A 56,378-nucleotide genomic window follows, 5' to 3' on the forward strand; every position below is an offset into this window, starting at 1 on the left:
CGAGGGCGTGTAGGGCCGCATCCATCCCCGGGCAACCTGTTGCGACAAAGACGAGAGCGGTGTCCGCGAAATGGGCGGCTGTGATGGAGGTGGCGGTCCAGGTGATGCGACCCCGATCGGCCAAGTCCTGCAACTCCGCGTCAAGGCTTTGGGCGAGAACTTCGACCTGAGCATCGGTTTTGAGGATCAGGCGACACTTTTGCGCGGCCTGTTCGCCGCCGCCAACGATGACGACGCGGCGGTCGGTCATGGTCAGGAACATGGGAAAGGTTTTCATCAGCGGTCTCCGTTATTCAGCGGCGAGGGCTTGGGGGCTGGTTGCCAAGAGTGCCGCCAGTTCGGGTTTGCACGACCCGCAATTTGTGCCGGCCCCGGTGCAGGTGGCCAACTCGTCCAGTGTGGCGACCCCTTCGGCGATGGCGGTACGCAGCGTATTGATGCCCACGGACATGCAGGAACAGACGGTGGCACCGGGATCTGGGCGGCCGGGTTCGGGCAGGCCTGACAAGTCGATGATCCCCTGGCCCGGTGTTCCGATTTGGGAAATAACGTGGGTGCGCGACACCGCGACCGGGTCAGGTGCGATAAACAGCAACGCGCTTTGAACGCCGTTTGTGCGCAGCGCGAGACGGCGCAGGCCCGTCATCGGATCATCTAACTGCGTAACATCGCCTTCAAAGGGTCCAATCAACGCGCGCAGCATGTCTTCGGGCGCGTCAGCCTTTGTGTCACCGGCCAATTCGGCCTGCCAGCCAGTGCTTGTGCGTGCAACGGCACAATATGCGCCTTCGGGCATGATCTCAGAACGGGAGGCCAGAAACCCATACCATTTTGCATCAAACCGGGCAGCCGTGACGGTTGCGGCCTTGAGCGCAGGTTGCCCAGACACGGGATCGGTGCCGGTGTGCACAACCCCATTTACCCAACCCGACGCACTGCGCTGCCGCGTCCAGTGCATCGGGGCAAAGAGCTGGCCACGGGCCAATTTGGTCGAGAGCAGGGCACGGAAAACTCCGTGATCCTCACCTGCACTCAGGCGGATCAACATGGCTTCGGTCACCCCCAACGGCTCAGCGTCCCGAGGATGAATTTCGACGTAAGGCTCGGCCAGGTGATTGCCGAGGCGTGGGGCTTTGCCCGTGCGGGTCATGGTGTGCCACTGATCGCGAATGCGACCTGTGTTGAGGCGGAAACCGGTTGTTTCGGTGACCTCTGGTGCATGGACTGCGAGCATCCGCGCCTTGCCATCGGGGTGAAAGAACCCGCCATTTGCGAAAAAACGTGTGCTGTTCCGCGGCCATTGCGTCGGGATCAGAGCGGCATAATCCGCGTCGGCAAAGATGCTGAGGTCGAGGTCACGGCCAAAGCCCGCAGTAGCCGTCGACAGGGCCACATATTCCGCAAATATCTCGGCAGGGCCGTCAAAGGCAAACGCGTCGGCCCAGCCCATTCGCGCAGCCACATCGCTGATGATTTTCCAATCTGGTCGCGCTTGGCCGGGCGCGGGTAAAAAGGCGCGTTGCCGCGAAATCCGACGCTCTGAGTTGGTGACGGTTCCGTCCTTTTCGCCCCATCCTGTGGCGGGCAACAGCACGTCGGCCAGATCGCCGGTATCCGTGCGTGCCATGATGTCGGACACGACTGTAAAGGGTACGGCGGTGATGGCGTCGGCCACCTTGTTGGCCCCTGGCAGGCTGACCGCCGGATTGGTGGACATGACCCACAGCGCCTTGATCTTTCCATTCGCACAAGCCTCGAAGAGGTCAACAGCTTTGAGGCCTGCCGTGGTGCAGATTGTGGGGCTGTCCCAAAAACCTTGGACCGCATCGCGGTGATCCGCATTCTCGATGTCGAGGTGATTGGCCAACATATTGGCGAGGCCGCCCACTTCGCGGCCACCCATCGCATTGGGCTGGCCGGTGACGGAGAAGGGGCCGCAGCCGGGCTTGCCGATCCGGCCCGTGGCCAGATGACAATTCAGGATCGCATTGACCTTGTCCGCACCCGATGTGGATTGGTTCACGCCCTGCGAGTAGACGGTCACAACCTTTTGCGTGCCGGCCCACATCGTATAGAATTGGGCCAGATCATGTGCGGACAGACCGGTCTGCGTCGCGTCAGTGGCGGCGGCCGCAAAAAGTGCGCTTTCGAACCCGGCCACATGTGCATTCACGTAAGATCGATTTACGTGCCCGGCATCTGAGAGATGTGCGAGCAAGCCATTGAACAGGGCCACATCCCCGTCCGGCGCAATCTGTAGATGCAGATCGGCCAATTCGGTTGTTGCCGTGCGTCGGGGATCAATATTCACAACCCGCATCCCGGGACGTGCCGCCTTGGCTGCTGCGATGCGCTGATGCAGCACCGGATGGCACCAGGCAAGGTTGGAGCCGACAACCACGATCAAGTCTGCTTCTTCAAGGTCCTCATAAGTGCCCGGGACGGTATCGGTGCCAAAGGCACGTTTATGACCGGCAACTGATGACGCCATACAAAGCCTTGAATTCGTGTCAATATTGGCTGAACCGATAAAGCCTTTCATCAGCTTGTTGGCCACATAGTAATCTTCGGTCAACAGTTGACCTGACACGTAAAACGCCACGCTGTCAGGGCCGTGTTCGCGTATGGCCGCCTGAAACTGTGCCGCAACAAGGTCCAGCGCAGTCTCCCAATCCGTCTCTTGCCCACCAACAATTGGTGCCAGCAACCGGCCCGACAACTCAATAGTCTCTCCCAGTGCGGCCCCTTTAGAACACAAGCGCCCAAAGTTGGCCGGATGATCAGGATCGCCGGTCACCGTCCCATCAGCCGAGGCCAAAACCCCGCAACCCACCCCGCAATAGGGACATGTGGTGCGCGTTTTCATGCGACTTTGCGCGCCGCAAGAAAGGCCGCATCCAGTAGTATCCGGCCGTCTTCAATCCGCGCCGGGTAGGTCGTCACCTGACCCTCATCCGCGCCCTGCACGAGGCCCGTTTCCAGGGAAATCACCCAATTATGCAGCGGGCAGGTCACGGCGCTGCCGTGCACGATCCCTTCGGCCAGCGGCCCTTGCTTGTGAGGGCAGGCATTGTCGAGGGCAAAAACGTCATCTGCCGCCGTGCGAAACACCGCGACACAGCCCGCCCGCGTCTTGACCACTCGGGCCCCGCGCAGCGGAATGTCCTCGAGGGCGGCGATATCGATCCAGGCGCTCATTCTGCGGCCTCCAATGTCAGGTTGGCGACCGGCTGATAGGTGTCTGCCTGCTCTTGCGCATGTTCGGCCCAAGGGTCTTTTTGATAGACCGACTGGCTCAGATCAAAGCGGGCGATGAGAGCCTTGCGGTTTTCCACATTGTCAAAAACCTGTTCGCGGATCCAGTCGAGGCCCACCTTGGCCATAAACTTATAGATACGGTCCAGATACTTGGCGTTTTCGCGGTAAAGTTGGATGACCGCGATGGTCAGTTCCACCGCTTCGGCTTCGGAGGGCACTTGTGCCAGCGGTTCAATCTCCTTGAGGTCCATGCCTGCGGCCCCGCCGATGCCGACCTGAAACCCGCTGTCCACGCAAACAATGCCCACGTCCTTACACGTCGCCTCGGCACAATTGCGCGGGCATCCCGATACGCCCAGCTTGACCTTGTGCGGGGTCCAGGACCCCCACAACGCCTTTTCAAGACGAATGCCAAGGCCGGTGCTGTCTTGAGTGCCAAAGCGGCAATGATCCGTGCCGACACAAGTCTTCACCGTGCGCAGCCCTTTGGAGTAAGCGTGGCCCGATACCATGCCGGCGGCATTCAGATCGGCCCAGATGCTCGGCAAGTCCTCACCCCGCACACCCAACAGGTCGATGCGCTGACCTCCGGTGACCTTGACGGTCGGCACGTTGTACTTGTCAGCGGCGTCGGCAATCGCGCGCAACTCGTTCGCATTGGTGATGCCACCCCACATGCGGGGCACCACAGAAAACGTGCCATCTTTTTGGATGTTCGCGTGCTTGCGCTCGTTGATAAAACGGCTTTGCGGGTCGTCCAGATATTCCAACGGCCAATCCGCAATCAGATAATAGTTCAGGGCAGGGCGGCAGACGTGGCAACCATCGACGGTCTTCCACGCGCATTCCTGCCAGACGGCGGCCATTGACTTTAGTTCCTGCGATTTGATCATCCGGCGCACGTCTTCATGCGTCAGATCGGTACACCCACAGATCGGTTGCGCCGTGGGCAGCACAAAATCATCGCCCAAGGTCACGGCCAAAACCTGCTCGACCAACCCGGTGCAGGTCCCGCAGGACCCCGACGCTTTGGTCACCGCGCGGACCGCCCCCAGATCGGTGGCCCCGTCCGCAATCGCGTCTTGAATGGTCCCTTTACAAATGCCGTTGCAGCCACAGATTTCCGCGTCACGCGGTAAGGCTGCAACGGCTGCGAGCGGGTCCATGGGGGTGCCCCCCTGGTAAGCGGGGCCAAAGATCAGCGTTTCGCGCATCTCGGCGATGTCGGTCTTGTCGCGGATCAGGCCAAAGAACCAGTTGCTGTCGGCGGTATCGCCATACATCACGGCCCCAATGACTTTGTCGCCCTCAATCACCAGACGGCGATAGACGCCGCGCCCGGGATCGCGAAACACGATATCCTCGCGGCCCTCGCCATCGGCAAAGTCACCGGCCGAGAACAGATCGCAGCCGGTCACTTTCAGCTTGGTGCTGAGTTCTTTTTGGACAAAGGCAGCGTCCTCGCCCATCAGGGTCTGCGCCACGACCTTGGCTTGATCGTATAGCGGGGCCACCAGGCCAAAGACTGCCCCGTCATGTTCCACGCACTCGCCCACTGCCAGAATGTTTTCGTCAGAAGTGATCATCTGGTCATCCACATGGATGCCCCGGCCCACGGCCAGCCCGGCCGCTTTGGCCAGCGCCACATTGGGGCGGATGCCCACGGCCATGACCAAAAGATCGCAAGGCAACTCGGTGCCGTCGTCGAGTTTCAGGGCCCGCACTTTACCATCCTCGCCCAAGATCTCCTTGGAGTTGGCTTGGCACATAACGGTGATGCCCTTGTCGACCAAAGCCTTGCGCAGCAGGTATCCTGCTGCCTCGTCCAGTTGGCGTTCCATCAGGTGGCCCATGATATGGACAACGGTGACATCAACACCGCGTGCGGCCATGCCAGCGGCAGCCTCAAGGCCCAAGAGGCCTCCGCCGATCACGACAACCTTGTTGTCGGGGCCAAGGGACATCATCCGCTCGGTATCTTCCAGATCGCGGTAGGCAATTACGCCTTCCAGATCATGGCCGGGCAGGGGGATCATGAACGGGTCAGACCCTGTGCCAAAGATCAGCTTGTCGTAAGGCAGCACATCGCCATTTTCCGCCGTCACCGTCTTGGCCGCCCGGTTAATCGTCGTCACTCGTTCACCAAAGCGGCAGGTGACCCCATTGGTCCCGTACCAGTCGGCGTCGTGAGTCACGATCTCTTCATATGTTTTGTCGCCGGCCAACACAGGGGACAGCATGATGCGATTGTAGTTACCGCGCGGCTCTGCGTTGAACAGCGTCACGTTCACATCGGCACCTGCATCAAACAGGTGTTCCAGTGCGCGGCCTGTGGCCATGCCGGCCCCGATGACGATGATGTTCTGGGTCATGAGGTCACTCCGCCGCGATGGTTTCAGGGGCGGCACTGGGGCCGTCCTGGGTTTCGGATGTCGGGGTTTGGGGTGTTTTGGGTTTTGCCCCGTGCTCATATTCCTCAAGGAAATCAAGCACGTCCTGACGGTAGGCATAATAATCGGGATGCTCCAGCAATGCCTTGCGGGTGCGCGGGCGCGGTAGATCCACATCGACGATCTTACCGATGGTTGCCTGCGGACCATTTGTCATCATGACCACGCGGTCCGCCAAAAGGATCGCTTCGTCCACGTCATGGGTGACGCAAATGGCGGTGACCTTGGTGCGGCTCCACACCTCCATCAGGACCTCTTGCAACTCCCACCGGGTCAAGCTGTCGAGCATCCCAAAGGGCTCGTCCAGCAGCAAAAGCTTGGGCGACAAAGCAAAAGCGCGCGCGATGCCCACCCGCTGCTTCATCCCGTTGGAGAGGCTTGCCGCCCCCTTGTCCATTGCATCAGCCAGGCCAACACGTTCGAGGTAGTATTCGACCACGTCTTGCCGCTCGGCCCGGCTTGCACGCGGGTAGACCTTATCAACGCCAATGGCCACGTTCTCCTTGGCGGTGAGCCAGGGGAATAGATTTGGTGATTGGAACACCACGGCCCGTTCAGGGTCAGCCCCCTCGACATGCCGCCCATCCAGCTTGATCGCCCCCTTGGAAATCTCGTTCAACCCTGCGGCCATCGTCAAAACCGTCGACTTGCCGCACCCCGAATGACCAATCAGCGAAATGAACTCGCCTTTGTTGATCTTCAGATCAAAATCTTCGACCACGGTCAGGGGCCCCTTGGGCGTCGGATACACTTTGTGGAGCATGGAAAAGTCGAGGAAGCGGTTCTCGATCATCCCCTTCTGGGCGTCGGCCACAACTGACGGCACACCGTGGATCGGGGTCACATCCGGCAACTGGCGGGTGCCCTCCACCTTGGCTTCGATGCCCACATCCATCAGGTATTTGGTCACATCGGCCCGCAACCGCTTGAACGCGTCATTGTTGTTCATTTCGATGCGATCACGGGGACGAGGGATGGTCACCTTGAACTCTTCGCCCAAGGTGCCGTCGGGGTTCAACGCAATGATGCGGTCGGCGAGAATGATGGCCTCGTCCACGTCATTGGTGATGAGCACACAGGTCTTTTTGTCGGCGTCCCAAATGCTCTCGATCTCATCTGCCAGATTGGCGCGGGTCAGGGCGTCCAGAGCCGACAAAGGTTCGTCCAGCAGCAAAACCTCCGGGTTCATCGCAAGGGCCCGGGCCACATTGACCCGCTGGCGCATTCCGCCCGACAACTCGGCAGGCCGGCGGGTGGCGGCATGAGACAAGCCAACCATACCTACATAATGGGCGACCTTTTCGGCGCGCTCGGCCTTTGACAGCTTGGGGAACACCGTATCGACGGCCAGCCCCACATTCCCTTGCACAGTCAGCCACGGCATCAATGAATAGCTCTGAAAGATCACGCCACGCTCAGGGCCCGGGCCGACGATCGGCGCGCCCTTGAAGGATGCCGTACCTGTGGTCGGCATATCGAGGCCCGCGAGAAGGTTGATCAGGGTCGTCTTGCCCGTCCCGGAAAAGCCCAGAAGGACAAGGAACTCGCCCTCCTGCACATCAAGGGTGATCCCCTTCAACACATCGGCCCGATGGGTGCCGGTGCCAAAGCTCTTGGAGACATTGTCGAGTTTGAGAAAGCTCATATCAATCACCGATTGTTCGAGAAGGTGAACATGGACTGGATCGCGTACATCAGGCGGTCGAGCAGGAAGCCGATGATACCGATGGTGAACACGGCCACCATGATCTTGGCCAGCGACTGCGACGACCCGTTCTGGAACTCATCCCACACGAATTTGCCCAGGCCCGGGTTCTGCGCCAACATTTCGGCGGCGATCAGAACCATCCAGCCGACACCCAGCGACAGGCGCAACCCGGTAAAGATCAGGGGCAGAGACGAGGGCAAAACCAGCTTGGTAATCTTGGTCCAGGTGTTCATTTTCAGCACCTTGGACACGCTGACCAGATCCTTGTCGATGCTCGCTACACCCAATGCCGTGTTGATCAAAGTGGGCCACAGCGAACAGAGCGTCACGGTGATAGCAGAGGTCAGAAAGGATTTGGCAAAGAACCCGTCAGAGGCATAGGTGGCCGACACGATCATGGTCACGATGGGCAGCCAGGCCAGCGGCGAGACAGGTTTGAAAATCTGGATCAGCGGGTTGATGGCGGCGTTGACAGTCGCGCTCAGGCCCGCGGCAATGCCAAGCGGGATGGCGATGATCGAGGCCAGGAAAAAGCCAAAAAACACCGTTTTCACAGAGGTCCAGATTTGGTCGTAATAAGTGGGTTTGCCGGTATAGACGCGCTCTTTGACCCGGTCCTCCTGACCATCCGCGATCAGCTTGGCGTTTCGCGCGTCCTGGCGTTCGTAAAACGCAACTTCCTTATCGGCCTCGCGCTGGGCGTCTGCGTGCAGGTTGCCGACCTGTTCCCACACCTGTGCGGGTCCGGGGATCGCACCCAGCGACGTTTGCACGGTCGGGGCCAGCGTGGACCACGCGGCCAAAAACAGCGCAATCGCCAACAGCGGTACACCCAACAAACGCCAAATCTCGCGGCCCTGGGCCTTTGGGTTGTCGCCTGCTGCGGCCTTGAGGATGGGGGTCAACCACGCCAGACCCAGCACCTGAAACCACTTGTCGGCGGTGTTGATGCGGGTAAAGACGCGCTGGCGGCGCGCTTCACGCTCTTCGGCAGTGCTGTCCAGTTCCGAGGGGTCGATGGCGGTCATGTCAGGTCTCTCCTGGCTCGGGTGCGGGCGCGGTATTTGCGCCCCGAGTGTTCGGTTTTTGGCCTTTGGCCGTGGCGTCGGCGCAGTTTCAATGCACCGGTTGCGTTCATCGCGGACGTTTGAACTCGAGGTCGTTTGTGTGCGGCTTCAGCGATGAGGTTTTAGGCAGTTGAGGGTGGTGCTGGCGGATCATGCTGTGATGCAGCGCGATCCGCCGGTGTCCTGGTGATTAGCCTTGGACTTCATTGCCCACGACCGTCTGGTCGCCTTTCAGGCCGATGGGCAGGCTGTCGATATAGGCGTTGGGGGCTGTGCCGTCATAACCGATGCCGTCAATGATATCGGCGGCAGGGGTCGGTGCCTTGAAGCCGTCGCTGTCCCAAGGGAAGTCGGCTTCATTGGCCAAGCCCTCGTCTACCAACAGGCGGGCAGCAGCCAGATAAATCTCGGGCTTATAGACCTCTTTGGCCATGTCCACATACCAGCTGTCAGGCTTGGCCTCGGCAATCTGGCCCCAACGGCGCATCTGGGTCAGGTACCAGATCGCGTCCGAATAGAACGGGTAGGTTGCGTTGTAACGGAAAAACACGTTGAAGTCTGGCGCAGGGCGGCGGTCGCCCTTCTCAAACTCAAAGAAACCAGTCATCGAGTTGGCGATCACGTCATAGTCAGCCCCGACATATTCCGAGCGGCTGAGGATTTCGACTGCTTCGGGACGGTTGGCGTTCTCGTTCTCGTCAAGCCAGATCGCGGCACGGATCAGCGCCTTCGTCAGCGCCAGCGTTGTATTGGGGTTTTCCTCGGCGAACTCGGCCGTGATGCCAAAGACCTTCTCGGGGTTGTTCTTCCACATGTCATAGTCGGTGATGACCGGCACGCCGATGCCTTTGAACACCGCTTGCTGGTTCCACGGCTCACCAACCGCATAGCCAAAAATGGTGCCTGCTTCCATTGTGGCAGGCATTTGCGGGGGTGGGGTCACGCTCAGCAGTACATCGGCACCGATCTGACCGCTGATATTTTCGGGGCTGTAATAGCCCGGTTGCAAGCCGCCTGCGGCCAGCCAGTAGCGCAGTTCATAGTTGTGGGTCGAGACGGGGAAAACCATGCCCATGTTGAACGGAATGCCCTGATCTTTGTAATCCTCGACAACCGGCGCAAGGGAGGCGGCGCTGATTGGATGCTGTGGGCGGCCATCGTCCATCAAGGGCACGTGGGGCTTCATTTCCTCCCAAATCTCATTGGAAACGGTGATGCCGTTGCCGTTCAGATCCATGGAGAACGGCGTGATGATATGCGCCTCGGTGCCGTAACCGATTGTGGCAGCCAAAGGTTGGCCTGCCAGCATGTGGGCGCCGTCCAATTGGCCGTCGATTACACCGTCCAGCAGCACTTTCCAGTTGGCTTGTGCCTCCAGCGTGACGAACAGGCCCTCGTCCTCAAAGTACCCGTTTTCATAGGCGATGGCGAGCGGGGCCATGTCGGTCAGCTTGATAAAGCCGAACTTCAGTTCGTCTTTTTCCAAATCGAGAGATTCGGCCATGGCGGTGGTGCCCATGAGGCTGGCCATGACGGTGGCGGCGGTCAGAAGTCGTTGCATGAGGCAGGTTCCTTTCGGATGCGTTAAACAAAAAAAGCCGCTCGAGCCGGGCGCACGGGAGGAGTGCGGAGACCGGGTCGAGCGGCTTTGCTCTTGAAGTAAAACCCCATGCGCTGGGGTCGGCAGAAGCTTCGATGCTTCGTTGGGAATGACACTAGCTGAGGATCGGCACTGCTCAAGGATTGTGGTGTGGTTGCTGTCGAAAAAATGCCGCAATGCAGAAACTGCCTAATTTTGCGCCATTAAAGCGGCCCGAAATCAAAGGTTCTGCCATCAAAATAAGCGTCCGGTCCAAGAATCATCTCGCCGCGTGTCGAGGCGACGGCAGTAGGGTGGGCCAGTGCGCCTTCGACTTTGGCCGAGGCGCCCGGCATATCCGCGTCGCTGGTCGCGAGGTGTCGGCGGTAAAGATCGGGGCGCAGACAATCGGCGGCGGTTTGCACGGTGCGCGCCTCATCAAGGCCCGCGAGGCGGCTGATCTGCGCACCGATCCAAGCACCTTGGCTGCGCCAGGGGAAGTTTGTGGCCCCTTGATGGAACTTCAGGAAGTTCGGGATGTGGACCGGCGCGTCACCATGCCGACACAGGATGTGCCCGGTCAGGGCAGGGTCAATGGCATGGTCCGGCAAGTCGAGATGTTCGCTGCGTGCCAGGATTTCACTGGCCAAAGGCTGGTTCTCGGCCTGGCCTAGCCAGCGCGCGGCCCGGTAGACCGCGCGCAACAACACACCACAAGCCTCGTCATTCTCGGCGGCCCAGTCACGGCGCATCCCCAGCACCTTTTCTGGGGCATGTGCCCATATAGATGCGCCGGGCAAGATCAGTTCGGCCTGTTCCGTGCTGACTGCAACCGTGCCCCAAGGCTCGCCCACGCAGAACAGATCCAGATCGCCGCGCGCCACTGCATCGGCCATCAGCGGTGGCGGGGTCGTCACAATCGAAATCAGGTCAGACCGTGCGCCTTGGGCACCTTCAACCAGATACTCAAACAACAACCTGTGCATGGAATAGGGAAAGGGCACGCCCACGCGCAAAGGCTGATCGCGGCATGCCAGCAGGCATTCGATGGTTGCCCTGGGGTCGGAAAACTGGGGCACCCAACCACGGGCGCGCATATTGTCGCCAATGGCACGTGACACGCCGACAACCGTTCCGTTCGCGGACAGGACCAAAGGCGCGTCGATCTGTACCGGAGGCCCGCTTAGCCCAAGTGACATCGCCACGGGCATGGGCGACAGCATGTGGGCGACGTCGAGATGTTTGAGGGCCAGCAGATCGCGCAGGGCCGCCCAGGACGGTTGGCGCAGCAGGTTCAGCTGGATCCCCTCATCGGCGGCAAAGCCGAGCTCTTTGGCGATAATCAGCGGCGCGCTGTCCACCAAGGGCACATAACCGCAATTCAATGGGCGGCTCATCATTCCAACAGGTCCGCCGCGGTCAAAAGGGCGTGGGCCACGTCGATGACCTTGCGGTTTTGCGACATGGCCGTTTTACGCATCAGCGAATAGGCCTCGTCCTCGGTAATGGCTTTGGCCCGCATTAGAATGCCCTTGGCGCGGTCGATGGTCTTGCGGTCGACGAGGGCCTGTTTGGCGATCTCAAGCTCGCGGCGCATCTGGCTCATCACCTGAAACCGGGCAATGGCCGTGCGCAAGACCGAGCGGATGCGTTCCGGCTCCGGTGCTCCAACAACATAGGCGCTTAGGCCTGCGGTCATGGCGGCGGTTGTCATCTCGTCATCGGATTGATCCACGAACATGGCCACGGGGCGATGCTCGGCCTGGCTCGCGATGCTCACCTGTTCCAGGGCGTCGCGATTGGGATGGGCCAGATCAATCAACACCAGATCGGGATTCAGATCGCCCAGCTTGCGCGCCAGCCCGTGGTCATCCCCAATGACAAAGATGTCGTCCCAGCCGTCATCCTTGAGAGCATCGACAATTTGCAGGGCACGGGCGCGGTCGGCCTCGACAACCGCGATTCTGAGATTGGTGTTCATGGGGATGATGTGTTGCAAACCGGTGGGCTTGGGAAACAACGATGCTGTTATGTAGCAGGGGACGGCGCATACATTTGGCCGAGTTGCCTAATTATCGGGCAAATCGCGATGAAAACGGCATATCCTTGGGCGGTTTTCGGGCGTGCGTCGCATAATTCCCGAGTGGGCAAGAGGTACCCGGGCCAGTGCAGTTGAACCAGAGCACACAGCCTTGACGCGAATACACCCGTTTAGCGGTTAGAAACCTGTTGATCGCGGCAACTTCTGCGTGCAGGGTTCTTGAATAGTCAGAGGAACACATTATGTCGCGCTTTTGGTCAATTGCTTTAAGTCTTTTCATTTCATTGGGCGGAGGGCTGACAGCTCAGGCTCAAAACGTCGATGTGGCACTGCCCCTGCCGTCCGAGTTGCCGCTTCTGGATTATCAGTCGGTCCTATATCCCTACATCGCCAATCGCGATTATGCCAAGGCCGGTTGGGTCCGCGACAAAAGCTGGCGCGATACGGGCCCCTTCGTTCTGGACACCAGCTATGGCACGCACCCCGCTGTACGGATTTACTATTCCCCCGAAGTAATCACCTGGCTCGAAGGGGGCCGAACAGGCACCATTCCCAGTGGCGCGATGGTGGTCAAGGAAATGGTGTCGCCCCCCTCCGCGCGCTATAACGAATATCGCGATATGCTGACCTACATGCATCCTGATGACCCCGCCAAGGTCGAAGAGATGATGCTGGATTACCTGCGCAAGGATGGCGGATTGAACTGGACCGTTATGGTCAAGGACGAAACGATTTCCCATGGTGGCTGGTTCTTTGCCTCTGTCGGCCAGAAGGCCACCATTGATACGTTTGACGCCCCGTTCACGCCCCCAAGCGGGTCAGCGGGTGACGGGATGTGCATGCGCTGCCACGCCTCTGCCGCCGAAGAGTTGATCTTTTCCAGCCTCGACAATATCGAAGGCTATCCCGGTGAGCCCCTGATTTTCCGTGTCGACGAAAGCTGGCGTGATCTGGATACCTTTCCGCCCGGTCCCTTTAACCTGCCTGCCGTGCAGCGCCCCGCCATGGGCGAAAGCGAGGCGCAGTTGATCGAGGATTATTTCCACAATGAAGGGGCGTTGCAGGCATCCAACGCCAAGGCGACCGCATCGCCCACGATGATCAACCCCACCTTTGCCGCGATGTTCCCGCCCACGGACGGGATTTTCGTACGCCCCGGCGACGTACAGACCTTGCCCAGCGAATGGTTGGATCACGTGCCTGCGCGCCCCAACGATACCCAGCATTTCCTGACCTCGGACAACTGTATTGGCTGCCACGGTGGCCTTGGTGGCCCACCCTCGGGCACTACCATGTTCCTGCAGACCGGTCCGCAATATGGCGATGGCTACAACATCTCGGAATATGGCGAGTGGCGCTGGTCCCCCATGGGGCTGGCGGGGCGCGACCCGATATTCTATGCGCAGCTGGAAAGCGAATTTGCCCTGCTTGAAGCGGCCGGGTCTGGTGATCTTTCGTCGAACCTGGGCACCACGTGCCTGTCGTGCCACGGTGCGATGGGCCAGCGCCAGCTTGAGATTGACGCGCACAACAATCCCGACCTGGGCCTCGATGCCAATGATTTCAAAGTGGCTTACACGCTGCTGCACGATCCTCTGACCGAGGCAGAGAAGGCCGCTCAGGAGGCCGATGGCACCTATCCTTATCACGAATACGGCAACCTCGCTCGCGAGGGGATTTCCTGTGCCGTGTGTCACCACATCGCGCCGCCGGAACGTGCGGCGGGCCAGCCGGAGTATAACAAGCTGGACACGTATCTGATGAACGGGACCACCGGTGTGTTCCGTATGACCCAAGCGGACGAATTGATTGGTCCCTACAATGACGTGCGCGTGAAACCGATGCAGAATGCGATGGGCATCACGCCTGTCGGCAATGACTACATCAAAGATAGCGAGCTTTGCGGCGCTTGCCACACCATCAATCTGCCAAATGTGGATGCACCAACGGATCAGCCCCTACCGGGCTATACCGCAGCGGATCAGGACGTGTTTAACCAGTCTGCACTGAATGCCGCGGAACTTCTCTTTGAGGAATATGGTGTGACCTTCCGCGGGCCCTTGACCGAATTTCAACACTCGGTCGAACAGGCGACATATATCGAATGGGTCAACAGTATCTATAGTGAGGATGCAACCGGGCAGTCCTGCCAGGATTGCCATATGAAAAACAGCTTTCAAGCGGTCGATGGCAGCCTTTCTGTCCCTGCCATCACGACCCAGATCGCATCGATTCAGGATGCGAATTTGTCAGAGGTGGAAAACCTGCTGCCTGTCGAGGACGTCGACGTGCCCTTCCGCGAGGATTACGCGCGCCACAACTTTGTCGGCCTCAACGCCTACATGATCGAGATGATCCGCCAATTCAGCGCTGAGATGGGGATGAGCCGGACCGATCCTATGACCTATGCCACGAATGGGGCGCAACTGGCCCTGGATACGATCGAATTACAGGCCCGTCACGAGACAACAGATGTGACCGTTGATCTGTCGGCGGGCTATGGCGGTGTCGTGGCCAAGGTTGGCGTGACCAACAAAACAGGGCACCGCTTGCCGTCGGGTGTCGGATTCCGCCGTGCTTTTCTTGAGGTCAAGGCCGTGGACAAGACAGGAGACACCGTCTGGTGTTCGGGCTGCACCAATGCGGCAGGCGTGATCGTGGACGCGATGGGCGTTCCGCTGAACACTGAGTTCCTTGATGTGGTGCCACCTGGCGCGGACGAGGCGCTTTATCAGCCGCATTACCGCGTGATCACGGATCAGTCGCAGGTGCAGATATACGAGGAGCTGACACAGAACGCCAAGGGCGAATTCACCTCCAGCTTTGTGCACCGTGTCCACCATCCCAAGGACAATCGCCTGACACCGTTGGGTACGCTGACGCCGGGCTCGGCTGCGTTCAACGAAAAGTTTGGCGACAGCGAAGTCACGGCCGCTTTCATGAAGGCGACGATGCCAGAGGGACTGGCCAAAAGTGATCCTGACTTTGTCCCCGGCAGCGACCAACTGGAGTATCGCATCACCTTGCCCGCTGGTGTGGCCCCCGGTGATGTGACGGTCACCGCGACGCTCTATTCGCAGGCAACGCCGCCCTATTACCTCAAGCAACGGTTCGAGACGGCACCAGATGGCCCCGCCACCCAGCGGCTTTATTACCTCGCCAGCCGCCTCGAGACCAAGGGCACGATCATCGAAAACTGGAAGCTGAAAACCAGCAGCGCGTCAGCGGCCCTGCAATAGGCCACCTGTCTTTGCTAGCAAAGCGTCCTATCTGACCCACTTGGAACCAAGCCAAGCGGGTCAGAGCCATGACAGACGACACCTCGAAGGGACAGGCGCGCCCCGTGCCTGCAAGCCGGATCGCGCGGCTTGGCCGTTTGAGCACAATGACCGCAGGGGTGGCGGGCAACATGGCGGCGCGGGGCCTTGGCCAATTGGGGCAGGGCAAGCGACCCACGATGCGCGACCTGCTGTTGACCCCCGCAAATGTCCGCCGTGTGACCGACCAATTGGCGCAGATGCGCGGAGCTGCCATGAAAGTGGGGCAGTTGGTGTCGATGGACACAGGCGATGTGCTGCCTGCTGAACTGACCGAGATCATGGCGCGCCTGCGTTCGGACGCGCATTTCATGCCGCCCGCGCAATTGAAGAAAGTGCTTAAGGCAGAATGGGGCGAGGGGTGGCTGCGCCGCTTTGACAAATTCGATGTACGCCCGATTGCGGCTGCCTCCATCGGTCAGGTGCACCGCGCGCGGCTCAAGGACGGCACTGATCTGGCGATCAAGGTGCAATATCCGGGTGTGGCCCGGAGCATCGACAGTGACGTTTCGAATGTGGGCGCGCTGGTTCGCATGTCGGGGCTTTTGCCGCGCGGGTTCGACTTGGCACCCTATCTGGAAGAGGCGCGCAAACAATTGCATGAAGAGACGGATTATCTGCGTGAGGCGCGGTATTTGACACAATTTCGCCTGCTGTTGGCGGGGGATGACCGATTTGGCCTGCCACAGGTCCGCGATGATTTGACGACGCCCGACATTCTGTCGATGACCTATGTTCCCGGCGCGCCGATAGAGGATGTGGCGGAGTTGCCGCAAGAAACGCGGGATCACGTGGCGCGCAGCCTCATTGATTTGCTGCTGCGCGAGCTTTTTGAATTTGGCGTGATGCAGACCGATCCAAATTTTGCAAATTACCGCTATGACCCTGAAACTGGGCGGATTGTGTTGCTGGATTTCGGCGCGACGCGGCAAATTGATCCCGGTGTTGTTGCGCTTTACAGCAGACTATTTTCCGCCGGGATGGCGCAGGACCAAGGGGCTTATGCCGATATCTTGATGGAATTGGGCGTGCTGGCGCCGGATACTGACACGGCGCATCGCGACCAAATTTTGAAGATGATGGAAATGGGCTTTGCCGATTTGCGCGGTGCGCCGACCTATGACTTTGCTGCGACCGATGTGCCACGGCAGATGCAGGTCAAAGGGATGGCGTTGGCCGAAGATGGGTTCGTCCCGCCGCCTTTGCCCATCGACGTGCTGTTTTTACAGCGCAAATTCGGCGGAGTGTTTCTCTTGGCCGCCAAGCTGCGGGCGAGGGTGCCTGTGGCCGAGATGTTGCAAAGCTATTTGACGAACCGCACAGACTGCGTGGCCTAGCCCGCCGCCACCGCCACCGGCAGCCCGGTTTCCAACGATTGCGCCGCCGCATCGGCCAGCATTTGCGCCTTGAGCCCGTCGACGATGCCCGGCGTCATCGCTGTTCCCTTCGCAATAGTCTGCGCGAATTGCGCCAGTTCGATCCGATAGGCCTGGGCATAGCGTTCAAGGAAAAAGTGTTGGGTGGGGGCCGTACGGAACCCCGCCGCGTTGGCGACTTCGACAGTATGTTCCATCATGTTGCCCGCGCGCAGCATGCCGCCAGACCCGTGCACCTCGACCCGCTGGTCATAGCCATAGGCGGCGCGGCGCGAGTTCGTGATCTGGCAGATGGCACCGCTGGCTGTGGTCAACGTCACGGCGGCTGTGTCCACGTCACCGACGGCCCCGATGGCCGGATCAACCAACGCGGAGCCTACAGCGAACACCTGAACCGGGTCCTCGCCCAGCAGGAACCGCGCCATATCAAAATCATGGATCATCATGTCGCGGAAAATCCCGCCAGAGCGTTCGATATAGCTGACCGGTGGGGGGGCTGGGTCACGCGACAGGATCGTGACCAACTCGACGGTGCCAATCTCTCCCTCCGCCAGCCGCGCCTGCAAGCTGGCAAAGTTTGGATCAAAGCGGCGGTTAAAGGCCGTCAGAAATGGCACGCCGGTGTCCTCGACCACCTTGATGCAATTGCGGATGCGATCGGCTGACATGTCCACCGGCTTTTCGCAAAAAATCGCTTTGCCCGCGCGGGCAGCTGCGTGGATCAGGCCATAGTGCGTGTCGGTGGGGGTGGCGATAATGATTGCATCGACGTCCGCACTTGTGATGACAGCATCCGCATCCATCACCTTCGCACCGCTTTTATCGGCCAGCGCTTGCGCTGCCTCGGGGAATGCGTCGGCCACAGCGGTCAACGCGACGCCGTCCAGATGCGCGATAGAGGCGGCGTGGACCTGTCCGATGCGGCCACAACCCAAAAGCCCGATCTTCAGCATGTTATTCTCCCTTGAAAGCGGACAGGACGCGACGTGTTGCGGTAACGAGAGGGTCGTGGGTTTCCTTGAGGATGCCGACCCGATCAAAGCGGGCAGGGTCGGCGTTGACGGCCTCCCGAAGTGCTGCCCCGAAGGCCATGCGCAGCTCCGTCCCGATGTTGAACTTGCAGATGCTGCTTGTGCGCGCCAGTGACGTGCGCTGCGCCATCGGCACGCCTGAGCCACCGTGGATCACCAGCGGCACGTCTGTCACCGCCTCGATTGCGCGGATGCGCGGCTCATCAAGCCCGCCTTCCTTGTCTTCTTGCAGATGCACGTTGCCGACAGAGATGGCCATAGCGTCTACGCCCGTTTCTGTCGCGAATTGCGCCGCTTCGTCGGGGTCGGTGCCAGCAGAATTCTCGCCGCCTGCATAACCCACAAAACCGATCTCTCCCTCACATGAAATGCCCGCCGCGTGGGCCATTTCGGCAATCGCCGCTGTCTCGTCGATGTTTTGCTGGAGCGGTTTGCGCGACCCATCAAACATGAGCGAGGTGAAGCCTGCATCCAGCGCCTCGCGGCATTCCTCAAACGTATAGCCATGGTCCAGATGCGCGACGACGGGCACCGATGCCCCTTCGGCCAGGTGGCGGTACATCTTGCCCAGGATTGGCAGCGGAGTGTGCGCACGGCAGGACGGTCCAGCCTGCAAGATCACAGGCACGCCTTCCGCCTCGGCGGCGGCCACATAGGCGCGCATATCCTCCCAGCCCAGCGTGACCAGACCCGCCACCGCGTGTCCCTGTTTCAATGCCGGTTGCAGGACCTCCGCAAGGGTTACCAATGTCATTTGAACTTCGCGATCATGTCCTTGATGCCCGGAATGGTCTCCAATTGGGCCGCGTGTGTGGGCTGGAAATACTGCACCAATGAACGTTGGCTGAGGCCGCCCAGAATAGTGAAATAATACATCTCGTAGCCCGGCAGTACCGAACAAGGGTGGTAGCCCTTGTCGAGGACAATCGTGGACCCGTCCATGATGTGATAGGCGTCACCCGGTGCGTTGTCTTCGCGTTGCAGCATCTGCACGCCCGAGCCGTAATTGGGCTTGAACCGGAAATTATAGGTTTCGTCGTGGCGCGTCTCGATGATATTGCCATCGCTGTCCTGGCGGTCGGTGTCGTGCTTGTGGCTTGGAAAGCCGGACCAGCCACCTTGGCCAACCGTAAACAGCTCGGACACGAGCAGGCGGCCGACCTTATCGTGATACTTTGTGCCCAGGATGTGTTTGATCTTGCGGTGGGTTTTGGTGTCGTCGGACCCGTATTGCACCTTGTCCAGCTCGGCCACGCGCACGTCAAACGGCTCTAGCACCTTGTCGTATTTGGCGCCCGCGATGAAGGTTTCCGTCTCATCCGTGGTGCAGACCATCGTAACCTTGGCCCCGACAGGCACATATACACCTTCGGGTTCGCCGTCCCAAACATCTTCGGTCCGCTTGCCCAGACTGGCGAACTTCACCCCTTCGACCTCGACGTCCACGGTGCCCGTGGCTGGCACGATGCACGTCTCGTAGCCCGGAACCTGGTACTCAAATGCCTCGCCCTTCTTCAACTTGACGATGTTGAAATAGTTCAACGGCACCAGCGCGTCATCCGCGTCCACGATAGGTTTGTTCTGATTGTCATGTGGGGCGATATGCATGGGGTCGGTCCTTTCAAGGTTCCGTGGGGCCGGGATGCGAAGCGAGAAAGGCCTCAAGCTCGGCGGGCGTAGGCATTGCGGGGGCGCAACCAGGCTGGGCCACAACGATCGACGCACAGGCAGAGCCGCGCAAGACCGCCTCCCGCAGGGGGCGCCTTTCGGCGATGCCTGCGAGCAGGCCCGCCATGAAGCTGTCGCCGGCCCCGTTGGGTTTGAGGGCCGTGACCGGATAGATGCCGGTGCGGATTTCCTGACCGTCGGCAAAAGTCACGGCCCCGCCTTCGCCCATTTTGTAGATGACGATGCGACCCGGTTTGGCGGCCAATTCGCGGGCCTTATCCATGCCTTTTTCAAGGCCACCGGCCATGAACCCGAACTCTTCGTCATTTCCCACGATCAGGTCGGATTGCTCGCCCGCACGCGAGAGCACATCGGCGGCAACCTCGGGCGAGGGCCAGGAATAGGGGCGGTAGTCGATGTCAAATATGACAGGGATGCCCGCAGCGCGTGCATTTTCGAACGCGCGGAAGGTGGAACCGCGTGATGGCTCGGAGGCGAACACAGTGCCTGCGGTAATCAGAGCACCAAAGTCGCTGTAATCGACCCGGTCCACATCATCATCCGTGACCTGAAAGTCCACCGCATTGTTGCGGTAGATGACCAATTGGAAATCGTCGATCACGCTTTCATAGACGGCCAGAGAAATGCGATACTCGCCGCCCAAGGTGCGCAGGTATTGGGTGTCGACGCCGTAATGTTTCAAGCGGTTCACACAGAATCGCCCCACCGCGTCTTCCGATACGGACGTCACCAGCGCAGATGTCGCCCCCAATTTGGACAGGCCTGCGCAAATATTGGCTGAAGAGCCGCCCAGATCAGAGCGGAAGGTTTCCGCCTCTTCGGCTTTGGTGCCGACAGGGTCGGCAAACATGTCCATCCCTGCGCGCCCGAAAACGACAAAGCTGTTCTTGCGGATACCGTCCAGAAGGGCGCTCATCACACGCCCTTTCGCTGTTTGGGCCGCGCAGATTCCCATTCGGCGTGTGCGTCGCGGACGCTCGCGCGCTCTGACACTTCGGGCGTGCCGCACTCCCACCAAGTGTGGCCTTCGGTGGTCCACCCTTCATAGGCGTCGACCTGCATGCAGATCACGGATGTCTTGTCAGCTGCCTTGGCCCGTCTGAACGCTTCGGCCAATTCGGCGGGGTTCGACACGGTTTCCGAGATTGCGCCTTGGGCGCGTGCATGTGTCTCGAAATCGACTGCAAACGGCTCTGGGATCGTGGGGCTATCCGCGATCAAGTTGTTGAAGCTTTCGTTCCCGGTGTTGTTTTGCAACTTGTTGATCACGGCAAAACCACCGTTGTCGAGCACCAGAATGATCAGCTTTTTCTGGCTGAGGACCGAGGAATAGATGTCGGAATTCATCATCATGTAGGATCCGTCACCGATAAAAACGATAGTGTCCTGATCTGGTTCCAGCTCTGCCTGCGCGATGCGGGCACCCCATGCGCCAGAGATTTCATAGCCCATGCAGGAAAAGCCGAATTCTACGTCTACGGTGCCTTGTTCGAGGGTGCGCCAGTTGGCCGTCACTTCGGCGGGAAGGCCCCCGGCGGCGGCCACCACCCGGTCGCGCTTGTCGCAAAGTGCGTTCACGGCTCCGATGGCCATGGCGTAAGAGTTGGGGCGGTTGCCCGGGGCCACATTGTCGGCCACGTAGGCATCCCATTTGGTGCGGTGGTCTTGGGCGGATGCTACCCAGTCTGCGGGGGCTTTGTATCCCGACATCTTATTGGTCAACGCCTCAAGCGTCAGTTTGGCGTCACCCACAACGGGCAGCGACATATGCTTGCCTGCGTCATGGCGGCCCGCGTTGACAGATACAAATCGCGCCTCTTTTGAAAACGCCGTCCATGACCCGGTTGTGAAGTCCTGCAACCGCGTGCCTACGGCGACGATCACATCGGCCTCCGCTGCTATGGCATTGGCGCTGTCCGAGCCGGTGACGCCGATGGGGCCGATGTTCAGCGGATGGGTGGCCAGCATATTGGCGCGTCCTGCAATGGTTTCGACGACCGGGATCTGGTGCACTTCGGCAAAAGTGGTCAATTCAGCGACCGCACGCGAATATTGCACGCCGCCGCCCGCGATGATCATCGGTTTTTGTGCGGTTTTCAGCAAAGCAACCGCATCGGCCACCTCAGCCGCATCGGGTGTCTGGCGGCGGATGCGATGCACCTTTTTCTCGAACCAGATCGCAGGGTAGTCATAGGCCCAGCCCTGCACATCCTGCGGCAAACCGATAAAGGCAGGTCCGCAATCGGCCGGATCCAGCATCGTGGCAATGGCATTGGGTAGAGATTGGATGATCTGGGCCGGATGTGTGATCCGGTCCCAGTACCGCACAACGGGCTTGAAGGCGTCGTTCACGCCGAGGGTCGGATCACCGAAATTCTCCATCTGTTGCAAGACGGGATCGGGCAGACGGGTCACATAGGCGTCGCCGCATAGCATCAGCATTGGTAAACGGTTGGCATGGGCCAGGGCCGCGCTGGTCAGCAAGTTCGACGTACCGGGGCCCGCACTTGCGGTGCAAAACATAAACCTCTGGCGCAGCCACTGCTTGGCATAGCCGGCGGCGGCAAAGCCCATGCTTTGTTCGTTCTGACCGCGATAAAGCGGCAGGGCATCGCGCGCATCATAAAGGGCCTCACCCAGACAGGTCACATTCCCATGACCAAAAATGCCAAAGCCGCCGCCGCACAGCCGCCATTCTTGACCATCAATCTCAATGAACTGGTTGGACAACCAGCGAATGATCGCTTGCGCCGTGGTCAGACGGATCGTTTTGTCTGCGATGCTCATGATGGCGGGTCCTTTGGAAAATCTCGGGCCGGGCTGTGTAGGCGCTTGCGAGCGTCCGTTTTCCTAGATACAAGTTTCGCAACCGGTTGCAAAGAAAATTTCACCCAGAGTTGGACGGCATATGACTGAGATAGGGATTGGCATTCTCGGCGGCGGATATATGGGCAAGGCTCATGCCGTGGCGATGGCCTCCGTAGGGGCCGTGTTCAACACGGCGCTGCGCCCGCGCCTTGAAATGGTCTGTGCCAGTTCGACAGGTTCGGCGGAACGCTATCGTGCGGCCTATGGCTTTGCCCGCGCGACAGAGGACTGGCAGGTGTTGGTCAATGACCCGGCAGTCGAGGCCATTGTCATTGCTACCCCTCAATCCACACACCGCCCTGTGGCCGAGGCCGCATTTGCCCTGGGCAAGCCGGTGTTTTGCGAAAAGCCGTTGGGCGTTTCGCTTACGGACAGCCGCGCCATGATGGCGGCAGCAGAGGCCAGCGGTTGCGTGAATATGGTCGGGTTTAACTATATCCGCACGCCCGCTAGCCAGTTCGCCCGCCAGCTAATCGCCGCAGGCGAGATTGGCGAAGTCACCTGGTTTCGGGGCGAGCATACCGAGGATTTCTATGCCGACCCAAAGGCCCCCGCCACATGGCGCACCACCGGCATGGCCAATGGCACGATGGGTGATCTGGCGCCGCATATGATCAATGGGGCACTTGCGCTGGTCGGCCCCATCAAAAGCCTGATTGCCGAGGTTGAAACCGTTCACGCAACGCGTCCCGGCGGCACCGTCGACAATGACGACCAGGCACAGATCATGTGCCGGTTCGCCAGTGGCGCGATGGGCCAGATGTTTTTCAGCCGTGTGGCGACGGGCCGAAAAATGGGCTATTCCTATGAAATCAATGGAACAAAAGGGGCGATCCGCTTTGACCAGGAGGATCAGAACGCCCTTTGGCTTTACAAGATGGACGGGGCAGAAGCCACGCGTGGCTTTGCCAAAATTCTGACCGGCCCCGCCCATCCCGACTATGAGCCCTTTTGCCAGGGGCCGGGGCATGGCACCGGTTATCAGGATCAAATCATCATCGAGGCCAAGGATTTCCTGACGGCCATTCACTCCGGGCAATCCGCCTGGCCCACCTTTCGCGACGGGATGCAGGTCAACCAGATTGTGGCCGCCGCCCTCGCATCCTCAGCATCCAAAACCTGGCAGGACGTTTCCACGTTCTAAGACCCCGAAAGACCACGCTTATGACCATCAAGATCGGCAACGCCCCCTGTTCATGGGGTATCGAATTTCCCAGTGATCCGTCTTATCCATCCTGGCAATCCGTTTTGGATCAGTGCGCGGGGGCAGGTTACAAAGGGATCGAACTTGGGCCCATCGGTTACATGCCCGAAGACCCCGCGATCCTTGCGCCTGCTCTGGCCGAGCGCGATCTCGAAATCATTGGCGGCGTGGTATTTCGCGCCTTTCACGACGTGTCCATGTGGGATGACGTAATGGATGCGAGCGTGCGTACCTGCAAAGCGCTGGTTGCCCATGGCGCGCGGCATCTTGTTTTGATTGACAGCATTTCGCCACGCCGCGCCCCGACCGCTGGTCGGGCAGACGAGGCCGAGCAAATGGACAAGGCTGAATGGACAGCCTACCGCGACCGCATCGCAACCATAGCCAGGATGGGGGCGGAGGAATACGGGTTAACTGTGGGCATTCACGCCCACGCGGCAGGTTTCATGGACTTTGAGCCGGAGCTGGAGCGACTTTTGAGCGAGGTGGATGAAAGCATCCTGAAGATATGTTTCGACACCGGGCACCACAGCTATGCAGGCTTTGATCCCGTGGCGTTTATGGACCGCTACATGAGCCGTATTTCCTACATGCATTTCAAGGATATCGACCCGGTGGTGAAGGCCGATGTGGTCGCAAAACGAACCGATTTCTACACTGCCTGCGGTCAGGGGATTTTTTGCAATCTGGGGCGGGGGGATGTGGACTTTCCAGCGGTACGGAAACGTCTGATGGATGCCGGTTTTGTTGGCTGGTGCACGGTTGAACAAGACTGTGACCCATCCATGCCAGGCACTCCACTGGAAGACGCGCGGGCCAACCGTGAATATCTGCAATCCATTGGCTTTTAACAGAAAGATACGTCATGGCAAAGTTGAGATGGGGGATGATCGGTGGCGGTGAAGGCAGCCAGATCGGGCCAGCGCACCGCTTGGGTGCGCGAGCCGATGGGTTGTTCGAATTCGCCGCGGGCGCACTGGATCATCGTGCGGATGTTGGGCGCGAATATGCCCAGCGTCTGGGCATCTCCAAAGACCGCGCCTATGGCGACTGGCAGGAGATGCTGGCAGGCGAAAAGGACCGTGCCGACCGTGTTGATCTGGTCACCGTTGCCACGCCCAACGCGACTCATTTCGAGATCACCAAAGCCTTTCTTGAGGCCGGGTTCAACGTGCTGTGCGAAAAGCCGATGACGATGCAGGTGGACGAAGGCGAAGAGATCGTGCGCATCGCCGCCGCGACTGGCAAGATATGCGCCGTCAACTACTGCTATTCTGCCTATCCGATGGTCCGGCAAGCCCGCGCGATGGTGCGCGCGGGCGAGTTGGGCAAGGTCCGTCTGGTCGTCACAAACTTTAGCCATGGTCATCATGGCGACGCCACGGACGCGGACAATCCACGCGTGCGCTGGCGCTATGATCCGGCAATGGCGGGGGTTTCGGGGCAGTTTGCCGATTGCGGCATTCACGCGCTGCACATGGCCAGTTTTATCTGTGACGATCAGGTCGAAACGCTGTCCGCCGACTTTGCCTCGACCATTCCCAGCCGGGAATTGGAGGATGATGCGATGATCAATTTCCGGCTAGGCGGCGGCACAGTTGGCAGGCTCTGGACGTCGTCCGTGGCCATTGGCCGTCAGCACGGGTTCGACATCCAGGTCTTTGGCGAAACGGGCGGTGTGCGGTGGGCGTCGGAACAGCCCAACCAGCTCATCTATACTCCCGTTGGTGGGCGTACTCAGATCATCGAAAAAGGCGAAAGCGGGCTTTATGAGGACGCAACGCGCCTGTCTCGGGTGTCAATTGCGCATCCTGAAGGGTTCCCCTTGGCCGTTGCCAATATCTATTGCGACCTGGCCGACGCCATCAGGGGCGAGGTTCGCGACGGTTTGCCAAATGCGGGTGACGGCGTCCGGTCCATGGCGGCGGTGCATACGGCTGTCGCTTCGGCTAAGGAAAACGGCGCATGGCTGGACGCGCGCCCACCGATGTTCCGAACCTAACTACTTGATAATATGTGGATTTCGTGGCGTAATGTGCCCCGTTCAATGATCTTGCAGGCAAAGATGCGGTGCTCTGGATAGCGGTCGGGGTCATCCAGCATGCCTGTGATCAACTCGATGCAAGAGGTCACGATTTGCTGTATGGGCTGACGGATGGTGGTGAGGTTTATGTTTTCCCATCCGGCCATGGTCATGTCATTGAGGCCGATGATTCCGATGTCGTCGGGCACGCGCAGCCCATGATCCGCGATGGCGGAAAGCGCGCCGATGGACAGGACGTCATCACCGCCGAAATAAGCTTGTGCCGGACTGCTTTGCAAAAGGCGCAGCATCTCTTGTCGGCCGGCGTCGAACGAATAGGCGTCAGCAAAACTGTGTGTGACGGTCACGTGTGGATGACGTGCCAACTCGTCCAGAAATCCGTGCATCCGGTCTTGGGTTGAAGTCGCATCCTGCGGCCCGCCCATAAAGCCGAGACGGGTATAACCACGCGCGACCAAAGTTGTCGCGGCCATGCGCCCCGCCTCGACATTGTCGATGCCCACGACATGGGCTTGTGGCGCGCGGGTGGGGCGGCCAAAGGCGCGTACTACGGGGATGCCCGCGTCACGAAACGCCTTGGCAAAGCCCGCGGGCAGGGTGGAGGAGGCGACTATCACCCCATCCGCTGAATATTGGCGCATCATTTTGACAGAATTTGCGGGATCGGTTTCGTCTGTCAGGTTGACTAGCAAGGGCCGCAACCCCTTGTCCTGAAGCCCACGTGTGAACAGGTCGAAAACTTCCAGGAAGATCGGGTTGTGAAAGTTGTTGGAGACCAGACCAATCAACCGGGTGCGCCCTGTCGTCAGGCTGGAGGCCAGCGCATTGGGGCTATAGCCGAGCTCTTTGGCCGCTTTTTCCACACGTTGGCGCATCTTAGCAGAAACGGATGCGCCATCGGTAAAGGTGCGAGACACCGCCGACCGGGACACCCCCGCGCGTTCGGCAACATCCTTCAACGTGGTTGGCATAACTCGTCTCGCTCCGATCTGGCTGCACTCAGGCACCGATTACCCAAACCATACCCGCCCACTGCATACAAAGTCAGGGGGAGAGCATGCAATTTTAGAACTTTCTTTGCAACCGATTGCAAAAATAATAGCGATGTGCTTAGTTCGAGTCGAAAGCGCGGATCAGTCCGCGCTTGCGCCAGTTGTTTGGCAATTCAGGGAGGAAGTTATGAAATCACTATTCAAGAGTGTCGCGCTCGCCACAGCCATGGTGGCCGCACCATTCATGGTCGCGACAACCGCGCAGGCGGAAGGCGAGAAATACATTCTGGTCAGCCACGCACCGGACAGCGACAGCTGGTGGAACACCATCAAGAACGGCATCGCGCTTGCCGGCGATCAGATGGGTGTCGAGGTTGAGTATCGCAATCCACCCACAGGCGATCTGGCGGACATGGCCCGGATCATCGACCAGGCAGCCGCATCCGGCCCCAATGGCATCATCACGACATTGGCCGACTTCGACGTGTTGAGCGGGCCGATCAAGGCCGCCGTTGATCAAGGCATCAACGTTATCATCATGAACTCTGGCACGGCCGAGCAAACGCGCGAAGTGGGCGCTTTGATGTTCGTGGGCCAGCCCGAATATGACGCAGGCTATGCAGCCGGTCTGCGTGCGAAAGGCGACGGCGTCGGGTCGTTCGTTTGTGTGAACCACGTCATTTCGAACACCGTAGTGGCCGAACGCTGTCGCGGGTTTGCGGACGGCCTGGGCATCGAACTGGGCGATTCGATGATTGACGCGGGCCAAGACCCTGCCGAGATCAAAAACCGGGTGATCGCGCACTTGAACGCCAACCCCGATCTGGACGCGGTTCTGACGCTTGGGCCGACCTCGGCCGACCCAACGATCCTCGCGCTTGAGGAAATGGGCCTGGCGGGCGACATTTATTTCGGCACGTTTGACCTGGGTGAAAACATCGTCAAAGGCATCAAGTCTGGCATCATCGAGTGGGGCATTGATCAGCAGCCCTTCCTTCAGGCGTATCTGCCTGTCGTGATCCTTGCCAATTATGATCGCTACGGCGTTCTGCCCGGCAACAACATCAACTCGGGCCCCGGTTTTGTGACTGCTGACGGCCTTGAAAAGGTCGAAGAGTTCGCGGGCGAGTTCCGTTAATTCACGAAATGACGGGGCGGCCAGAACAAACTGGCCGCCCTTTTTCTCTCTGACGAAGGACGTGTCCGAATGACCGATGGCTCCAACCCCAATGACGCCGATGAACGGGTCCTGGCCCGCTCGCGCTTTCGCGAAGCTCTGATCCGGCCCGAATTGGGCGGCATCGCGGGCATTATTCTCGTCTTCATCTTTTTCCTGCTGACCGCTCGTGACAGCGGTATGTTTGGCCCGGCAGGCGTCATGAACTGGTCGATCGTTTCGGCCCAATTTGCCATCATCGCGGTCGGCGCGTGCTTGTTGATGATTGCGGGCGAATTTGACCTGTCCGTCGGGTCCATGATCGGCTTTGCCGGGATCAGCATCGCGATCCTGTCGGTCCATCTGGGCTGGCCCATGTGGATGGCGATCATCGCAACCTTCATCATTTGTGTGGCCCTGGGCGGCGTCAACGGCTGGCTTGTGATCAAGACCGGGCTGCCCAGCTTCATTGTTACGCTGGCATTCCTCTATATCCTGCGCGGTCTGACGATCTTTGCCGCCATTGCAACCACTCGCAAAACCATCATCGGAGGGGTGCGCGAACAAGCCGAGGGCGATTGGCTGGCCTCGCTTTTCGGCGGTAAGGTCCTCACTGGCGTCTTCCAGTGGATGGGCGACGCGGGCTGGATCGAGACATTTTCGCGCGGAACCCGAGAGGGTCAACCGGTCGTGGATGGCATCCCGATGCTGATCGTTTGGGCCATCGCGCTGGTCATTTTTGGCCACTTTCTTCTCACCCGCACCAAGTTCGGCAACTGGATTTTCGCATCCGGCGGCGATGCGCAGTCGGCTCGCTATACGGGTGTTCCCGTCAACCGCGTCAAAATCTTGATGTTCATGTTCACCGCTTTTTGCGCGACTGTCTTTGCCACCTGCCAGGTGATGGAGTTTGGATCGGCCGGGGCTGACCGCGGCCTACTGAAGGAGTTTGAGGCGATCATCTCGGTGGTCATCGGCGGCGCGCTTTTGACCGGCGGATATGGCTCGGTGATCGGGGCCGCCTTGGGCGCGCTGATCTTTGGCGTGGTGCAACAGGGCCTCTTCTTTGCTGGCGTCGAAAGTTCGCTCTTCCGGGTGTTCCTTGGTGTGATCCTGCTCCTTGCGGTGATCCTGAACACCTATATCCGACGCATGATCACGGGGGAGAAATGATATGAGTACTCCACTTGTCGAGATGAAGAATATCGAGAAGCACTTTGGCTCTGTGATCGCTTTGGCGGGTGTATCGCTTGAGGTGCATCCTGGTGAATGTCACTGCCTTTTGGGCGACAACGGAGCGGGCAAGTCGACATTCATCAAGACCATGTCCGGCGTCCACAAACCGACCAAGGGCGAGATCTATTTCGAAGGTCAGCCCATGAACTTTGAGCGGCCCCGCGACGCCATCAACGCAGGCATTGCCACGGTCTATCAGGATCTCGCGATGATCCCGCTGATGTCGGTGTCACGCAATTTCTTCATGGGCAACGAGCCCACGAAGCGGATCGGCCCCGTCACCGTCTTTGACCACGAACAGGCCAATGACGTGACGATGGCCGAAATGAAAAAGATGGGCATTAACCTGCGTGGGCCTGACCAGGCGGTCGGCACTTTGTCAGGTGGCGAACGTCAGACGGTGGCCATTGCGCGTGCGGTTTATTTCGGGGCCAAAGTGCTCATTCTTGATGAGCCGACGTCTGCCCTTGGGGTGCGCCAAACCTCGAATGTCTTGGCCACGGTCGACCGCGTACGCAAGAAAGGCATCGCCGTCGTTTTCATTACCCATAACGTGCGGCACGCCATGGCCGTGGGTGATCGGTTTACGGTCTTGAACCGGGGCAAAACCTTGGGCACCGCCAAAAGGGGCGAGATCACGCCTGACGAATTGCAAGACCTAATGGCGGGCGGCCAAGAACTTGCGACGCTCGAAGGGAGCTTGGGCGGCACCGTTTAAGCGCAGGCCTCGCCAAGGAAACCGCCGCACCCTTCGGAGTGGCGGTTTCCTTATGGCCGCTGACGCTCCGTGATCCGATCCAGCGCGGCGCTGAACTCATCCGGTTCCATGCCTTCGGCAAGGGCGCGGTGAAACAGGGCTGCTTGCGTTTCAGGGGCCAAGCCGCCCACCGGGGGATCGCGGTCAAGGTTGGTCGGAAAGGAATATCCCTCGGCACAAGCCGCAATTGCAGCATGTCGGTTCGCTTCGCTTTGCGTGCCTTCGGCCTGAGCGTGTGGGTAAAGCACTTTGCACATTGCGGCCCGGTCCAGAGTCTCCATCGCGCGCCCAAAGGCAGAGGACACTTGCAGCAGGTTTGCCATGCGGTGAATGTCGGCACTGGTGTTGGCACCGGCCGCATGGAACAGGGCAGGGTTAAAGAACACTGCGTCACCCTTGGAAAGCGGCAGTTGCACGTAGTTTTCTTCAAAACAGGCCCGAAACTCGGGCAGCCGCCAGGCGGCATAGCCGGGGCGGTAGAGCTGTGAAAAAGGTAAAAGCTTCGTCGGTCCACTTTCCACCGGCATGTCACAATGGGCAATCGCACCTTGCAAGGTTAGGCTCGCGGAAAGATCGTGTACGTGCGCGGGATAGCGCCCGCTGACCTGTGCCGTTTGAAAACCCAGATGGTAGTCGCGATGTGCCTGCTGTGCCGCTCCGCCGGGATGGACCAGGTTGACTTGTGCGGTCATCTGATAATTTGGACCCAACCAAGCTTCGGCCACAGCGTCGATGGCGGCATTGCCGAAATACTGCAAAAACACCTCCGGCGCGCGCAGGCACAGTTTCTGGCACGCGTTCCAAATGCGGTCATTGGCGCCAGAGGCTGCAAAATGATCCCCACTGCCACCACTGGCCTTTTTTTCCTCTGTGATGATCTTCTCGAACAGGGTTGTTGCTGCATCCAGTGGACGAGTGTCGGCATACACGCCTCGCAGGGCCAGCACGCCGGGGCCGTTCAGAAACACATTTGCCCATTCCGTCATGAGGCTCTGGCGTGTTTCAGGCGCGTCCAATTCCGGGCGCAATCGGGCCATATCGTAGATCGGAATGTTGTGTCGAAGTTCATCCGCCTGTGGCATCGCGGCTGCATCAGCGCTTTGTCGGATCAGCGCATGGAAGTCGCCGATCTCGCAGTCGTCAGCGGCATAATAACCACCAAACGCTTCGCTTTGGTCCTTCATCTCCGGCTCCTCCCAGTGCAGAGTGCGGTTGATCAGGTTTTACCTGCCAACCTATTGTCTTTCCTGAGAATTGTAGGTGATTTGAGAGGCTAGGGGAACGCTTTACTGAGTGCATGGGCTGGATATCTGCGCAGCTTGCTGCCGATCTCGACGGTTGCGCGCCTGGGCGTTACAAGCGACAGTCCGATCAATGCTGTTCGGGTTTTTCCGGGCAAAAGTCTCGCGTCACAGGAGGGAGCATGACCGATCATCACGGGGCCAAGCTCGATTTCGCCAAGGACATGTCCTATGGCGATTATCTGGGGCTGGACGCGCTGCTTTACGCTCAGCATCCGCGCTCTGAGGCCCATGACGAGATGCTGTTTATCATCCAGCACCAAACATCCGAGCTTTGGATGCGTCTGGCGATCCACGAATTGCATGCTGCGCGTAATGCAATTCTGGCCAACGACCTGCGCCCTGCTTTCAAGATGCTGGCCCGGGTGACCCGGATTTTTGAGCAATTGAACGGCGCGTGGGACGTTCTGCGCACCATGACGCCCAGCGAGTACACAGATTTTCGCCCGGCTTTGGGCAATTCCTCGGGCTTTCAATCGCATCAGTACCGGATGATTGAATTCATTCTGGGCAATCGCCAAACGGCCCTGACGAAAGTGCACGCACATAAGGCCGAAGCACATGGCGTGCTGATGGATGAACTTCAACGACCGAGCCTGTATCAGGTGGCCTTGTCGCTGACGGCGCGAGGGTTGGACCTTTCTGACCCTGCGGGCCTGCCAGCACAGGCGTCATGGGTAGCACAGCAACCGATCCAAGACATGTGGCAACATGTTTACGAAGACCCCGCAACCCATTGGGAACTATATGAGTTGGCGGAAAAGCTGGTGGACCTTGAAGACTATTTCCGCCGATGGCGTTTCAATCATGTGACCACGGTTGAACGGATCATCGGATTCAAGCGCGGCACTGGTGGTACCGCGGGGGTGGCCTATTTGCGCAAGATGCTCGAAGTTGAGCTGTTTCCAGAGCTTTGGCACGTGAGAGGAGACCTGTAGATGGTTCTGCAAAAAGACTTTTTCGACTTACCCACAGGGATGATTTACCTTGATGGAAACTCTTTGGGTCCGCTGCCCAATACAGCCAAAGCCCGTGTCGCTGCCATGATGCAGGACGAATGGGGCGCGCAATTGATCAAGGGCTGGAACAGTGCCGGTTGGATGGCGCAACCTTCGCGGATCGGCGATGCGGTTGGTCGGTTGATCGGAGCGCCCACCGGCTCTGTTGTGATGGGCGATACGTTATCAATCAAGGTTTATCAAGCAGTGGCAGCTGCCATCAGGATGCGGCCTGAGCGACGTGTTATTCTGAGCGATTCCGGCAACTTCCCGACCGACCTTTATATGGTTCAAGGGCTGATCCGTGCGCTTGATCAAGGATACGAATTGCGGGTTGTTGCCCCTGACGAGGTTACCGAGGCAATTGATGACAGTGTGGCCGCGGTGATGCTGACCGAGGTCGACTATCGCACAGGTCGATTGCACAATATGGGTGATTTGACAAAGCGTGCGCATGCCGCCGGTGCGATAATGATCTGGGATCTGGCCCACAGCGCCGGCGCCATTCCGGTTGATCTGGCCGGATGTGGTTGCGAGCTTGCGGTGGGCTGCACTTACAAATACCTCAATGGCGGTCCCGGCGCGCCTGCCTTTATCTATGTGCGTCCCGATCTGGCGGATACGATTGAACCGGCGTTGGCCGGATGGTTGGGCCATGACGCGCCCTTTGACTTTGACCTCGAATATCGGCCCGCACCTGGGATCGAGCGCATGCGCGTGGGCACGCCACCTGTCATCCAACTGGCCGCACTGGAGGCCGCACTTGAGGTTTGGGAGGCTGTGGATATGTCAGAATTACGTTCTGCATCAATCGCTTTGCAGGAAACCTTTATCCATCACGTTGAGGCACGCGTTCCGCAGTTGGCGCTCGCCAGTCCACGTGACAGTGCACAGCGCGGCAGCCAGGTCTCGTTCGCATTCGAGAACGGTTACGCCGCGATGCAGGCCCTGATTGCGCGCGGCGTCATAGGAGATTTCCGTGCGCCCGACATCATGCGCTTTGGTTTTACTCCGCTTTACATCGACGAGGCAGATGTGATTGCTGCGGTTGATCATATTGAAGTGGTCATGCGTGACCGGATATGGGACGACCCGCAATATCTGACCCGCCAAAGGGTCACGTAACGCATATCAGGGCTTGACAGAACACAGCCTCATAAGGGTCTGATGATCCACAATAAGAGGGCCGATAGAGCCCGCATTCATGGGAAAAGATTTATGACGTTGAAGACTATGATGGCAGCCGCATGTGTGGCGGCCTTGGGCACGGCAGCGCTCGCAGATGGGCATGGCGGCAAGGTCAAGGTTGGTATGATCACGACCCTGTCCGGCGGCGGTGCAGGCCTCGGCATTGACGTGCGTGACGGGTTTTTGTTGGCGGCAAAGGGCAATGACAGCCTTGAGTTCGTAATCGAGGATGACCAGCGCAAGCCCGACATTGCCGTGCAATTGGCTGACAAGATGATCCAATCGGAAAAAGTCGACGTCATGACCGGCATCATCTGGTCCAACCTGGCCATGGCCGTCGTGCCCGCAGCGACGGCGCAGGGCGCGTTTTACCTGTCGCCAAATGCCGGCCCTTCGGCCCTTGCAGGACGTGGATGTCATCAGAACTACTTCAACGTTAGCTGGCAAAATGACGCGTTTTACGAGGCGGGTGGCGCATGGGCGTCCGAGAACGGGATCGAAAAGGTCTTTCTCATTGCGCCCAACTATCCGGCAGGCAAGGACGGTATGACAGGGTTCAAACGGACATTCAAAGGCGAGGTCGTGAACGAGGTTTACACCAAGCTGGGCCAGACCGATTACGCCGCCGAGATCGCGCAAATCCGCGCTTCGGATGCCGACACGGTTTATTTCTTCCTGCCCGGCGGCATGGGCATTTCGTTCATGAAGCAATATTCCGGCTCTGGCGTCGACAAGACGGTGATGGGCCCCGCTTTCAGCTTTGATCAGGGCATACTTGGTGCGATCGGCGAAGCCGCCTTGGGGGTCAAGAACACTGCCCATTGGTCCAAGGATCTCGACGTGCCGGGAAACGCCGAATTTGTCAGCGCGTTTCAAGCCGAGTATGGGCGTTTGCCGTCGCTTTATGCCGCGCAGGGTTACGACACCGCTCTGCTCTTGATCTCGGCGATGGGTAAGGCGGATGTGAAGGATGCGGATGCTTTCCGCTCCGCGTTGAAAGAGGCCGATTTCCAGTCGGTTCGGGGTGATTTCGCCTTTGCAGACAATCACCACCCGATCCAGAATGTTTACATGCGCGAGGTCGTCAAGGAGGGTGATGTCGTAACCAACAAATTGGTGGGTGTGGCCCTGTCTGACCATTCGGATGTCTACGGCGCCGATTGCGAGATGTAACGCAACAGCCCCGGTCACGGCCGGGGCTTACCCATTTTTCTCAATGACTTGTCCGGTGATCTTGCCGGATTGGGTAGGGCTATGACGACCCTTCTTTTGATCGAACAGGTGCTGAACGGGTTGCAATCGGGGATCATGCTGTTCCTGATGGCGGCTGGTCTGACTTTGATCTTTGGGGTCATGGGATTGATCAATCTGGCGCATGGCTCGCTTTATATGGTGGGTGCCTTTGCGGCGGCGGCGGTTGCCGGTGCGACGGGGTCTTTTGTGCTGGCGCTGATGGCCTCCTTAATCGCGGCTGCGGCAGCGGGCGCGGTGATCGAGATGGTGGTGATCCGGCGGCTTTATGACCGCGATCACCTTGATCAGGTCCTTGCCACCTTCGCGCTGATCCTGATCTTTTCCGAAGGCACGCGGTGGGTCTTTGGATCCTTCCCGCTTTACCTTGACGTGCCTGCGGCCTTGGCGGGGCCGGTGACATTACCGGGAGGAATACTATATCCGGCCTATCGTTTGCTGATCATTGTCGTGGGTCTTGCGATCGCTGCCGGGCTGTTTTTGCTGATTGCACGCACGCGGATCGGCATTCAGATCCGTGCGGGGGAAAGTGACCGCGAGATGATCGGGGCCTTGGGCGTTGATATCTCACGGCTCTATACAATCGTCTTTGCCTTGGGCGCGGCCCTTGCTGGGCTGGCGGGTGCATTGGTTGGGGCCATCCAATCGGTCCAGGTCGGAATGGGCGAGCCCGTGTTAATCCTTGCTTTTGTGGTCATTGTGATCGGCGGCATCGGCTCGATCAAGGGGGCGCTTGTCGGGGCGCTTCTGGTTGGTCTGACTGATACGCTTGGGGGCGTGTTGCTGCCGCTTGCCTTTGGCGTTTTCATGGATGCATCGACGGCTACGGCAGTCGGCTCTGCGCTCGCGTCTATGTCGATTTATATCCTGATGGCCATCGTGCTGCTCTACCGGCCCACGGGCCTTTTCGGAACGGTATGATACGACGCGAGGGCATCATCAACACGCTGATCTTCCTCAGCCTTCCGGCAGTCGCAGGTGCCGCATTGCTGCTGGACGAGCCGTTCACCATCACACTGGCCACGCGCGCGGCCATCCTTGCGCTGGCGGCGGTCGGTCTGAACCTTGCCCTCGGATTGGGCGGGCTGGTCAGCCTGGGTCACGCCGCGTTTTTCGGAATTGGCGGCTATGCAATGGGGATATTGGCCAGCCATGCGCAGTCCTATGTGCCTTTGATTGACACGTGGATTGTGATTGAGGGGACGAAATCGATGCCGGTGATCTGGCTGGTAGCGGTGATCGCTTCCGCCTTCGCGGCCTTGGCAATTGGCGCGCTCAGCCTGCGTACTTCGGGTGTGTACTTCATCATGATCACGCTCGCCTTCGGTCAGATGTTTTACTATTTTGCAATCTCTTGGCCTGCCTACGGCGGTGAAGACGGGCTGAGCATCTATGTTCGCAACGATTTTCCGGGCTTGAATACCTTGGTCCCAATCCAGTTCTTTGGCTTGGTTTTTACCATTCTGGCGCTTGTGCTCTGGGCAATGGGCCGCTTGGCGGCATCACCTTTTGGTCTGGCTCTGAACGCCGCCCGTCAGAACGCAGAGCGGGTTGAGACAGTGGGTCTGACCCCGTTTCGACTCCGCCTTGTTGCCTTTGTGATCTCGGGTGCAATTACGGGGCTTGCGGGGGCGCTCTTTGCCGATCTCAACCGCTTTGTCTCGCCGTCGATGTTCAGTTGGCAAATGTCGGGCGAGTTCATCGTCTTTATCGTATTGGGCGGGATCGGACGCCTTTTTGGCCCCGTGGCGGGGGCGTGCCTGTTTGTAGTGTTGGAACATATGTTGAGCGGGGTCAGCGAGTTCTGGCTGATCTATGTCGGCGCAATCTTGCTTTTGGTGGTGCTCTTTGCCCGAGGCGGTTTGATCGGGACGCTTGCGGGACGCGCAGTGGCCCATGACTGATCCCCTACTGCATATCGAAGGATTGTCCAAATCTTTCGGTGCGTTGAAAGCCACAGATGATGTGACGCTTTCGCTGAAGCCTGGTGAAATTCATGCGTTGATCGGCCCAAATGGGGCAGGCAAATCGACGCTGATCAAACAGGTTGCGGGGGCACTTGTGCCTGATGCGGGCACGGTTTGGTTGAACGGTCGCGATGTGACGAAATTGCCCACCGCCGCAAGGGCACGGGCCGGGTTAGGCCGGACATTTCAGATCAGTTCGCTGGCGATGGAATACACGGTGCTTCAAAACGCTGTTCTGGGCGCTTTGGGCGCGCGGGGCTCCGTGTGGCGTTTTCTGGGAAATGTGATGCGGGACAAAGCGTTGCGCGGCACTGCCGAACGGGCTTTGGCGCGGGTGGGTTTGATGGAGCAGGCCTTGGTGCGCACCTCTGAGCTAAGCCACGGGCAACGCCGTTTATTGGAAGTCGCGGTCGCGCTGACGTTAGAACCTGACGTGTTCTTGATGGACGAACCTATGGCGGGCTTGGGGGCTGATGGATCGCGCCGCATGACCGGGTTTCTGGATGACCTGCGCAGCAGGGCACCAATCTTGTTGGTGGAGCATGACATGGATGCCGTGTTTGCGCTCGCCGACCGAATTTCTGTGTTGGTCTATGGCAAGATCATCGCCACTGGCACCGCGGATGAAATCCGTGCAAATCCTGAGGTGCGCTCCGCTTACCTGGGTGAAGAGATCGTGATATGACTTTGTTACGTATGGAGAATGTGCAAGCCTCCTACGGTCAAACCCAGGCTTTGTTTGGTGTCGATCTGCAAGTGGGTGAAGGTGAGGTCCTTGCGCTCATGGGGCGCAATGGGATGGGTAAATCGTCGACCGTCAAGGTGATGTGCCGTTTGTTGAAACATGCTTCCGGGCAGGTGCAATTTGCCGGGATGGATTTGGGGGGGATGCCACCCCATGTTGCCGCCCGAGCGGGCCTCGGCCTTGTGCCTGAGGGCCGCCGCTGTTTTCCGAATTTGACGGTATATGAAAACCTGATTGCGGCGGCGCGTGCGGGTGTATGGAGTTTTGCGGCTGTGACGGAGCTGTTTCCGCGTCTAGCCGAGCGGCGTGATCAAATGGCGTCGAGCCTGTCGGGGGGCGAACAGCAGATGTTAGCCATTGGTCGGGCGCTGATGACCAATCCCCGCTTGTTGATCCTGGACGAGGCGACGGAAGGTTTGGCGCCGGTGGTGCGGCAAGAGATATGGGCCGCACTTGCGCGCCTCAAGGCGGAGACCGGTCTTGCGCTGATTGTTGTCGATAAATCACTGGCGGAATTGTCCCGCGTCTCAGACAGGGCGGTGATCTTGGAGCGTGGGAAATCCGTTTGGACGGGCACGATGGATGTACTGAACGCGGAAGTGGCGGATCGATATTTGGGTGTGTGAGGGACGGGGTCGGACGCTCTTTGCCTTTGGCAAAGACGCCCTGCCCACCGTCCCTTAGCCGCGCCGCACCATCCGTGCCACGAGGCTGGTCAGGACGAACAGTCCCGCCGCCACGCAAACCATTGTGGGTCCCGTGGGCGTGTCGAGGTGGAAGGACGCTCCAAGCCCGCCGATGGCCGCCATAACGCCAATCACCGCCGTCACAAGCGCCATCATCTCGGGCGTGCCTGCCAAAGGCCGCGCCGCGGCGGGCGGGATCACCAGCAGCGCCCCGATCAGCAGGGCACCCACCGCCTTGATCGCCACCGCAACTGTAAGAGCCAGTGCCAACGTCAGAACCAGTTGTTCAGCACGGGGCGAAATACCGCTCGATTGTGCAAGATCCGCATTCAGCGTCGCTGCCAGCATCCGCTGCCACCGCCAAACCATCAGGCTGATAACTGCCGCGGCCCCCGCCCAGATCAGCGCAAGATCTGTCTTGGATACCGCGAGGATATCACCAAAGAGGTAGCCCATCAGATCGACACGGACCCCAGACAGGAACGAAACAGCGACGAGACCGATGGCCAAGGCGCTATGCGCCAGAACCCCGAGCAACGTATCTTCGGCCAGGCCGCGCCCGGATAGTGATTGGACCAAAAGGGCCATCATCATGGCCGTAGCCAGAACCCCGAGCATGATTGGCCCCTGAAAGGCCAGAGACAAGGCAACACCCATCAGTGCCGCATGGGCGGTGGCATCACCGAAATAGGCCATCCGACGCCAGACCACGAAACAGCCTAGGGGTGCGGCGGCCAGAGCCGTGCCAACACCAGCCAAGGCGGCGCGCATCAGAAAATCATCAAGCATGGTCGTGATCGTGGTCATGTTGGTGTCGGTAAAGCGCGAATGCTCCCTGCGTTCCTGTGCCGAAGAGTGCGCGGTATTCAGGCGCGTCCTGCACGACATCGGGCGTGCCTTCACAGCACACATGACCATTAAGGCACATCACCCGATCAGATGCGGCCATCACAACGTGTAAATCATGGCTGACCATCAAAACAGCGCAGTTCAGCCGTTCGCGAACATCCGCAATCTGGCGGTAAAAGGCGGCTGCACCCGGTTGGTCCAGGCCCTGTGTGGCCTCATCAAGGATCAGGATGTCGGGCTTCAGCAGGAGTGCTCGCGCCAGAAGAACCCGTTGAAATTGCCCTCCAGAGAGTGCGCGCAGCTGCGAACGGGCGAGGCCTGGCACGCCAGCCTCGCTCAGAGCGGCCTCGATATCGGCGCTGTTTTGGCGTTGAGGCAGGCTGAGGAACCGTGCCGCCGTCAGGGGCAAAAACCCATCCAACTGAAGGGTTTGTGGAACGTAACCGATGCTGATTCCGCGGGCGCGGATGACAGACCCGCTGGTGGGTGTCAGCGCGCCGATGAGCCCCTTTACCAGTGTCGATTTTCCTGAGCCGTTGGGGCCAACCAGCGTGACAATCTCACCACGGTCGATACAGAAATCCACGTTGCGCAGCACGGTCTTGCCACCCTGTGACAAGGTCAGCTTCTCGGCGGTGATCAAGCTCATGCAGCGTCCTGACAGGTGGGGCACAGGCCCAGGGCCTCGACGACAATCCGGTCGATTTGAAACCCTGCCGCGCGTGCGGCAGCGCCTAGTCGACCATCTGATGCTTCGGTCTCGGCCTCGGCCACGGATTTACATGCGGTGCAAATCAGGAAAGCTGGGGCATGATCTGATCCCAGATGGGCGCAAGCAATATAGGCGTTCAACCCTTCGATCTTATGGGCAAAGCCTGCTGAGGTCAGGAAATCCAATGCTCGGTAGGCCACTGGTGGGGCGGAGCCTAGGCCCTCGGCGGCAAAGTGGCTCAGCAGATCATAAGCACCCAAGGCGCGATGCTCGGCCAGCAGGATTTCAAGCGCGCGGCGTCGGATCGGCGTCAGCTTCAACTTGTGTTCGGCGCAATAGGTTTCTGCCTGCCTCAGCGTGCTGCTGATGCAAGCGGAATGGTCATGTGGATCAAAGCCGATGGCGGCCATGGGATGCTCCGTATACTCTCGGCTATTTTGTCGCTTGATATGTTATAGTATAACCGATAGCAAGGTGTCGTTGATGTTATGATATAACAATGGAGTTCAAGATGCGTTATGCTATGGCTGCGATGATTGTGGGTATTGGTGCGGGTGCCGCGCAAGCCGAGGTGCCACGCGTTGCTGCGGATATTGCCCCTATCCATTCAATCGTTGCCGCGATCATGGGTGATGTGGGTTCGCCTGACCTGATCACCCCCCCGACGGCCTCGCCGCACAGTCATCAGATGCGCCCCTCCGAGGCGCGCGCGCTGGATCAGGCGGACATCGTGGTATGGGTAGGTCACGCATTGACACCGTGGTTGGAAGGTCCGGTCGGGACCCTCGCCGAAGGAGCTCATGTTATCGAGTTGATAGACCTGGACGGCACGGAACTGTTGGATGTGCGTGAGGGCGCGGCCTTTGGTGCGCACAATCACGATCATGGTCATGAGGAGCCGAAAGAGGCAGGACATGGTGATCACCAAGAGCATGCCCACGACAAAAAAGATGCGCATGAAGAAGATGGTCACGACGGGCATGCTGACGAAGAACATGCCCACGCTGACAACGGTCATGAAGAGCACGCGCAAGAAGATGAGCATGAACATGAGGAGCATGGACATGAAGTCGAACATGCGCATGGGCAGCACGCAGAGGCCCATGACGAACATGCAGGTCACGATGATCATGCTGGTCACGCGGCACATGGTTCAACAGACCCACATGTCTGGCTCGCCCCTGCAAACGCAGCTTTCTGGGCCGGTGTGATTGCAGAAGAGCTGGCGGAACATGATCCCTCAAATGCAGCAATCTACAAAGCCAATGCCGCTGAATTTATCAATGATTTGAAAGCGCTGGAGGCCGAAATCGAAGCGATGGTCGATCCTTATCGCGGCCGTCCCTTTGTGGTCTTTCACGACGCCTATCACTATTTCGAACATCGCTTTGACATCGAAGCGCTCGGGTCTGTTTCGACCGGGGATGCCGCGGCTCCCAGCGCGGGTCGCATGTCCGAACTTCAAGAGGCTGTCATGGCCACCGGGGCCGTATGTGCCTTGACAGAGCCGCAGTTCAATCCGGGTCTTCTGACAGCCCTTGGTCCAGTAAAACTGGGCGAGATCGACCCGCTGGGCGCCAAGCTTGAGCCGGGTCCGACACTCTACCCTGATCTGCTGCGCAATATGGGCAGCGCCTTGGCTGAGTGCCTGAGCTAAACACTAGGTTGCGGGGCTCAGGCCCCGCATCTGTCCAATCAGCGACGGGATTTTGTCCTTGAACCGGAAAAACCCGTGCGTGGCATGTGGCCAGGCGGCACTATCATAGGCGCGCCTGACGGCTTTGACTGGCGGTGCACCCTCGGCCCTTCTCAAACGGGCGATGAGGTCGGCGTTAGGGCCGACCGGCGCATAAGGTGTCACAATTTGCTGCAGGTCATTTTGAGCCGCCCAATCGACAATGGCCGAAACGCTCGCCGTTAGATGTGACATTTCCCCCAGTCTTTCGCCGTAGCGCCCCGCTGCATCGTCAGCGGCAGCCGTCGCGAAGGCGTCGACGTGCGGTGTGATGGCAAGCGGCGACAGGTTTTTGCGCGTGGTAACGATTGCACTGGCCCGCGGGGCAAGGCCCGTATCCAGAATGTAACCCGGGCTCAAGTCGTCGTCATGAAGCAACAGGCCGGTTCGTTTCGTGACCTCAAAGGTATCACTTTCTGGCAAGGCAGACCGCTCAGGCACAGGCGGCCCGGGAATGGCAGCGGCCTCGCCTGCTAACTGCCATTTCGGGGCATAGCGCCCTTCGGTATATTTGGAGATATTGGACGTGCGTGCCAGATAGGTTTTCCCCGGGGTCTGAATACCGGCAACCCACCGCCAGCCCAAAGTGTTGGACGCCGGATCGCCATCCAGCAAGTGACGCAGGAAAAAGTCCGCTCCCAATTCCCAGGGCAGGCGCAGTGTGAAAATCCAGATGGAGGCGAACCACATACGCGCGTGATTGTGCAAATACCCTGTTTCGACTAGTTCATTGGCCCAGGCATTGAAGCATTCGATTTCGGTCTGCCCTGTGCAGGCGGCTGTCCAACGGTCGCGCAGGCCGGATTGGGTTTGCACGGCATTCATCTGACCCTTGAGGGCCGATTTGTACTGGATCCAGACCGCAGGCCGCAATTCCAGCCAACCTTTCCAATAAGTGCGCCAAAACACTTCCTGAATGAACTTTTCGGCAGCTTGCGGGCTGTGGCGGCCCAATACGGCCTCCACGACCTCAGCTTCGGTCATGAGCCGTGCACGCAAATAGGGCGATAGCGTCGAAACGCCCACATGCCCATCCCGGCCCAGGTCGTAATTGCGGCGCGCGGCGTAATCGCGCCCTGCATGCGGAACAAAGGCGCTCAGCCGTTCAAGGGCGGCGCGGCGGGTCGGGGGAAATCGGGTCAGGGCATCTTGCATGAAAGCTGAGCTAGCGGGATGCGGTACCGGTTCAAGCGCCTTGCCGCCCCTTGCAGGTCCGAATGACCGATACTAAGACTCAAGTAACTTATTTGCGGGTATGGTCTCGCAAAGTGTGACGAGGCAGAAATATGCGCGACCCCATCGAACAATATTCCCATTTCACCAACAATCTCGTGCCCATGGTTGTCGAACAGACCAGCCGGGGCGAACGGGCCTATGACATCTTTTCCCGCCTGCTCAAAGAACGGATCATTTTCATCAACGGTCCGATCCATTCAGGAATGAGCCATCTGGTCGTGGCCCAGCTGCTGCACCTTGAGGCGGAAAATCCCTCGAAGGAAATCAGCATGTATGTGAATTCGCCCGGTGGCGAGGTAACAGCCGGTTTCTCGATCTATGACACGATGCAATACATCAAACCGAAAGTGTCCACGCTCATTTGTGGCATGGCGGCATCCATGGGGTCGGCCATTGCCATCGGTGGTGAGCCGGGCATGCGCTTTGCCCTGCCAAACTCCGAAGTGATGGTGCACCAGCCCTCGGGTGGCTCGCAAGGCATGGCGGCTGACATCCTGATCTCCGCTCGCCACATCGAGCGGACCCGCGAACGCATGTATCAAATGTATGTCAAACACTCGGGCCAGGACTATGACACTGTTCAGAAAGCTCTGGACCGTGACACATGGATGACACCGGATGAAGCCAAGGCATGGGGCCATATCGACGAGATCGTCGAAAACCGCGCCAAAGGCGACGACGAAGCATAAATGCCGGTTGTGCCTCTGCCCGGAATGCATGCATTTTCGGTGCTGCACAAAGGGACGTGGCAAACTGGCAAAAAGACGATTGTGGACCCCGCGGGGCTGTCCTAAGCTGGCAGTCAACGCGGGGCGCGCCGGGTCAAACCGGCACCTGAAATGGCGGCGACTGCCGGGAAGGACGCGACATGGCCACGAATTCTGGCGGCGACAGCAAAAACACTCTCTATTGCAGCTTTTGCGGCAAGAGCCAGCACGAGGTCCGCAAGCTGATCGCAGGCCCGACGGTCTTTATCTGCGACGAATGCGTCGAGCTTTGCATGGACATCATCCGCGAGGAAACAAAAGCATCGGGCTTGAAATCCACCGACGGTGTGCCGACACCCAAGGACATCTGCGAGGTCCTTGACGATTATGTGATCGGTCAAGCGATGGCCAAGCGGGTCTTGTCGGTTGCCGTGCACAACCACTACAAACGCCTTAATCACGCCCAGAAGGGTGGGGATATCGAGTTGGCGAAATCGAATATCCTGCTGATCGGTCCGACGGGTTGCGGCAAGACACTTCTGGCCCAAACGCTGGCGCGCATTCTGGATGTACCCTTCACGATGGCTGATGCCACGACGCTGACCGAGGCGGGTTATGTGGGTGAGGACGTGGAAAACATCATCCTCAAATTGCTCCAATCTTCGGAATACAATGTCGAACGTGCGCAGCGCGGCATCGTCTATATCGACGAGGTCGACAAGATCACGCGCAAGTCTGAAAACCCTTCGATCACCCGAGATGTGTCGGGCGAGGGCGTGCAACAGGCGCTGCTCAAGTTGATGGAAGGCACGGTCGCCTCTGTCCCACCGCAAGGCGGGCGCAAGCACCCTCAGCAGGAATTCCTGCAAGTGGATACGACCAACATCCTGTTCATCTGCGGCGGTGCCTTTGCGGGCCTCGACAAGATCATCGCCGCGCGCGGCAAGGGTTCGGCCATGGGTTTTGGCGCGGATGTACGCGACAACGATGAACGCGGCGTCGGCGAAGTCTTTACCGATCTTGAGCCTGAGGATCTTCTGAAATTCGGTCTGATCCCCGAATTCGTCGGTCGTTTGCCAGTTCTTGCGACGCTTGAAGATCTGGATGAAGATGCGCTTGTTACCATCCTGACCCAGCCCAAGAACGCGCTCGTCAAACAGTATCAACGCCTGTTCGAACTTGAAGATACGGAATTGACCTTCACCGATGATGCGCTGAGCGCAATCGCCAAGCGTGCGATTGAGCGTAAGACAGGGGCGCGGGGCCTTCGTTCGATCCTTGAAGACATTTTGTTGGATACGATGTTTGAACTGCCGGGTCTTGAATCAGTGACCGAAGTGGTTGTGAACGAAGAAGCGGTGAACTCCGATGCTGCACCGCTTATGATCCACGCTGAAGCGGAGAAAGAGCCGGCAAGCGCGGGTTGACCTAATGGCGTACCAAAAACTGCGCCTTATGGAGAGCCGCAGTCCGTCGTGGAAAGCATCGTAACAAGTGCGCGCCGCATGACACGTGCCGGTAAGTCGTACCTGCGTTGGATCTGTATTCAAAGGATGCATGAACAGTGAAACGTATCTCAACCGGTGGCGAATTTGAGGGCAAAGTCGGCTACTGCCGCGCGGTTGTTGCGGGCGGTTGGGTGCATATTGCAGGAACAGTTGGGCAAGGCGATACTGTCGTCGAACAGTGCCGTGACGCATTGCGTATCATCCACGGGGCTCTGAGGCAGGCGGGTGCCGATTGGCAGGATGTGGTGCGCGTCACCTACATGTTGCCTGACCGGACCGAGTTCGAGCCCTGTTGGCCGATCCTTGCCGCGACCTTTGGTGATCATCCGCCCGCGGCGACCATGATCGAATGTGGTTTGATTGACCCCAAATACCGGATCGAGATCGAAGTGACAGCGCTGTTGCCCGCCTGAGGCACCAAGTCCTCTGGACGCCGCACGACGCTTGCGGCATAGAAGAGGGGAAACCGTCGGAGGCAAGAGATGGGCATTCTCAATACACTTTTGCGCAGTGTCACTTGGTGGAACGGCCAGACGCTGAACACACAGTTGTTCACGTGGCGCAAAGGCACCAAAGTTGGCGAAGACAGCCAAGGCAACGTCTTTTACCGCGATGCCGACGACATCCGCCGCTGGGTTATCTACAATGGCGAGGCCGAGGCGAGCCGCGTAGACCCTGAATGGCATGGTTGGTTGCATCATACTTGGAATGAACCTCCAACGGACAAGCCCTTGGTTCGCAAAACTTGGGAAAAGCCGCATCAGCCCAACCTGACTGGTACGGCCATGGCCTATGCGCCTGCCGGTTCGATTCGTAGGGCCGACCCGGCCGACCGTGCAGATTACGAAGCCTGGACACCGGAATAGGCCGCCGCAATGTCAGAGAACACCACCGAAGTTGTCGTGGGAGGCGCTGTGCTTGCCGCAGCGATCGCCATCGCAGTGTACGGCGCCCAAATTGGCGGGTTGAGCACCGGGGGCGGGGCGACTTACCCGCTAACAGCCAGCTTTCGCAGCCTTGAGGGGGTGAGCGTCGGCACTGATGTCCGATTGGCGGGCGTGAAGATTGGCACCGTGACAGATGTGGAACTCAACAACACCACATTTCGTGCCGACACGACGGTTGCTTTGCGCAGCGACACCGCGATCCCGGACGACAGCGCCATCGTCATCAGTTCCGAAGGGCTGTTGGGCGGCAATTTTGTCGAAATCGTTCCGGGGGGATCGCCCTTCAATTTTGAACCTGGGGCAGAGATTACGGACACCCAAGGGGCAGTTAGCCTGATCTCGCTGCTTCTGAAATTCGTGTCTGGCGGCGAGGGCCAGTGATGCGCGCCGCCGCGCTCGTTCTTGGCTTGCTGCTGACCGGGACGGCCGCTTCAGCGCAGGAACAGACACAAACGGCGTCGGGCGCTGTGCTGCGCGGATTGGACAAATTCAGTGGCGCAGTTGTGGACATCGAATTGCCCGCCGGTCGCACCGTGCAATTCGAACGTTTGAACATTACCTTGACGGAATGTCGGTATCCCGTGGGAAACCCGTCGGGCAATGCCTATGCAGGGCTGCAAATCACTGAAGTTGGCCGCGAAGGCGCGGTCTTTTCTGGTTGGATGGTCGCCTCGTCCCCGGCACTTAATGCAATGGAACATGCACGCTATGATGTTTGGGTCATGCGTTGCGTGACCTCATAAAGCGTGGTCGACGGAGCAGCCTCAAACTCTGCTGGTTGTTCCAGTGCTGAAAAAAGCAGCTGGCGATAGCGTCCGCGTGTAATTTCGACCGCGCCCAAAGAGGCGAGGTGATCTGTCAGAAATTGCGTGTCAAAGAGCTGAAAACCGCCTTGCCGCAAACGGTCTACACACACGGCCAACGCCATTTTGGATGCGTTTGTGCGCCGCGAAAACATACTCTCGCCAAAGAAAGCAGCCCCCAGCACAACGCCGTAGACCCCTCCGACCAGCTGCGAGCCTTCCCAGATTTCGACGGAATGCGCATGGCCGCTGCGAAACAATGCAGAGTAAAGACGTCTGATCTCGGGATTGATCCACGTGTCTGAGCGGTCGGCGCAGCCGTCCACGACTTCCTCGAAATCGGCATTGATGCGGATGTCCCAGGTGCTTTTGCGCATTGCCCGGGCCAAACTGCGTGAGATGTGAAAACTGTCCAGCGGCAGGACGCCCCGCATGCGCGGATCAACCCAAAACACTTCTGGATCATCACGGCTTTCCGCCATCGGGAAAATGCCATTGGCATAGCCCTGAAGCAGAAGTTCCGGCGTGATTACAAAGTCTTTCATCGGCGTTCCGCAAAATGCGCCCGCCCAAGGTTGCCGGACGGTGACGCCTTAGCCTATCGCCATCCGCGCCGTGACGGAACCGCCCGTTCTAGCCGTTGTACTGTTCAAGCCAGTGTTCGAGCCAATGAATGTTGTACTGGCCTGTGTGGATGTCCTGTTCCGCAAGCAATGCGTGAAACAAGGGCACTGTGGTGTCGATCCCGTCAATGATCAGTTCGCCAAGCGCCCGGTTCAGTCGCGCCAATGCTTCGGGCCGGTCACGCCCATGTACGATCAGTTTTCCGATCAGACTGTCGTAGTAGGGTGGAATGACATAGCCGTCATAAAGCGCCGAATCCATCCGGACGCCAAGCCCGCCGGGCGCATGGTATTGCGTGATCCGACCCGGAGAAGGTGAGAAATTCGGCAGCTTTTCTGCATTCAGACGGACCTCAATGGCGTGGCCGTTGATTGCCAGATCCTCTTGCTGGAACGACAGGTCCTTGCCTGCGGCCACAAGGATTTGCTCACGTACCAGATCGACGCCAAAGATGGCCTCGGTCACGGGATGTTCGACCTGCAGGCGCGTGTTCATCTCGATGAAATAGAACTCGCCGTTCTCATAGAGAAACTCGATCGTGCCCGCACCGGTGTAATTGATATTGGCCACCGCATCTGCGCAGACCTTTCCAATGGCAGCGCGTTCTTCGGCACTGATCGCGGGGCCGGGGGCTTCTTCAAACACCTTCTGGTGGCGACGTTGCAGCGAGCAATCCCGCTCGCCCAAGTGTACGGCGCGGCCCTTGCCGTCGCCAAAGACCTGGATTTCGATGTGGCGCGGTGTGGTCAGGTATTTCTCGATATAGACTTCGTCGTTGCCAAAGGCGGCTTTGCCCTCGGCCCGCGCAGTCATAAACGCGCTTTCCATGTCAGCAGCGGATTGCGCCACCTTCATGCCGCGCCCACCGCCACCGGCTGTCGCCTTGATGATGACGGGATATCCGAACTCCTCGCCAATTGCCTTGGCGTCTTCCAACGTCGCTACACCCCCGTCCGATCCAGGAACGCAGGGCACGCCAAGGGCCTTCATCGTGTCCTTGGCAGTGATCTTGTCGCCCATGACGCGGATATGTTCCGCCGTGGGGCCGATAAAGGTCAGGCCGTGATCTTCGACGATCTGCACGAATTGTGCGTTTTCAGACAGGAAACCATAACCGGGGTGGATCGCCTCGGCGCCGGTGATTTCGCAGGCCGAAATGATGGCTGGAAAGCTGAGATAGGATTGCGTGGACGAAGGCGGGCCGATGCAGACGCTTTCGTCGGCCATACGTACATGCATGGCGTCTGCATCTGCGGTGGAATGGACGGCCACGGTGGCAATGCCCATTTCGCGCGCGGCGCGAATGACCCGCAGCGCAATTTCGCCCCGGTTTGCAATCAGGATTTTCTTGAACATGCTCCGCCCCTTATTCGAGGATGACGAGCGGTGCGCCAAATTCGACGGCGGCCCCATCGTCCACCAGGATGCGTTTCACAGTGCCAGCCCGGGGCGAGGGGATGTGGTTCATGGTTTTCATGGCTTCCACAATCAACAGCGTGTCCCCTTCAGAGACCTGTTGGCCCACTTTGATGAACGAGGGCGCGCCGGGTTCGGCCTGCATATATACTGTGCCGACCATCGGCGAGGTCACCGCGCCAGGATCTTCGGCGGGATCCGTTGCGGCCGCGGTTGGTGCCGGTGCAGCAGCGGCCTGTGTTGGGGCGGCGGCAGGTGCGGCGACTGCAATCGGTGCGGCTGCTTGCTGGATGATCTGACGCGAGACGCGCACATTCAGGCTGTCATCCTCGCCATATTCGCGTTTGACCTGCAATTCTGTCAGGTCATTTTCGCGCAGCAGTTCTGCCAGGGCCCGGATAAAGGCCACATCTGAGTCATGTTTGGTTTTTGTCATTCTTGTCCTCAACCGGTTGGCTTTGGTCGCGGGACCCGAAACGGGGCGCGCCTTGTCTTGCTCCGTTCGGGTTATAACGGGGGACAGCCACGGTGGAAAGCGCCCTTGATGACCTTGGGGCAGGGCAGGGGCCAGTTGCGACCGTATCGAACAAAAAACGAGACCGAAGCCTCGCTTTTCTAAGGTTTTGCATGGGCCTGAGCGGGTCAGATTGCCAGGTATTCGGCCCTCAATTCTTCGTTTTCGAGGACTTCAGAGGCCGATCCGTCAAAGACAATTCCGCCGGTATCCAGAATCACGGCCCGGTCAGCCAGTTGCAATGCACGCACCGCATTCTGTTCGACGATGACGGTGGTGATGCCCTGCTCTTTGATGATGGCGAGGGTCTTTTCAATCTCGTCCACGATCACGGGCGCCAGGCCCTCATAGGGTTCGTCCAGCAACAGCACCTTGATGTCGCGGGCAAGTGCGCGGGCGATGGCAAGCATTTGCTGTTCGCCGCCCGACAGGGTCGTGCCCTCTTGGGTTCGCCGTTCGCCCAGGCGCGGGAAGAGGTCATAGAGCCGTTCGATGGACCATCCGATGGGCGGTGCAATCTGCGCCAGTTTCAGGTTTTCCTCTACCGTGAGGCCGGGAATGATCCGACGGTCCTCGGGCACAAGGCCCAGACCGGCCTGGCTGGCTTCGTGGCTGGACATGTTGTGCAGCGGTTTGTGGTCGAGCCAGATCTCGCCATGGGTGACCTGCGGATCGCCAATGCGCGCGATGGACCGCAGTGTCGAGGTTTTGCCCGCCCCGTTGCGGCCCAACAGGGCGAGGATCTCGCCCTCGTGTACGTTAAAGCTGATGCCCTGCACGATATAGCTTTCGCCGTAATAGGCGTGCATGTCCCAAACGCTGAGAAATGCGGGCGCGGTTTGGGCGTGGTTGATGCCCTTTGAGAAGTCGGGTTTGACGTTCATCTGTTCAGCTCCTTATGCCGCATCCTGGGATTCACCCAGATAAGCTTCGCGCACTTTGGGGTGGCCCTTGATATTGTCGGGCGTGTCCTCGACCAGCGGGGTGCCCTGGGCCAGCACGGTGATCCGCTCGGCCAACGAGAACACCACATGCATGTCGTGTTCGATGATCGAGATGGTGATGTCGCGCTCTTCCTTGATCTGCTTGAGCAGGTCGATCGTGTTGTTGGTGTCTGCGCGCGCCATGCCGGCGGTGGGTTCATCGAGAAGCAACAGGCGCGGTTCTTGGGCCAGACACATGCCAATCTCCAGCCGCCGTTTGTTGCCGCGCGACATGGTAGCGGCATTGTCATCGCGCGCATCAGCCATGTTCATCTCTTCGAGCATCTGTTCGGCCCGTTCGACAATCTCCTTGTCCTTCATCATGTTAATGATCGCATTGGCCGTGAACGACCCGTCGCGTTTGGCAAAGCAGGGGATCATCATGTTTTCCAAAACGCTCAGATCGCCAAAGATCTCGGGCGTTTGGAACACGCGGCTGATGCCCATCTGATTGATCTCAAACGGTTTGCGTCCAAGCACGGATTGTCCGTCGAACATGACCGAACCGGTGTCGGGGATCAGCTTGCCCACCAGCACGTTCAGCAGCGTGGACTTGCCCGCCCCGTTCGGTCCGATGATTGCATGGACGGAATTTTCCGCAACGCTCAGGTTCACATCGCCGAGCGCTTGCAGCCCGCCAAACCGTTTCCCTACGTTTTTGACTTCGAGAATGCCCATTGGTCTCTCCTTATTCCGCAGGTGTGGTTTTGCCGTCAGGCGTTTTGGTGCTTGGCTTCTTGCGCTTGAAAAGACGCGCAATCCGCTGTCCACCTTCAACCAGGCCACCAGGCAGGAAGATGACAACCGCCATGAAGATCAGGCCAAGTGTCAGGTGCCAGCCTTTGCCAATGAACGGGTAGATCAGCGTGATGACGAAATCTTCTAACCCGTCGGGCAGGAAGGCAAACCAGGTGTGCAGAATGTCGGAGTTGATCTTGGACAGGATGTTTTCCATGTACTTGATCGCACCGGCACCCAGGACGGGCCCGATCAGCGTGCCGACGCCCCCGAGGATCGTCATCAGAACAACCTCGCCAGAGGCGGTCCAGAACATACGCTCGGGGCCTGCAAGAGGGTCCATCGAGGCCATCAAACCACCGGCAAGCCCGGCATACATGCCCGACACCACAAAGGCCGCCAGCATATAGGGTTTGGCATTCAGCCCGGTGTAATTCAGCCTGTGCTGGTTCGACTTGATCGCGCGCAGCATCATCCCAAAGGGTGAGCGGAAGATGCGGATCGACAGGTAGAAGGACAGAAGCATCACCAGAGCGGCAAAGTAGTAGCCGACCGAGAAAGTGAAGACCCAGTCGCCCACATTCATCTCGACAGCGCTGCGCATCTCAAGGCCAAAGATGTTTGGCACGGGGATGTTGCCCTCGCCTGCGGTTTGCTGACCAAAGATGCGCGGATCTTCGAGGGTGAGTTGCAAGCCGGTTTCGCCGCCAGTCAGACCCTTTTGCAGCAAGCCCTGGCGATCCGGGCCGTCCATGTCAGTGGCCAGAACGGAGTACGCCAGCGAATAGGACATCATGGCAAAGGCGAGGGTAAGGATCGAGAAGTAGATACCCGAGCGCCGCAGGCTGATATAGCCGATCAGCACTGCAAAGAGGCCGGACGTCAGGATCGACAGGCCCAGAGCGGGCAATACGTTCATCCCAAAGAGTTTAAACATCCACATCGCGGCATAGGAACCCACACCCAGAAAAGCGGCGTGGCCAAAGCTTAGATAGCCGGTCAGACCGAACAGGATGTTGAACCCGATGGCAAAGACCCCAAAGATGACAAAGCGTTGCATCAGGTCGGGATAGCCCGCGTTGAACTGTGCCATCGCTGATCCTTCAGGGAAGGGGTTCAGCAAGAAGGGCGCGAAAATGACCAGCCCTGCAACAAGAAGCAGCAGATAGGTGTCTTTTTTGTTAAGTCCGAGCATGGCTGATTAGTCCTCCATCACGCCTTTGCGGCCCATAAGGCCCCTAGGGCGGGTGAGTAGAATGATGATTGCGACCAGATAGATGATGATCTGGTTGATGCCGGGCAGGATATCGAGAACCTCGCGCATCGACGCAAAGCTTTCCACGATGCCGAGCAGGAAGCCCGCGAGCACAGCCCCGGGCAGCGAACCCATGCCGCCGACGACGACCACGACAAAACTCAGCACAAGGAAATCCATGCCCATGTGATAGTTCGGCGAGTTGATGGGTGTGTACATGACGCCTGCCAGTCCGGCGACTGCGGCTGCGATTCCGAACATCAGGGTAAAGCGGCGGTCAATGTTGATACCCAAGAGCTGCACTGTTTCCCGATCGGCCATACCGGCACGAACAACCATCCCAAAGGTGGTGAACTGCAGGAAGGCAAAGACACCACCGATGATCAGAGCCGCGAACATGAAGTAAATGATCCGCCAGTAAGGATAGATGATCTGCCCTGCGTCGAAGCCCATGAGAGCGCCAAAATCGAACGAGCCGGTAAAGGCCGACGGGGCGGGGGTGGGGATCGGGTTGGCACCGTAGTAATACTTGATGATCTCTTGCAGGACGATGGCCAGGCCAAAGGTCACGAGGATCTGGTCCGCATGGGGGCGATGATAGAAGTGTTTGATCAGCCCACGCTCCATTATGACACCGATCCCGATCATGACCGGGATCGCGAAAAGGATCGAAAGCGGGACGGCCCAGTCGATAATCGCATCGCCCGTGGCTTGTCCGAACCAGTCATAGACGTAAGGCACCTCAACCTTGAGAGGGTTGCCGAGGAAGTCGGTCTGCGTGTCATCAATGACCGTGTGGCTGAGCGAGATGATCCGGCTGAGCGTCACCGCGCAGAATGCGCCGATCATGAACAGTGCCCCGTGGGCGAAGTTGACCACCCCAAGCGTGCCAAAAATGAGGGTGAGCCCAAGCGCAATGAGCGCATAGGCCGAGCCCTTGTCGAGCCCGTTGAGAATTTGGAGGATTATCGCTTCCATCGGTCTGACCTTTGCCTTGGAACGTTTGCACACCTGTCCCAGGGCGCGGAACGCGCAGGGCAGTGCTTAAAACTGTGGGGCGGGGAAGGATGGGCGCGAACGCCCATCCTGAAGCTTGCGTAACGAGAGTTACGCGCCGGGGTTGCAGGTACCCAGATCGCCGCCAAAGATGGATGCGTCGTAGGTGACCTGGCTGACAGGTGTGACTTCCACGATTTCGAGAAGGTCGAACTCGGACGTCGGGTTCTCTTTCCCCTTCACGACCAGCACGTCCTTGAAGCACTGGTGATCTTCGCCACGATAGAGCGTTGGGCCGTTGCCCATGCCGTCGAATTCGAAGTCCTTGAGCGCTTCGCCGACCGCACAGGGGTTGAACGAACCGGCCCGCTCCACGGCATCCGCATAAAGCAGGGCCTGAACGTAGCACGTGTGCGCCGCTTGGGAGGGTGGGAAGCCGTATTTCGTACCAAACGACTGCACGAACTGTTTGGAACCTTCGTCGGTCAGCGACCAGTGCCAGTTTGTCGAACCAAAGATCCCCTTCACGTTGGCACCCGCACCCTTCGCCATCAGGCGGGAGTAGAGCGGAACAACGATCTCGAAGTTCTTGCCGTTTGCGATCCGATCGCGCAGGCCAAACTGAACCGCGTTGGTCAGCGAGTTCACCATGTTGCCGCCGTAGTGGTTCAGAACCAGAACGTCCGCATCCGACTGCAGAACAGGCGTGATGTAGGACGAGAAGTCGGTCTGTGTCAGTGGCGTCAGAACGGTGCCGACTGTTTCCCAACCCATGGCTTCGGTCGAGGTCCGCACCGCTTCTTCGGTGGTGTAACCCCAGTTGTAGTCCGCCGTCAGGTGGTAGGCCTTGCGGTCTGTGCCGTAGTTGTTGGCAAGCACGGGCGCGAGGGCCGCACCGGTCATGTAGGAGTTGAAGAAGTGACGGAAACCGTTGGCCTTCTTGTCCTTACCGGTGGTGTCGTTGGAGTGGGTCAGACCCGCCATGAAGATAACGCCTGCCTCTTGGCAGAGCGCTTGCACAGCCACAGCCACACCCGAGGATGAACCGCCGGTGACCATGATGGCGCCGTCTTTTTCGATCATCGACCGGGCCGAGGCACGGGCCGCGTCCGATTTGGTCTGTGTATCGCCTGTGACGTATTCGACCTTCTTGCCCAGAATGCCGTTACCTTTCAGCGCCTTGGACGAGAATGTGTTCAGCAGACCGCCGTCGCCTTCACCGTTCAGGTGCTCGACCGCCAGTTCATAGGCGCGCAGTTCGTCGGCGCCTTCATCCGCATAGGGGCCCGACTGTGGCACGTTGAAGCCCAGTGTAACGGTTCCGCCTGTTGGCGCGTTGGTAAAGCCTGCGTGGCTGGCCGCCGACAGATATGTAGGCAGCGCAAGGCCTGCACCGGCAACAGCGCCGGTTTGCAGAACGCCGCGACGCGTCAGGTTCATCTTGGACATAAATATCCTCCCAATTGTTGAAATGCGCAGCCGGGCTCCTCTTCCACGGCTGTGCGGCACCTATTAGTGCAAAGGTTTTATCACCCGGTTACCGAAAATGACGCAATAAACCCTTTGTTTTTCACAACTATTTTGTAAATATATCCACAAGGTTGGCGGCGGTTTTGTAAATTCACTTATGTTGCAGCGCAGAAACGCATTGAAATAACTCACAAAGGCTAGGTGTATACAATGGCACGCGAAGCTCTCACCGGCAGTCGCATCCGCGAGCGGCGCATCATTGCGGGTCTCAAACAGGCCGATCTTGCCCGCAGGATCGGCATTTCGGCATCCTACCTCAACCTGATTGAACACAATCGGCGCAGAATCGGCGGCAAACTGCTGCTCGACATCGCCGGTGCGCTGGGAGTAGAGGCGTCCGCTTTGACCGAAGGGGCGGAGGCGGCCCTTATTGCTGCTTTGCGCGATGCGGCTCATGGAACCGGCGTGCCCGAAGCCGAGATGGATCGGGCCGAAGAGTTTGCAGGCCGTTTTCCCGGCTGGGCTGATGCGCTCGCCGCATCCCATCGCAAGACCAGCAGCCTGGAACGTGCGGTTGAAACCCTTAGTGACCGACTGGCGCACAACCCGGAGCTGGCTGCATCGGTCCATGAGGTGCTGTCGACGGCCGCTGCCATTAGGTCGACGGCCTCCATTCTTGCCGAGGACAAGGACCTCGACGCCTCATGGCGGGAACGCTTTCATGCCAATATCAACGAGGACAGTCGCCGCCTTGCGGCCAGTTCCAAGACCCTTGTGGGTTTCCTTGATGCCGAAACAGGGGAGGCTGCGGTTTCAAGCACACCCCAAGAAGAGGTGGAGGCGTTTCTGGCTGCGCACGAGTTCAACTTTGCCGAACTCGAAGCCGGAAATGTGCAGCCCGCCGATCTTGTTGATGGTGCAATTGAACTGTCGTCCAACGCAGCCCGGCACGTCGCACGCGACGTTCTTGAACGTACGGTTGCAGACAGTCGCCGCCTCGCGATGAGCAATCTTGTCGCGGTTTTGCCTAAACTCGGTCCAGATCCCGTTGCGCTGTCGCGGCACTTTGATCTGCCGGTGATCACAATCATGCGTCGCCTAGCCTCCGTTCCCGGGTTGGGATTGGGACTGGTTGTGGCGGATCGGTCCGGGGCACTGTTGTTTCGTAAAGGGGCTGTGGGCTTTACGATCCCGCGTTTTGGGGCGGCGTGCCCGCTCTGGCCACTGTTCCAGGTCATGGGTCAGCAGGGGCATCTGCTGTGTCAGCGTGTGCAGGTGCCTGGTCGCACGGAGGCGGTGTTCGATTGCTTTGCAGCCGCCGAGGCGACGGGCCCGCTAACCGTAAACGAACCGCCATTGATTGAAGCCACGATGCTGATCGTGCCGGTGCCCGGCCCGGAACAGCTTGCCGGTGCGACACCTGCTGAAATGGGTGCTTCGTGTCGGATCTGTTCGCGGCGCGGATGCAGTGGCCGCCGCGAGCCTTCAATCCTGAGCGAAGGGTTTTGAGGGTTTTGACAGATGTCTCAAAAACTGCACATAGTTGTCAGGCGCTGAACACGGCCGAAGGCCAGGCGCGTCAGGGGAGGAGACCGGGGCATGGACAAGCATGTTCTGCTGATCGAGGACGAGATGAATATCATCGAGGCCATTCGCTTTTTGCTGAGCCGAGAAGGCTGGCAAGTGGATACCCATTCCGATGGTTTGACGGCGGTAGATGCCATCCGGCAAATGCGCCCCAATCTGGTGATCCTTGATTATATGCTGCCGGGCAAAAACGGCCTCGATATCCTGACCGAATTGCGTGAAGACGGTGATTTTTTAGAGCTACCGGTGCTGATGTTGACCGCACGCGGCCAAAGTCGCGACCGCGAGATGGCCGAAAAGGCTGGAGTGAGCCGTTTTATGACCAAGCCGTTTTCCAACACAGAAGTTGTCACGGCGGTGCGCGATCTGGTGCAGTTGGCGCGATGACC

The 56,378-nt window shown here is 59.0% G+C and carries 53 protein-coding genes (2 of these 53 cut by a window edge); 25 read left to right on the forward strand and 28 right to left on the reverse strand.

What is annotated here, in order from left to right:
• From cysG to Q1A44_RS18965, 9 genes are all read right to left on the reverse strand, one after another.
• Window positions 1–277 carry the 5' end (the start) of a siroheme synthase CysG gene (gene cysG / locus Q1A44_RS18925; protein WP_299628429.1) on the reverse strand. The gene continues 1,109 nt to the left of window position 1, outside the view, so 277 of the gene's 1,386 nt are visible here — the first part of the coding sequence; its start codon is at window positions 275–277; the stop codon falls past the left edge of the window.
• 12 nt (window positions 278–289) lie between these two features.
• A complete protein-coding gene (locus Q1A44_RS18930) occupies window positions 290–2,866 on the reverse strand; it encodes a nitrate reductase (protein WP_299628432.1) in 2,577 nt (858 codons plus the stop codon).
• Window positions 2,863–3,198 (reverse strand): nitrite reductase small subunit NirD, encoded by a 336-nt coding sequence (nirD, locus tag Q1A44_RS18935; protein WP_299628434.1) that lies wholly within the window; start codon window positions 3,196–3,198, stop codon window positions 2,863–2,865. Before nirD ends, Q1A44_RS18930 begins: the two co-directional genes overlap by 4 nt.
• The gene (gene nirB / locus Q1A44_RS18940; protein ID WP_299628436.1) at window positions 3,195–5,630 is read right to left on the reverse strand and encodes a nitrite reductase large subunit NirB; all 2,436 of its coding nucleotides are present in this window, start codon (window positions 5,628–5,630) and stop codon (window positions 3,195–3,197) included. The genes nirD and nirB overlap by 4 nt, the downstream gene beginning before the upstream one ends.
• Before the next feature lie 4 nt (window positions 5,631–5,634).
• On the reverse strand, window positions 5,635–7,353 hold the full coding sequence (locus tag Q1A44_RS18945) for a nitrate ABC transporter ATP-binding protein (RefSeq protein WP_299628438.1): 1,719 nt from the start codon (window positions 7,351–7,353) through the stop codon (window positions 5,635–5,637).
• A 5-nt stretch (window positions 7,354–7,358) separates the two neighbouring features.
• A complete protein-coding gene (locus Q1A44_RS18950; protein WP_299628440.1) occupies window positions 7,359–8,444 on the reverse strand; it encodes an ABC transporter permease in 1,086 nt (361 codons plus the stop codon).
• A gap of 229 nt (window positions 8,445–8,673) precedes the next feature.
• A complete protein-coding gene (locus Q1A44_RS18955; protein WP_299628442.1) occupies window positions 8,674–10,044 on the reverse strand; it encodes a CmpA/NrtA family ABC transporter substrate-binding protein in 1,371 nt (456 codons plus the stop codon).
• Between the two features lie 242 nt (window positions 10,045–10,286).
• Window positions 10,287–11,462, reverse strand: coding sequence for a CmpA/NrtA family ABC transporter substrate-binding protein (locus tag Q1A44_RS18960; protein WP_299628444.1), 1,176 nt, complete (start codon window positions 11,460–11,462; stop codon window positions 10,287–10,289).
• On the reverse strand, window positions 11,459–12,043 hold the full coding sequence (locus tag Q1A44_RS18965) for an ANTAR domain-containing protein (RefSeq protein ID WP_299628446.1): 585 nt from the start codon (window positions 12,041–12,043) through the stop codon (window positions 11,459–11,461). The genes Q1A44_RS18960 and Q1A44_RS18965 overlap by 4 nt, the downstream gene beginning before the upstream one ends.
• A 302-nt stretch (window positions 12,044–12,345) precedes the next feature.
• Here Q1A44_RS18965 and Q1A44_RS18970 point away from each other — a divergent pair, with 302 nt between their 5' ends.
• The gene (locus Q1A44_RS18970) at window positions 12,346–15,342 is read left to right on the forward strand and encodes a hypothetical protein (RefSeq protein ID WP_299628448.1); all 2,997 of its coding nucleotides are present in this window, start codon (window positions 12,346–12,348) and stop codon (window positions 15,340–15,342) included.
• 68 nt (window positions 15,343–15,410) lie between these two features.
• Complete coding sequence (locus tag Q1A44_RS18975) at window positions 15,411–16,757, forward strand: AarF/ABC1/UbiB kinase family protein (protein WP_299628450.1); 1,347 nt, start codon at window positions 15,411–15,413, stop codon at window positions 16,755–16,757.
• On the opposite strand, the gene iolG is transcribed toward Q1A44_RS18975, so the two are convergent.
• Genes iolG through iolD form a run of 5 tightly spaced genes read right to left on the reverse strand, consistent with a single transcriptional unit; the run spans window position 16,754 to window position 22,303 of the window.
• The gene (gene iolG / locus Q1A44_RS18980) at window positions 16,754–17,749 is read right to left on the reverse strand and encodes an inositol 2-dehydrogenase (protein ID WP_299628452.1); all 996 of its coding nucleotides are present in this window, start codon (window positions 17,747–17,749) and stop codon (window positions 16,754–16,756) included. The genes Q1A44_RS18975 and iolG overlap by 4 nt on opposite strands.
• Before the next feature lies 1 nt (window position 17,750).
• Window positions 17,751–18,581 (reverse strand): class II fructose-bisphosphate aldolase, encoded by an 831-nt coding sequence (locus tag Q1A44_RS18985; protein ID WP_299628454.1) that lies wholly within the window; start codon window positions 18,579–18,581, stop codon window positions 17,751–17,753.
• A complete protein-coding gene (locus Q1A44_RS18990; protein WP_299628456.1) occupies window positions 18,578–19,435 on the reverse strand; it encodes a 5-deoxy-glucuronate isomerase in 858 nt (285 codons plus the stop codon). The genes Q1A44_RS18985 and Q1A44_RS18990 overlap by 4 nt, the downstream gene beginning before the upstream one ends.
• A 13-nt stretch (window positions 19,436–19,448) precedes the next feature.
• Window positions 19,449–20,432, reverse strand: a complete 984-nt coding sequence (iolC, locus tag Q1A44_RS18995; RefSeq protein WP_299628458.1) for a 5-dehydro-2-deoxygluconokinase — start codon at window positions 20,430–20,432, stop codon at window positions 19,449–19,451.
• A complete protein-coding gene (gene iolD / locus Q1A44_RS19000; RefSeq protein WP_299628461.1) occupies window positions 20,432–22,303 on the reverse strand; it encodes a 3D-(3,5/4)-trihydroxycyclohexane-1,2-dione acylhydrolase (decyclizing) in 1,872 nt (623 codons plus the stop codon). Before iolD ends, iolC begins: the two co-directional genes overlap by 1 nt.
• Window positions 22,304–22,424: 121 nt before the next feature.
• On the opposite strand from iolD, the gene Q1A44_RS19005 reads away from it, so the two are divergent.
• Genes Q1A44_RS19005 through Q1A44_RS19015 form a run of 3 tightly spaced genes read left to right on the forward strand, consistent with a single transcriptional unit; the run spans window position 22,425 to window position 25,590 of the window.
• Window positions 22,425–23,528, forward strand: a complete 1,104-nt coding sequence (locus Q1A44_RS19005) for a Gfo/Idh/MocA family oxidoreductase (RefSeq protein WP_299628463.1) — start codon at window positions 22,425–22,427, stop codon at window positions 23,526–23,528.
• A gap of 20 nt (window positions 23,529–23,548) precedes the next feature.
• Window positions 23,549–24,439 carry a TIM barrel protein gene (locus Q1A44_RS19010; RefSeq protein ID WP_299628465.1) on the forward strand — a complete coding sequence of 297 codons (891 nt, stop codon included), beginning with the start codon at window positions 23,549–23,551 and terminating at the stop codon, window positions 24,437–24,439.
• Between the two features lie 14 nt (window positions 24,440–24,453).
• Complete coding sequence (locus tag Q1A44_RS19015) at window positions 24,454–25,590, forward strand: Gfo/Idh/MocA family oxidoreductase (RefSeq protein ID WP_299628467.1); 1,137 nt, start codon at window positions 24,454–24,456, stop codon at window positions 25,588–25,590.
• Here the strand turns inward: Q1A44_RS19015 and Q1A44_RS19020 are convergent.
• Window positions 25,587–26,603 (reverse strand): LacI family DNA-binding transcriptional regulator, encoded by a 1,017-nt coding sequence (locus tag Q1A44_RS19020; RefSeq protein ID WP_299628469.1) that lies wholly within the window; start codon window positions 26,601–26,603, stop codon window positions 25,587–25,589. The two genes, Q1A44_RS19015 and Q1A44_RS19020, sit on opposite strands and share 4 nt — an antisense overlap.
• 208 nt (window positions 26,604–26,811) lie before the next feature.
• On the opposite strand from Q1A44_RS19020, the gene Q1A44_RS19025 reads away from it, so the two are divergent.
• From Q1A44_RS19025 to Q1A44_RS19035, 3 genes are all read left to right on the forward strand, one after another.
• Complete coding sequence (locus Q1A44_RS19025) at window positions 26,812–27,762, forward strand: sugar ABC transporter substrate-binding protein (protein WP_299628471.1); 951 nt, start codon at window positions 26,812–26,814, stop codon at window positions 27,760–27,762.
• A gap of 69 nt (window positions 27,763–27,831) precedes the next feature.
• Window positions 27,832–28,953, forward strand: coding sequence for an ABC transporter permease (locus Q1A44_RS19030; protein ID WP_299628473.1), 1,122 nt, complete (start codon window positions 27,832–27,834; stop codon window positions 28,951–28,953).
• A 1-nt stretch (window position 28,954) separates the two neighbouring features.
• Window positions 28,955–29,734, forward strand: a complete 780-nt coding sequence (locus Q1A44_RS19035; RefSeq protein WP_299628475.1) for an ATP-binding cassette domain-containing protein — start codon at window positions 28,955–28,957, stop codon at window positions 29,732–29,734.
• A gap of 50 nt (window positions 29,735–29,784) precedes the next feature.
• Here Q1A44_RS19035 and Q1A44_RS19040 read toward each other — a convergent pair whose 3' ends face one another.
• Window positions 29,785–30,957: a phytanoyl-CoA dioxygenase family protein gene (locus Q1A44_RS19040; RefSeq protein WP_299628477.1), complete on the reverse strand. Its 1,173-nt coding sequence runs from the start codon at window positions 30,955–30,957 to the stop codon at window positions 29,785–29,787.
• A 239-nt stretch (window positions 30,958–31,196) separates the two neighbouring features.
• On the opposite strand from Q1A44_RS19040, the gene Q1A44_RS19045 reads away from it, so the two are divergent.
• From Q1A44_RS19045 to Q1A44_RS19075, 7 genes are all read left to right on the forward strand, one after another.
• A complete protein-coding gene (locus Q1A44_RS19045; protein WP_299628479.1) occupies window positions 31,197–32,012 on the forward strand; it encodes a tryptophan 2,3-dioxygenase family protein in 816 nt (271 codons plus the stop codon).
• The gene (kynU, locus tag Q1A44_RS19050; RefSeq protein ID WP_299628481.1) at window positions 32,013–33,197 is read left to right on the forward strand and encodes a kynureninase; all 1,185 of its coding nucleotides are present in this window, start codon (window positions 32,013–32,015) and stop codon (window positions 33,195–33,197) included. It abuts the gene before it with no gap.
• A gap of 93 nt (window positions 33,198–33,290) precedes the next feature.
• Entirely contained in the window at window positions 33,291–34,433 is a 1,143-nt protein-coding gene (locus Q1A44_RS19055) for an ABC transporter substrate-binding protein (RefSeq protein WP_299628483.1), read from the forward strand.
• A gap of 81 nt (window positions 34,434–34,514) precedes the next feature.
• On the forward strand, window positions 34,515–35,432 hold the full coding sequence (locus tag Q1A44_RS19060) for a branched-chain amino acid ABC transporter permease (RefSeq protein ID WP_299628485.1): 918 nt from the start codon (window positions 34,515–34,517) through the stop codon (window positions 35,430–35,432).
• Entirely contained in the window at window positions 35,432–36,415 is a 984-nt protein-coding gene (locus tag Q1A44_RS19065; protein ID WP_299628535.1) for a branched-chain amino acid ABC transporter permease, read from the forward strand. Before Q1A44_RS19060 ends, Q1A44_RS19065 begins: the two co-directional genes overlap by 1 nt.
• Window positions 36,408–37,163, forward strand: a complete 756-nt coding sequence (locus Q1A44_RS19070) for an ABC transporter ATP-binding protein (RefSeq protein ID WP_299628487.1) — start codon at window positions 36,408–36,410, stop codon at window positions 37,161–37,163. The genes Q1A44_RS19065 and Q1A44_RS19070 overlap by 8 nt, the downstream gene beginning before the upstream one ends.
• Window positions 37,160–37,849: an ABC transporter ATP-binding protein gene (locus Q1A44_RS19075; RefSeq protein ID WP_299628489.1), complete on the forward strand. Its 690-nt coding sequence runs from the start codon at window positions 37,160–37,162 to the stop codon at window positions 37,847–37,849. The genes Q1A44_RS19070 and Q1A44_RS19075 overlap by 4 nt, the downstream gene beginning before the upstream one ends.
• A gap of 54 nt (window positions 37,850–37,903) precedes the next feature.
• Here the strand turns inward: Q1A44_RS19075 and Q1A44_RS19080 are convergent, their stop codons facing one another.
• Genes Q1A44_RS19080 through Q1A44_RS19090 form a run of 3 tightly spaced genes read right to left on the reverse strand, consistent with a single transcriptional unit; the run spans window position 37,904 to window position 39,880 of the window.
• Window positions 37,904–38,698: a metal ABC transporter permease gene (locus Q1A44_RS19080; protein ID WP_299628536.1), complete on the reverse strand. Its 795-nt coding sequence runs from the start codon at window positions 38,696–38,698 to the stop codon at window positions 37,904–37,906.
• Entirely contained in the window at window positions 38,691–39,407 is a 717-nt protein-coding gene (locus Q1A44_RS19085; protein WP_299628491.1) for a metal ABC transporter ATP-binding protein, read from the reverse strand. The genes Q1A44_RS19080 and Q1A44_RS19085 overlap by 8 nt, the downstream gene beginning before the upstream one ends.
• The gene (locus tag Q1A44_RS19090; RefSeq protein WP_299628493.1) at window positions 39,404–39,880 is read right to left on the reverse strand and encodes a transcriptional repressor; all 477 of its coding nucleotides are present in this window, start codon (window positions 39,878–39,880) and stop codon (window positions 39,404–39,406) included. The genes Q1A44_RS19085 and Q1A44_RS19090 overlap by 4 nt, the downstream gene beginning before the upstream one ends.
• Window positions 39,881–39,981: 101 nt before the next feature.
• Here Q1A44_RS19090 and Q1A44_RS19095 point away from each other — a divergent pair, with 101 nt between their 5' ends.
• Complete coding sequence (locus Q1A44_RS19095) at window positions 39,982–41,127, forward strand: zinc ABC transporter substrate-binding protein (RefSeq protein WP_299628495.1); 1,146 nt, start codon at window positions 39,982–39,984, stop codon at window positions 41,125–41,127.
• Window positions 41,128–41,130: 3 nt separating this feature from the next.
• Here Q1A44_RS19095 and Q1A44_RS19100 read toward each other — a convergent pair whose 3' ends face one another.
• Window positions 41,131–42,360, reverse strand: a complete 1,230-nt coding sequence (locus Q1A44_RS19100; protein ID WP_299628498.1) for an FAD-binding domain-containing protein — start codon at window positions 42,358–42,360, stop codon at window positions 41,131–41,133.
• A 131-nt stretch (window positions 42,361–42,491) separates the two neighbouring features.
• On the opposite strand from Q1A44_RS19100, the gene Q1A44_RS19105 reads away from it, so the two are divergent.
• From Q1A44_RS19105 to Q1A44_RS19130, 6 genes are all read left to right on the forward strand, one after another.
• Entirely contained in the window at window positions 42,492–43,130 is a 639-nt protein-coding gene (locus Q1A44_RS19105) for an ATP-dependent Clp protease proteolytic subunit (protein ID WP_299628500.1), read from the forward strand.
• Window positions 43,131–43,309: 179 nt separating this feature from the next.
• Window positions 43,310–44,575: an ATP-dependent Clp protease ATP-binding subunit ClpX gene (gene clpX / locus Q1A44_RS19110; RefSeq protein ID WP_299628502.1), complete on the forward strand. Its 1,266-nt coding sequence runs from the start codon at window positions 43,310–43,312 to the stop codon at window positions 44,573–44,575.
• A gap of 137 nt (window positions 44,576–44,712) precedes the next feature.
• Window positions 44,713–45,069, forward strand: a complete 357-nt coding sequence (locus tag Q1A44_RS19115) for a RidA family protein (protein ID WP_299628504.1) — start codon at window positions 44,713–44,715, stop codon at window positions 45,067–45,069.
• A 69-nt stretch (window positions 45,070–45,138) separates the two neighbouring features.
• Window positions 45,139–45,522 carry an NADH:ubiquinone oxidoreductase subunit NDUFA12 gene (locus Q1A44_RS19120; protein WP_299628506.1) on the forward strand — a complete coding sequence of 128 codons (384 nt, stop codon included), beginning with the start codon at window positions 45,139–45,141 and terminating at the stop codon, window positions 45,520–45,522.
• Between the two features lie 9 nt (window positions 45,523–45,531).
• Complete coding sequence (gene mlaD, locus Q1A44_RS19125) at window positions 45,532–45,984, forward strand: outer membrane lipid asymmetry maintenance protein MlaD (RefSeq protein ID WP_299628508.1); 453 nt, start codon at window positions 45,532–45,534, stop codon at window positions 45,982–45,984.
• A complete protein-coding gene (locus Q1A44_RS19130; RefSeq protein ID WP_299628510.1) occupies window positions 45,984–46,346 on the forward strand; it encodes a DUF2155 domain-containing protein in 363 nt (120 codons plus the stop codon). Before mlaD ends, Q1A44_RS19130 begins: the two co-directional genes overlap by 1 nt.
• On the opposite strand, the gene aat is transcribed toward Q1A44_RS19130, so the two are convergent.
• From aat to Q1A44_RS19170, 8 genes are all read right to left on the reverse strand, one after another.
• Complete coding sequence (gene aat, locus Q1A44_RS19135; protein WP_299628512.1) at window positions 46,310–46,951, reverse strand: leucyl/phenylalanyl-tRNA--protein transferase; 642 nt, start codon at window positions 46,949–46,951, stop codon at window positions 46,310–46,312. The two genes, Q1A44_RS19130 and aat, sit on opposite strands and share 37 nt — an antisense overlap.
• Before the next feature lie 88 nt (window positions 46,952–47,039).
• Window positions 47,040–48,386 carry an acetyl-CoA carboxylase biotin carboxylase subunit gene (gene accC, locus Q1A44_RS19140; protein WP_299628514.1) on the reverse strand — a complete coding sequence of 449 codons (1,347 nt, stop codon included), beginning with the start codon at window positions 48,384–48,386 and terminating at the stop codon, window positions 47,040–47,042.
• A gap of 10 nt (window positions 48,387–48,396) precedes the next feature.
• Window positions 48,397–48,882: an acetyl-CoA carboxylase biotin carboxyl carrier protein gene (gene accB, locus Q1A44_RS19145; RefSeq protein ID WP_299628516.1), complete on the reverse strand. Its 486-nt coding sequence runs from the start codon at window positions 48,880–48,882 to the stop codon at window positions 48,397–48,399.
• A gap of 206 nt (window positions 48,883–49,088) precedes the next feature.
• Complete coding sequence (locus Q1A44_RS19150; RefSeq protein ID WP_299628518.1) at window positions 49,089–49,844, reverse strand: ABC transporter ATP-binding protein; 756 nt, start codon at window positions 49,842–49,844, stop codon at window positions 49,089–49,091.
• 12 nt (window positions 49,845–49,856) lie between these two features.
• On the reverse strand, window positions 49,857–50,621 hold the full coding sequence (locus tag Q1A44_RS19155) for an ABC transporter ATP-binding protein (protein ID WP_299628519.1): 765 nt from the start codon (window positions 50,619–50,621) through the stop codon (window positions 49,857–49,859).
• Window positions 50,622–50,631: 10 nt separating this feature from the next.
• Complete coding sequence (locus Q1A44_RS19160) at window positions 50,632–51,876, reverse strand: branched-chain amino acid ABC transporter permease (protein WP_299628520.1); 1,245 nt, start codon at window positions 51,874–51,876, stop codon at window positions 50,632–50,634.
• Between the two features lie 6 nt (window positions 51,877–51,882).
• A complete protein-coding gene (locus tag Q1A44_RS19165; RefSeq protein WP_299628521.1) occupies window positions 51,883–52,914 on the reverse strand; it encodes a branched-chain amino acid ABC transporter permease in 1,032 nt (343 codons plus the stop codon).
• Window positions 52,915–53,043: 129 nt separating this feature from the next.
• Window positions 53,044–54,381: an ABC transporter substrate-binding protein gene (locus Q1A44_RS19170; protein ID WP_299628522.1), complete on the reverse strand. Its 1,338-nt coding sequence runs from the start codon at window positions 54,379–54,381 to the stop codon at window positions 53,044–53,046.
• Window positions 54,382–54,612: 231 nt separating this feature from the next.
• Here Q1A44_RS19170 and Q1A44_RS19175 point away from each other — a divergent pair, with 231 nt between their 5' ends.
• The 3 genes from Q1A44_RS19175 to Q1A44_RS19185 form a co-directional block, all read left to right on the forward strand.
• On the forward strand, window positions 54,613–55,911 hold the full coding sequence (locus Q1A44_RS19175) for a helix-turn-helix domain-containing protein (RefSeq protein ID WP_299628523.1): 1,299 nt from the start codon (window positions 54,613–54,615) through the stop codon (window positions 55,909–55,911).
• Between the two features lie 90 nt (window positions 55,912–56,001).
• Window positions 56,002–56,376, forward strand: coding sequence for a response regulator (locus Q1A44_RS19180; RefSeq protein WP_299628524.1), 375 nt, complete (start codon window positions 56,002–56,004; stop codon window positions 56,374–56,376).
• Window positions 56,373–56,378, forward strand: partial view of a hypothetical protein gene (locus Q1A44_RS19185; RefSeq protein ID WP_299628525.1) — the start only. The gene runs 303 nt beyond the window's last position; 6 of the gene's 309 nt are visible here — the first part of the coding sequence; its start codon is at window positions 56,373–56,375; its stop codon lies beyond the right edge, outside the window. The genes Q1A44_RS19180 and Q1A44_RS19185 overlap by 4 nt, the downstream gene beginning before the upstream one ends.

It is taken from the genome of uncultured Tateyamaria sp. (assembly GCF_947503705.1).
Lineage (GTDB): Bacteria > Pseudomonadota > Alphaproteobacteria > Rhodobacterales > Rhodobacteraceae > Tateyamaria.

What these genes read in the sequence shown, in the direction of transcription:
- Q1A44_RS19095 (WP_299628495.1), top strand. Translation starts at nt 39,982, where the DNA reads ATGCGTTATGCTATGGCTGCGATGATTGTGGGTATTGGTGCGGGTGCC.
- Q1A44_RS19015 (WP_299628467.1), top strand. Translation starts at nt 24,454, where the DNA reads ATGGCAAAGTTGAGATGGGGGATGATCGGTGGCGGTGAAGGCAGCCAG.
- Q1A44_RS18970 (WP_299628448.1), top strand. Translation starts at nt 12,346, where the DNA reads ATGTCGCGCTTTTGGTCAATTGCTTTAAGTCTTTTCATTTCATTGGGC.
- Q1A44_RS19105 (WP_299628500.1), top strand. Translation starts at nt 42,492, where the DNA reads ATGCGCGACCCCATCGAACAATATTCCCATTTCACCAACAATCTCGTG.
- clpX (WP_299628502.1), top strand. Translation starts at nt 43,310, where the DNA reads ATGGCCACGAATTCTGGCGGCGACAGCAAAAACACTCTCTATTGCAGC.
- Q1A44_RS18955 (WP_299628442.1), bottom strand. Translation starts at nt 10,044, where the DNA reads ATGCAACGACTTCTGACCGCCGCCACCGTCATGGCCAGCCTCATGGGC.
- Q1A44_RS19165 (WP_299628521.1), bottom strand. Translation starts at nt 52,914, where the DNA reads ATGGAAGCGATAATCCTCCAAATTCTCAACGGGCTCGACAAGGGCTCG.
- Q1A44_RS19030 (WP_299628473.1), top strand. Translation starts at nt 27,832, where the DNA reads ATGACCGATGGCTCCAACCCCAATGACGCCGATGAACGGGTCCTGGCC.
- Q1A44_RS19180 (WP_299628524.1), top strand. Translation starts at nt 56,002, where the DNA reads ATGGACAAGCATGTTCTGCTGATCGAGGACGAGATGAATATCATCGAG.
- Q1A44_RS19130 (WP_299628510.1), top strand. Translation starts at nt 45,984, where the DNA reads ATGCGCGCCGCCGCGCTCGTTCTTGGCTTGCTGCTGACCGGGACGGCC.
- Q1A44_RS19120 (WP_299628506.1), top strand. Translation starts at nt 45,139, where the DNA reads ATGGGCATTCTCAATACACTTTTGCGCAGTGTCACTTGGTGGAACGGC.
- Q1A44_RS18985 (WP_299628454.1), bottom strand. Translation starts at nt 18,581, where the DNA reads ATGACATTGGTAACCCTTGCGGAGGTCCTGCAACCGGCATTGAAACAG.
- Q1A44_RS19150 (WP_299628518.1), bottom strand. Translation starts at nt 49,844, where the DNA reads ATGAACGTCAAACCCGACTTCTCAAAGGGCATCAACCACGCCCAAACC.
- Q1A44_RS19155 (WP_299628519.1), bottom strand. Translation starts at nt 50,621, where the DNA reads ATGGGCATTCTCGAAGTCAAAAACGTAGGGAAACGGTTTGGCGGGCTG.
- Q1A44_RS19070 (WP_299628487.1), top strand. Translation starts at nt 36,408, where the DNA reads ATGACTGATCCCCTACTGCATATCGAAGGATTGTCCAAATCTTTCGGT.
- Q1A44_RS19175 (WP_299628523.1), top strand. Translation starts at nt 54,613, where the DNA reads ATGGCACGCGAAGCTCTCACCGGCAGTCGCATCCGCGAGCGGCGCATC.
- kynU (WP_299628481.1), top strand. Translation starts at nt 32,013, where the DNA reads ATGGTTCTGCAAAAAGACTTTTTCGACTTACCCACAGGGATGATTTAC.
- Q1A44_RS19090 (WP_299628493.1), bottom strand. Translation starts at nt 39,880, where the DNA reads ATGGCCGCCATCGGCTTTGATCCACATGACCATTCCGCTTGCATCAGC.
- Q1A44_RS19085 (WP_299628491.1), bottom strand. Translation starts at nt 39,407, where the DNA reads ATGAGCTTGATCACCGCCGAGAAGCTGACCTTGTCACAGGGTGGCAAG.
- Q1A44_RS19100 (WP_299628498.1), bottom strand. Translation starts at nt 42,360, where the DNA reads ATGCAAGATGCCCTGACCCGATTTCCCCCGACCCGCCGCGCCGCCCTT.
- Q1A44_RS19040 (WP_299628477.1), bottom strand. Translation starts at nt 30,957, where the DNA reads ATGAAGGACCAAAGCGAAGCGTTTGGTGGTTATTATGCCGCTGACGAC.
- accC (WP_299628514.1), bottom strand. Translation starts at nt 48,386, where the DNA reads ATGTTCAAGAAAATCCTGATTGCAAACCGGGGCGAAATTGCGCTGCGG.
- Q1A44_RS18960 (WP_299628444.1), bottom strand. Translation starts at nt 11,462, where the DNA reads ATGATGAGCCGCCCATTGAATTGCGGTTATGTGCCCTTGGTGGACAGC.
- iolD (WP_299628461.1), bottom strand. Translation starts at nt 22,303, where the DNA reads ATGAGCATCGCAGACAAAACGATCCGTCTGACCACGGCGCAAGCGATC.
- nirD (WP_299628434.1), bottom strand. Translation starts at nt 3,198, where the DNA reads ATGAGCGCCTGGATCGATATCGCCGCCCTCGAGGACATTCCGCTGCGC.
- Q1A44_RS18950 (WP_299628440.1), bottom strand. Translation starts at nt 8,444, where the DNA reads ATGACCGCCATCGACCCCTCGGAACTGGACAGCACTGCCGAAGAGCGT.
- accB (WP_299628516.1), bottom strand. Translation starts at nt 48,882, where the DNA reads ATGACAAAAACCAAACATGACTCAGATGTGGCCTTTATCCGGGCCCTG.
- mlaD (WP_299628508.1), top strand. Translation starts at nt 45,532, where the DNA reads ATGTCAGAGAACACCACCGAAGTTGTCGTGGGAGGCGCTGTGCTTGCC.
- aat (WP_299628512.1), bottom strand. Translation starts at nt 46,951, where the DNA reads ATGAAAGACTTTGTAATCACGCCGGAACTTCTGCTTCAGGGCTATGCC.
- iolG (WP_299628452.1), bottom strand. Translation starts at nt 17,749, where the DNA reads ATGCTGAAGATCGGGCTTTTGGGTTGTGGCCGCATCGGACAGGTCCAC.
- Q1A44_RS18930 (WP_299628432.1), bottom strand. Translation starts at nt 2,866, where the DNA reads ATGAAAACGCGCACCACATGTCCCTATTGCGGGGTGGGTTGCGGGGTT.
- Q1A44_RS19160 (WP_299628520.1), bottom strand. Translation starts at nt 51,876, where the DNA reads ATGCTCGGACTTAACAAAAAAGACACCTATCTGCTGCTTCTTGTTGCA.
- Q1A44_RS18965 (WP_299628446.1), bottom strand. Translation starts at nt 12,043, where the DNA reads ATGAACACCAATCTCAGAATCGCGGTTGTCGAGGCCGACCGCGCCCGT.
- Q1A44_RS18990 (WP_299628456.1), bottom strand. Translation starts at nt 19,435, where the DNA reads ATGCATATCGCCCCACATGACAATCAGAACAAACCTATCGTGGACGCG.
- Q1A44_RS19170 (WP_299628522.1), bottom strand. Translation starts at nt 54,381, where the DNA reads ATGTCCAAGATGAACCTGACGCGTCGCGGCGTTCTGCAAACCGGCGCT.
- Q1A44_RS18945 (WP_299628438.1), bottom strand. Translation starts at nt 7,353, where the DNA reads ATGAGCTTTCTCAAACTCGACAATGTCTCCAAGAGCTTTGGCACCGGC.
- Q1A44_RS19080 (WP_299628536.1), bottom strand. Translation starts at nt 38,698, where the DNA reads ATGCTTGATGATTTTCTGATGCGCGCCGCCTTGGCTGGTGTTGGCACG.
- iolC (WP_299628458.1), bottom strand. Translation starts at nt 20,432, where the DNA reads ATGAGCGCCCTTCTGGACGGTATCCGCAAGAACAGCTTTGTCGTTTTC.
- Q1A44_RS19005 (WP_299628463.1), top strand. Translation starts at nt 22,425, where the DNA reads ATGACTGAGATAGGGATTGGCATTCTCGGCGGCGGATATATGGGCAAG.
- Q1A44_RS19075 (WP_299628489.1), top strand. Translation starts at nt 37,160, where the DNA reads ATGACTTTGTTACGTATGGAGAATGTGCAAGCCTCCTACGGTCAAACC.
- Q1A44_RS19045 (WP_299628479.1), top strand. Translation starts at nt 31,197, where the DNA reads ATGACCGATCATCACGGGGCCAAGCTCGATTTCGCCAAGGACATGTCC.
- Q1A44_RS19055 (WP_299628483.1), top strand. Translation starts at nt 33,291, where the DNA reads ATGACGTTGAAGACTATGATGGCAGCCGCATGTGTGGCGGCCTTGGGC.
- Q1A44_RS19010 (WP_299628465.1), top strand. Translation starts at nt 23,549, where the DNA reads ATGACCATCAAGATCGGCAACGCCCCCTGTTCATGGGGTATCGAATTT.
- nirB (WP_299628436.1), bottom strand. Translation starts at nt 5,630, where the DNA reads ATGACCCAGAACATCATCGTCATCGGGGCCGGCATGGCCACAGGCCGC.
- Q1A44_RS18975 (WP_299628450.1), top strand. Translation starts at nt 15,411, where the DNA reads ATGACAGACGACACCTCGAAGGGACAGGCGCGCCCCGTGCCTGCAAGC.
- Q1A44_RS19060 (WP_299628485.1), top strand. Translation starts at nt 34,515, where the DNA reads ATGACGACCCTTCTTTTGATCGAACAGGTGCTGAACGGGTTGCAATCG.
- Q1A44_RS19035 (WP_299628475.1), top strand. Translation starts at nt 28,955, where the DNA reads ATGAGTACTCCACTTGTCGAGATGAAGAATATCGAGAAGCACTTTGGC.
- Q1A44_RS19020 (WP_299628469.1), bottom strand. Translation starts at nt 26,603, where the DNA reads ATGCCAACCACGTTGAAGGATGTTGCCGAACGCGCGGGGGTGTCCCGG.
- Q1A44_RS19025 (WP_299628471.1), top strand. Translation starts at nt 26,812, where the DNA reads ATGAAATCACTATTCAAGAGTGTCGCGCTCGCCACAGCCATGGTGGCC.